Here is a 57671-nt window from a genome sequence, read left to right as displayed (position 1 = left end):
TCTTTTGAGCCCTCGTCCTTAACTAAGGTATATTCACTCACTGTTACTTGCATTCTATGTTTGTCCCACTTACCAGTAAGCTTTATTCTATTTCCGATCTTTATTTGGTTTTTGGCATAAGGTCGGTTAAATAAAGTCGCCGTGACGAGAAAGGGTTCAATAAATACTTTAAAAGAAGTTCTTGATTTCTTTCTGCCATAGAATTGAGTGACAGCTTCACTATGAATCGTTCCCTCTAGGGTAATCCTTTCATCATGCTGTGCTTCTTCAATTCCTTGAACCCTGCGATCCTCATAACGAGAAGGAAAATAATACAACAAGTCCCCTACCGTATGGATACCAAGAAGAGAGAGGTCGGTCGCCCTTTCCTCTCCCACCCCTTTAATATATGTGGTTGGAACATTCATTACATCTTGATTCACGTGTTAATCAGCTCTTCTCCCCAAATATTTTAGCTTGCAACGCCTTTCCAGTTGGAGTAGCAGCTAAACCTCCCAATGCCGTTTCTTTTAGAGCTTCTGGCATGCTTTTCCCTATTCGGTACATCGCTTCAATCACTTCGTCTGCTGGAATAATAAACGTAATTCCAGCCATCGCCATGTCCGCTGCAACCATAGCAATAGATGCTCCGATTGCATTTCTTTTTACACAGGGAACCTCCACTAAACCAGCAACGGGATCACATACTAATCCTAACATATTTTGCAGAGCGATGGACATAGCATGTGCTGACTGAGCTGGAGTCCCCCCTGCCATTTCAACGATTGCCGCCGCTGCCATGGCAGAGGCAGAACCTGTTTCCGCTTGACATCCCCCAGTTGCTCCGGCAATAAATGCATTGTTTGCGATGACATAACCAATAGCTCCTGCTGTGAATAGAAAGTGAAGACATTCTTCTCTGGAAGCGTTTAACTTTTTGGACACACTAAAAAGACAGCCAGGTACAATTCCCGCTGCTCCTGCGGTAGGTGTCGCACAGATGGTTCCCATTGCTGCATTTACTTCATTTGTAGCCATAGCTTTACTTACGGCATCGAGAATAGTTTCACCTGCAAGATGGTTTCCTTTTTGGATATATTCTTGAAGCCTTTTTCCATCTCCACCTGTAAGACCACTGTAAGACTTGATGTCCTCAGTTATTCCTCGATGAACGGCTTTCTCCATAATATCAAAAGCCTTCTCCATTTTTGAAAGGATCTCATCACGCGACTGTCCTGTTAGTTCCATTTCTTGCTCAATCATGATTTCTGCAATCTTTTTATTCTGCTGCTCCGCTAATTCAACCAATTCGGACACTTTTTGAAATATGGCCATGACTTCGACTTCCTCTCAGTAAAAAATAATATTATGCCTGCAAACGAGTAACAGTAAGGATATAGGGGATCTTGCTGATCTCTTCGATCAATTCATCTGGGATCATCTGATCTGTTTCAATAGCCATCAGAGCTTCTGAACCCTTTGACTTCCGAGCAACCTCCATATGCCCTATATTCAATTCGTATTTTGTCATGATATTAGATACTCCTGCAATCATACCAAATCGATCTTCGTGTAGGACGAGTAGAGCAGGGTGATGCCCTGAGAGACGCAGATTAAAACCATTCATGGATACAATCTCAATCGTTCCCCCGCCAATAGAAATGCCTACTATTTCAAGTTCCCCAATCGAATCCTTGAGACGCACTTTAGCGGTATTAGGATGCTCTACATCCTCTGTGCTTGTGATAATTTGAATATCTATCCCTGCTTCTTTCGCCAGTTCCAAGGAACGAATGATGCCTTCATCAAATGTATCTAGATCAAGAATTCCTCCAACAATAGCGATTTCCGTCCCATGCCCCTTATAGGTCTGGGCAAAAGAGCCATAGAAGGTGATCTCTGCCTTATCTGGTTTGCGCCCAAAAATATTTCTAGCTACACGCCCAATGCGAGCAGCCCCAGCGGTATGTGAACTTGAAGGTCCAATCATAATTGGGCCAATAATATCAAAAACAGTGCGATATTTCATACGCTTCCCCCTAACATGAAACATTCCTATTCATTAGAATAGAATGTATATACTATATTATGCTTTAATCATAATGAATGCCATCGCCTTAGGGCCCACATGTGCTCCAATGACTGGACCTATTTCGGTCAATACCTCTGATGAGATAGTAAAATGTTGATGAAGCTGCTGTAGCGCCTCATTCGCCCCTTCACTGTCCACTGCATGACTTATTCCAAGATGAACAGGAGAACCTCCTGAAAATTCTTTTAGTAAATCTATAATACGAACAAGTGCTTTTTTATTTCCACGCACCTTATCTACCGCATACACTTCTCCATGATCATCTAACGATAGAATGGGTTTGATATTTAGCAACGATCCAAATAAAGCAGAGGCTTTGCCGATACGTCCTCCTTTTTGAAGATATAAAAGGGTATCAACAAGGAAATAAATTTTAGTGTTTTTAATTAAGTAATTGGCTAATTGGACACACTCTTCTTTTGTTTTCCCTTGCTTGATTGCTTTTGCTAGCTCGACAACGATCACACCGATCGCATAGGAGGCTTTTTTTGAATCAATCACAGTAATATCAATCTGCTCTTCAAGCATACTTTGAGCTAAAAGCGCCGATTGAACGGTTCCACTCAAGGCGGAGGAGATATGCAGAGAGATAATATGAACAGGCTCCTTACTATTTGCTTTTATTTTTTTGTAGGTTTCTACAAAATCAACTGGAGAAGGTTGAGATGTAGTAGGTAGCTCTCCTGCCTGACCAAGCATTTGATAAAAGGTGGCGGAACCAATATCGACCCCATCAGCGTAAGTTTCGTTACCAAAATGCACCTTTAGAGGGACAACCTCAATATCTAGTTCACGAACCAAATCCGTTGGAATATCGGCAGTACTATCCGTAACAATTTTAACCAGAGCCATTCTCTTACTCCTTTCAATCTTCCCTTACTCTACGGCAATAAGATAGGAATATAATGGTTGTTGACCATTATGTACTTCCACATCAACATCAGGATACTGAGCAGTGATGTAGTCTTCAATTTCTTTTGCCTGCTCCTCCTTAACATCTTCCCCATAAATCAGTGTTATGATCTCACTATCTTCATCAATCATCTTATCTAACAGAGAAGTGGTCGTCGCTTTTATTTCGTTCGAGGCATAGACAATTTTCCCATCGAAGATTCCCATAAAATCCCCTTTGTTAATGGATACTTCATCAATTTGAGTATCTCTTACTGCAAAAGTAACCTGCCCTGACTTCACCTGATCCTTAGCTCTTGTCATAGAATCTTTATTTTCCTCTAGCGAAGCCGCTGGGTTGTAGCTTAATAATGCCGACATCCCTTGCGGAACATTTTTGGTTGGAACGACAGCTACTTCTTGATCCACCAATTCTGCTGATTGTTCAGCAGCCAAAATAATATTGCTGTTATTAGGCAGAATAATGATCTTTTCTGCTTGAACCTGCTTAATTGCTTTAACAAAGTCTTCTGTACTCGGATTCATGGTTTGACCGCCAGCAATGACGACATCTGCTCCTAAGCTCTTAAAGATCTCAGCGATCCCATCACCCATAGAAACAGTGATAATCCCAAAATCCTTCATTGGCTGATCCTGTTCAGAAACAACTTGTCCTTCTTTGATAGCCAAAAACTGCTCACGCATATTTTCAATCTTAATATTTGTCAATCCGCCGAAATACTGAGCAAGTTCCATCACCTTGCTTAGATCTTCTGCATGAATATGTACCTTCACAAGTTCATCATCAGAGATGACTAGTAACGAATCTCCATAGCGGTTTATTCTTTCTCTAAATTGAAACTCATTAAATTGCGGCGCTTTCTGCTTATCCAAGCGAATCATAAATTCAGTACAATATCCGTACTCGATATCTTCAACTGAAAGAACCCCTGATGCCATCATAGAAGAAACTTCGTCACGTACATGCTCTTCCTTATTTTCTTTCAATTCATATACTTCTTCATGAACGGTATTTTCGATAAATGTTTCGCCTTTTAAGGCTCTTAGCATCCCTTCATAGACATAGACAAGACCTTGGCCTCCAGAGTCTACCACTCCTACTTGCTTTAGGATGGGTAGCAAATCAGGCGTTCTTTTTAAAGAAGCCTTGGCCTCCGTTAATACTTCTTGCATAAGGTATGTAATGTCATCCACCTTTTGCGACATTTTTTGAGCCATTTTAGCTGCATCTTTTGAAACAGTTAAAATGGTTCCTTCAACTGGTTTCATAACCGCCTTGTAGGCAGTATCTACTCCCTGTTGAAGCGCATTCGCAAATTGCTTAGCGTCAATTTCTTTTGTCCCTTCAATAGACTTAGAAAATCCTCTAAACAATTGAGAGAGGATTACACCAGAATTTCCACGCGCGCCCATGAGCAACCCCTTGGAAAGGGCTTTGGTTACTTCAGTAATATCAGTTGATTCGTATTTATTCATTTCATTTACGCCTGATGTAAATGAAAGATTCATATTGGTCCCAGTATCCCCATCTGGTACCGGAAACACATTAAGCGCATCAACTTGCTTAACATTACGTGTGAGATTTTGCGCTCCTTCTCTTATCATTTGCGCAAACATGATACCATTAATCTTTAGGTGCTTCACAATGATCCTCCTAACTCTAAGGGTTCGTCACCCTTACTCCCTGTACAAAAATATTAACGGATGTAACATCAAGACCTAATGTCTGATCCAATGTATACTTCACCTTAGACTGGACATTATTGGCTACTTCTGAAATCTTTGTACCGTAACTAACGATAATATACATATCAATATGTACACCTTCTTCGTCTTCACGTACTACGACACCTTTACTGAAGTTATCTCGTCCAAGAAGCTCTGTAATTCCATCTTTTAGTTGCTTTCTTGATGCCATGCCGACTAAACCATAGCAATCTATGGCAGCACCACCTGCTAATGTTTCTATTACTTCTACTGCCACATCAATTTGTCCTAATTGGGATGATATTTCAACTGACATAGGTATTCCCCCTCACGAGCTTGTTAGATGTTCGAAATACAATTCTAATATACCATATTTAGAACAATTATTTAAAGTTTATCCTTATTCCCCTTCTAAAATTCCTGAACAGGCAGTCAAATAACTTGGGTCCACTTCTTTATTATGAACCTTCTTCTTAAGTTGTTGCATTATGGCAATAGATATGCTACTATTATCAAGGTATTTGTACTGTTTGTTTTTGTGATTGTAAGTGTAAGAGGAGGTGTTACAATGGCACGCGTATGTTATATTACTGGTAAAAAAGCTGTATCTGGAAATAAAAGAAGCCATGCTTTAAATAAAACAAAACGTAAATGGGGAGTTAACGTCCAAAAGGTTCGTATCTTAGTGGACGGAAAGCCTAAGCGCGTTTACGTAAGCGCAAGAGCATTAAAGTCTGGTAAAATTGAGAGAGTTTAATTCGACTCCTCTCTTAAAATAGGTCATTCAAAGAGGCTTATCCTATCATTAAATAGGGTAAGCCTCTTTCCTTTATTGTAGCTTCTAGCAAAAAAACTGTTAAGAGAAAATTTGTCCCCTAACAGTTCTTTCAGCCCATTATTTGTCCCTTTTGAAAGCACCCATAATCGCCTTGACAATACCACCCAAAAATTTAGGTAATTTGATGGTGTAGAACTTCATAAATCCCCCTCCTTATAAAGATCACCATAGTATATTCCGGCAGAACACCCATTGTTCACTATTGTGTGGATATTTTCCTACTCCTAATAAAAAGCAACCGTATATCGGTTGCAATGATATCCTTATCTCTATTATTATGTCGGGGGTGAAAAGTTAGAACTACTTATCCTCTAATTTGTGAAATGGCTGACCTGCGATCTGCTTGATTAAATATAGCTGAACCCGCAACCAACACATTAGCTCCAGCTTCTCTACAAAGCTTTGCTGTTTCGGGATTAACTCCACCATCCACTTCAATATCAATCGCCAAATTAAGCTCGGCTACTTTTTCATAACACTTTTTTATTTTTTGGACAACAGAAGGGATAAAGGCTTGCCCCCCAAATCCTGGATTTACTGTCATAAATAAAATAAGATCTAGGTCTTCTAAAATAGGATAGATATGCTCTACTGGAGTTGCAGGATTTAAGACGACTCCTGCTTTTGCTCCACTTTCCTTAATCTGATAAATGGTTCGATGCAAGTGTACACATGCCTCTTGATGAACAGATATAAGATCAGCACCTGCTTTGGTGAATGCTTCAATATAACGCTCTGGATTCTCAATCATAAGATGGACATCCAACGGAAGCTGGGTAACGGGTCTAATTGATTCAACAATTAAGGGACCTATGGTTATATTAGGAACAAAATGACCGTCCATGACGTCCACATGAATCCAATCGGCTCCTTTTTCTTCTACATCCTTAATTTCCTCACCTAATTTGGAAAAATCGGCAGAAAGAATGGACGGAGCTATTTTCACTGCTGAAGAATCTAACGCCATCTTTAATACCTCCTCTTTTGTTTTTCTGATTGAATATCTACTAGAAATTGCAAATAATTTTGATAACGCTGCGACGAAATTTCTTCCTTTTCTACCGCACTTTTTACTGCACAGGATGGTTCATTCTGATGCAGACACCCGCGAAATTTACACTGCTCGGAATAGTCCCTAAACTCAAGAAAGAGCCCGGAAAGCTCCTCTGCCTCAATGGAAGAAAAGTCCAATTGACTAAATCCAGGTGTATCGGCTACCATCCCACCCGATGGCAGCCTGATGAGTTCAACATGACGAGTGGTATGCCTACCTCGCCCTAGCTTCAAGGAAATTTCACCTGTTTCGATTTGCAGACTAGGATCCAGCTCATTTAACAGAGTTGACTTTCCCACTCCAGATTGGCCTGCAAATACCGTCGTTTTTCCTTTTAAATACTCTTCAACATCAGATAATCCGATTTTCGTCTTGCTACTAGTGATAAAAACCTCATAACCAATCTTCTGATAGATCTCCATTTCCTCTGGTATGCCATCTAAAGTTGCAGCTAAATCAAGCTTTGTCAGACAGATAATCGGGGTGATATCGGCCTTTTCAATATGAACGATAAATTTGTCTAATAGTATTTGATTAAATTCTGGTTCTTCAATAGAAAATACAAGCAGTGCCTGATCCACGTTGGCAATCGGAGGACGAATCAATTCGTTCCTTCTCTTAGCAATCTCTGTTACGGTCCCTTCTCCATTGGAAGAAGGTTCAAAGGAAACATAATCTCCAACCAGAGGAGAAATTCCTCTTTTCTTGAAAACGCCTCTAGCCCGGCACTGCCATATCTGATTCGAACCTTCCTCGTGTACATAATAATATCCACTTAACGCCTTAATAATTTGTCCTTCGGGCATACATGTACCTCCACTGCCTATTAGTCAAACTTCACTTCTTTTCGTTCATATAATTCACCATTTTTAAAGATCTTAATAACCCCTGCTTGCTCTCTGCTCACCTTGACTTTGATCTGATAGCTCTTAGTTTCATCAAGAGTTTCTTGAACCACCTGACGATCGGTTCCATCTACATCTGTGACAAAAATCGTTATGGAGGCTTGTTCTTCCTCCCTCAGAAAGATAATAAAGTCCTCCTGCTTTTCACGGAAGGTTTCCTTAGGACCTTACTCACCCAAATCCGTATTGGTGTTCCTTCAGCAACCTGCTCATGAGGTTCAACGGGATGCTGGCGGTAGACGGTGCCTATTGGTGCATCAGAGAAATCCTCTTCTACTTTTTCTAGCACTAGATTATTGCTCTGTAATAAGGATTCAGCCTCATCCCTCGACTTTCCAATCAATCTTGGCATACCAAAGGTTGGTTTTCCTTCGCTAATAATCAGAACCACCTTCGTGTCATCAATAATCACAAATTCATCAGCCGCTGGCTCTTGTTTGATGACAAATCCTTTTTGAACAGAAGGATGAGATTCTCGTTCAATCTGTATATTTTCCGTACTAAAACCAGCTCTAGTAAGGATTCTTAGGGCGGTTTCCTCCGCCATCGCTTCGACTGGAGGCATCTTTTCTTTATCCTTTCCTGTACTCACAGTCAAACGAACGAATGTTTCTTTTTTGACAGTTGCATCGGGAACAGGAACCTGACTAATAATATATCCTTCCTCTACTTCGTCGCTCGGAAGCTCTCGTGAATAGTCCACTCGCAAGCCCTGTGCTTCTAAGATCGCTATCGCTTCCTCCAATGGCTTGTTTGTCACATTCTCCACGACAACATCCGGAACATATAAGAGCTTAGCAGCCACTTGATATAGACCAAATACGACAATCACGAAAACCGCTAAAAAGATAAGAAATTTCACCCAGAATGGCTTTTTCTTACGCTTCTCTTCCCATTCCTCCTCATCTTCCTCTTCTTCATCCTTTTGGTTGCGATGAACTTTCGTTTCATACATATCCTCTCGAACAACAGGAACCACCTTGGTTGCTTCTTCATCATCTCCCTGATCCACTGTATACTTATCTTCTGTTAAACGATCCGTATGTAAGCATGTATCTAGATCTCGGATAAGTACTTTAGCACTTGGATAACGCTGAGTAGGGTCTTTCGCTAAGCAACGTAAGATAATATTTTCCACACTTTGAGGAATTCTAGGATTAAGTGCTCTTGGTTCTGTATAAGATTCTTGCAAATGCTTGAGTGCAACACTAATCGGAGATTCTCCAGAGAAAGGAAGTTCCCCTGTCAGCATTTCATACAGTACAATTCCAAGGGAGTAGATATCTGACTTTTCACCGGTCATTCCTCCTCTTGCTTGCTCAGGGGAAAAATAATGAACCGATCCTATAACAGATCCTGTATGAGTAATCGTAGCTGAAGTTACAGCACGTGCAATTCCAAAATCAGTCACTTTGACTCTTTTATTTTGCCCCACTAGTATATTATGAGGTTTGATATCTCTATGAATAATTTGATTGAAATGGGCATGCTCCAACGCTTCTGCAATTTGTTTTGCAATCTTGATTGCTTCATCTGTTGCCAGAGGAGCATTCTCATTAATATATTCTTTCAGCGTATTTCCTTCCACATATTCCATAATGATATAATGAGTATCTTCTTCTACACCAACATCATAGATACTAACAATATTCGGGTGAGACAAGCTTGCGGCTGCTTGAGCTTCTCTTCTAAAACGATGCACAAAATCATCGTCTATGGCATACTGTGGCCGTAATATTTTTACGGCAATAATACGATCCAACAAGTTATCTTTTGCCTTGTACACAACGGCCATTCCACCGCCGCCTACTCGGTCTAAAATCTCGTATCTACCACCAAGCTTTTTTCCTATCACAAGCGCTCACCTCACTTTCCATCCACTTCATCATGGTCTGTCTGCAAGAGTACTAAACTGATATTATCATCCCCACCTGCATCTAAAGCTAAGGTGATTAATTGATCTGCCTTCTCTTCGATAGGTAGTTCTCTCTCCAGTACGCCAATCAATTGATTTTCCGTTACCATATTACTTAATCCATCAGAGCAGAGTAATAATTGCTCTCCTCCTAAATAAGATAAGGTTTTGATATCAATTTCTACTGAATCATCTGTTCCTATGGCTCTGGTAATCACGTTTCTTTGAGGATGATATTCTGCTTCTTCCTTCGTAATTTGACCTGATTTTAGCAGCTCATTTACTAGGGAGTGATCACTTGTAATAGAATCAAGGTTGCCCTCTGCAAAACGATAAATTCTACTATCTCCTACATGAGCTACAATATATCCATTATGTAATAAAAGAGTAGCTACAATGGTGGTTCCCATTCCATGTAAAATATCCTTCTGTTTCGCATAGTTATAAATATAATGATTGGTCTCCTGAATTGAATTCAGGAGCCAATCTTGCCATTCGTTGATGTTTTTTTCTAAGTCTGCTATCTGAAAGGATTCACGCAGCTTCTGTAATGTCATCTGACTAGCCACATCCCCCGCCTGATGCCCTCCCATTCCATCTGCCACAACAGCTAGAACAACCTGATCATCTCTATTCATGATTTCAGCGCTATCTTCATTTACTTGACGCACATGTCCAATATGTGTTTTTACCACAGCTTCCACCAAGGATCACCTCGTCTCCTCTTTACGTTCTTGAGCTCGTAATTGTCCGCAAGCGGCAGCGATATCACTCCCATGCTCACGTCTAATCGTACATACTACTCCGTTCTCCTCAAGTACCTTCTTGAAAGCAAAAATATCAGTTTTTGATGTACGAACATAGTCCCTCTCTGGTACATAGTTCACAGGAATGAGATTGACATAGGCATTGATTCCTTTGATTAAATTAGCAAGCTCCTGCGCATGCTCCACTTGATCATTAACCCCGCCAAATAAGCCATACTCGAAAGTAATTCTACGACCTGTTTTATTGATATAATACCGTACAGCTTCCATCAGCTTATCCAAAGGAAAAGCTCTATTAATTGGCATTAGCTTCGATCTTATTTCTGTATTTGGGGCGTGCAGAGAAATGGCTAAATTTACTTGAAGCTGTTCATCTGCATACTCATAAATTTTGGGTACGATTCCACTTGTGGATACTGTAATATGTCTGGCTCCAATGCTTAACCCTTTTTGATGATTAATCACCTTCAAGAAGGAAAGCAGATTCGAGAAATTTTCGAAGGGTTCACCTATTCCCATTACGACAACATGCGAAGCTCTTTCTTCTGAATCATCTAGGGTTTTCTGTGCTTGAAGGACCTGTGCCACAATTTCTCCTGAAGTTAAATTTCGTTTTAATCCACCTAAGGTTGAAGCACAGAATGTACAGCCAATACGGCAACCAACCTGAGTCGTAACACAGACGCTATTTCCATAGTTGTGACGCATGATAACCGTTTCGATCGAATAGCCATCAGCCAGTTCAAAAAGAAATTTAATCGTCCCATCGGAGGAGACTTGCTTCATCGCTTCCTTCATTGCATGGATACGGAAGTTTTGTTCAAGCTTTTCACGCAGCGCCTTCGATAAGTTTGTCATTTCTTCAAAACTGGACACTCTCTTCACATAAAGCCAATCAAAAATTTGACTTGCCCTAAATTTCGTTTCTCCATTAGCCAGCGCCCAATCTTCTAGTCCTTGATAGGTTAGATCGTAAATCAAAGGCTTTAATTGAACTTCCGTTCCTTTTGTGACTTCTTCCATTGTTTTCATTTAAGGTTCACCACTCTTTATTTTTAAAAAATCTTCATTTCTCACTTCTTATTATTTTGGCCATAAAAAAACCATCTGAACCAAAATCAATCGGTAATATCTGACGCATGTCTTCTTCCACTAATGTGAATTCAGGAAAATCCTCAATAAAGCGTCGAACCAATTGTTCATTCTCTTCTTGGTCGATTGTACAGGTACTATAGACCAAGCTTCCACCTTTTTTAAGCAAAGGAGCAACTTCTTTGAGCAGTTCATATTGAACTTGAGCAATAGCGGTTACGTCCTCTTTTTTCTTTTTCCATTTGATATCTGGCTTTCTTCTTATGACCCCGAACCCTGAACAAGGAGCATCTAGGAGAATCCGATCAAATTCATCATTCATCTGTTCTCTCAGCTTTCGTGCATCACATACCTTGGTATGAATACTATGGACACCTAGACGTTTGCTCTGCTCCTTTATAAGCTGTTCCTTATGCGGATGAAGATCATTCGCCACTACTTCTCCTTGATCCTGCATATACTCCGCGATATGGGTTGTTTTTCCGCCCGGTGCTGCACAAACATCTAATACCCTCATTCCAGGCTGAGGATCAAGCAACGGGGTAATCAGCATGGAGCTTTCATCTTGAATGGTAAAGTAACCCTCTCGATATAGAGCCGTTTGTGATACATTACCACCTGAAATAATCAGTAATCCCAAGGGAGAAACCTGACTCTCTTCTACGACATATCCTTCTGCTAGAAAACGTTCTTTTAGCTCTTCTCTGGTTATTTTTAAACTATTCACTCGTATGCTGACCTGTGGTGGAACATTATTCTCACGACAGATCCACCGCGCTTTTTCTTCTCCGTATTGAGCTGCCCACCTTTTCACCATCCAAGTTGGATGTGAGGTTTCGATCGCGATTTGATCCATAGGGTTTTGAATTTCAGAGATTTCACGTCTAGGTGTGCGAAGAAAGTTCCGCAGAACACCATTCACCATACCTGTTATTCCCTTGTGTCCCAATTGCTTAGAGATTTCTACAGCCTCATGAACAATGGCACGATCTGGAACACGATCGAGAAAAAGAAACTGATAAACACTAAGTCTGAGCAACTGCTTCACCCACGGCTCCAGCTTATCGATCTTCTGTTTCAAAAAGGGCTCTAATTGAAAATCAATCCATCTCTGATGCTGAATAGTTCCATAGACAATCTCTGTGATCAAATGACGATCTCTTGGGTCAAGATTTTGATGCTGATTGAGAATTTGATTTAATAATAAATGACTGTAAGCCCCTCCTTGATCAATCTTAAGTAAGGCTTCCAGGGCTAAACGTCTCGCTTGATATTTCAATTCTATTCACCTAATTTCATTCCAACAGACAGCTGACTCCCTGCCCCTCGAATAAAGTCACTCGCTAGCATTCTTTTCTTTCCTGCCGGTTGGATCTGAGTCAGGACAATTCCCGATTGATCTCCTGTGATCACACCTATGCCATGCTGATTGAGCAGATAAATCGTTCCAGGTTCACCAGAAAGATTGCGATCTGTTGTTTTTTGTGCTTCCCACACCTTGCAATTCTCTCCCTTGATCTTCGTGAAGGAACCAGGAAAAGGGCGCAATCCACGGATGTGGTTGTAAATAGCATTCCCGTCTTTCGTCCAAACAATTTCCTCATCCTCACGTTTGATATTAGTAGCATAGGAAACCTGTGTTATATCTTGGGGAATGGGTTGAACTGTCCCCTTAATCAGCGGTGGAAGGGTTTCGATTAATAGCTTTGCCCCAGCCAAGCTTAATTTATGAAAGAGGCTGGCTACATCATCTGTTTCTTCGATAGCTACCTTCACCTGGGAAAGCATATCCCCTGCATCTAACGCTTCCTCCATATACATAATGGTCACACCCGTTTCACTGCATCCATCAATAATGGACTGATGTATTGGAGCTCCTCCTCGATATTTTGGAAGTAAGGAGGCATGAACATTAATACACCGCATTCGCGGCAGTTCTAAAACTTCTTTAGGCAATAACTGACCAAAGGCAGCCGTCACGATTAAATCTGGAGCCCATTCCTTTAAACGAGCTAAGGTTTCCGCTGAGTTTTTAATTTTTTCTGGCTGTTCTACCGGAATACCTAGTTCCACTGCCACTTCCTTCACAGGAGGTGGTGTTAACACTTTCTTTCTCCCTTTTGGACGATCGGGCTGAGTGACAACCCCAACAACCTGATATCCATTGCTTACTAACGCTCGTAAGGACGGAACGGCAAAATCAGGAGTCCCCATAAATACAATTTTCAAATTGAATTCTCCTTTCCGTTCTAGCCTCTCTTATTGTCATAATATCTCTCTACAAAATCAGTGAAGAGAACCCCATTAAGATGATCGATTTCATGTAGCAGAGCTCTGGCTAATAAGTCTTCTCCTTCGACCTCAAATTCCTTCCCTTCTCGGTTTAGGGCACGAACCTTACATTTTTTTGCTCTGCGAACATCCCCCATCAAACCTGGGAAGCTGAGACATCCCTCTGGACCGAACTGCTCGCCAGATTGAGAGATTACAACTGGATTGATCAATTCGATCAATCCACCATGCTCATCTCCACAATCAATGACAGCTACTCGTTTCGAAATGCCCACTTGAGGAGCTGCCAAGCCTACTCCTTCGGCATGATACATCGTATCGACCATATCATCTAATAGTTTTATAATGTTTTTATTGATGTTTTTTACTTCAACAGCTTTCTCCCGCAGAATCGGATCTGGGTGTTTTACGATTACTCTAATCGCCATAGTTGCTTCACTCCTACATTAACATTTGTGGATTCTTATCTATTTGAACCTGAAGTTTTTTCTTCTCCATATGTTCCCTTATTTGTTCTAAAAATTGCGTTAAAATCACTCCAAGATTTGGCTCATCTCTATATTTTATCATGCATTGATAACGATATCTATCTTTGATCCTTGGAATGGGTGAGGCTACGGGTCCTAAAATCATGGATGAACCTTGAATATGTGACTTTAACCAACGCACTGCTTCCTCGCAGACCTTCACTAAATAAACCAAATCTTCATGTGTAAATGTGATAAGAGTTAAATAGAAATAAGGAGGATAGCCACGCGTATGCCTAATCTGCATCTCCTGCTGATAAAAGGATAAGTAATCATGTTCAGAGGCAGCAATAATACTATAATGGTCAGGTGTATAGGATTGTATAACCACTTCTCCCGGAAGCTCATGCCTTCCTGCTCTTCCACTTACCTGAGTTAAAAGCTGAAATGTCTTCTCTGAAGCTCTAAAATCAGGGAGATGTAAGAGAGAGTCGGCAGCTATGACACCTACCAGCGTGACTCTTTCAAAATCTAACCCTTTGGCAATCATCTGTGTCCCGAGAAGACAATCCGCTTTTTGAGCTTTAAAGGCTTGCAGAAGTTTTTCATGAGCATTCTTTTGTTGAGTTGTATCCACGTCCATACGTATCACTCGAATCCCAGGGAAATGCTTATATAGCTCTTCTTCTACCTTTTGAGTCCCTGTTCCAAAAAAACGAATATGTTCACTGTGACACTCAGGGCATTGTTCTAAAATAGGTTCCGTATGTCCACAATAATGACAACGGTTATACTGGTGGATTTTATGATACGTCAAAGAAATATCACAATGTGGACATTGCAGGACATAACCGCAATCTCGACACATGACAAATGTAGAGTATCCCCTACGATTAAGAAATAAGACAATTTGCTCCTTCCGTTCTAAACGTTCTATTATTTTTTCGTACAAAGCCTTGCTAAACATCGTGCGATTTCCTGTTTGTAGCTCTTCTCTCATATCTACAATTTCAACCTTAGGAAGCAAACGATCCTGTACCCTCCCCTTTAATGTAAGAAGAGAGTAGACTCCTTTTTTCGCCCGAGCATAGCTTTCTAAAGCAGGCGTTGCACTACCTAAAACGACAGGGGCATGATGATATTGTCCTCTATAAATGGCAATGTCTCTCGCATGATACTTCGGATTTTCCTCTTGTTTATAGGAGGTTTCATGCTCCTCATCAATGATAATCAAGCCTACATTTTTGAAGGGAGCAAATAAGGCAGACCTCGCTCCGATCACGACCTTGACCTTTTCTTCTTGGATTTTTCTCCACTCATCATACCTCTCCCCTGAGGCAAGACGACTATGAATCACGCAACTTGATTGCCAAACCTGCCCTTGAAGCGCTCTACCATTTGAGGGGTCAGAGAGATTTCTGGAACTAGGACAATCGCTTCCTTTCCTTGCTCTAGGACATAAGAAATACTCTGAAGATAAACCTCTGTTTTTCCGCTTCCAGTTACACCATGTAACAAAAACGTTGTACTTTTTTCTGCTTCAACCGCTTCAATAATCTGAGTATACGCCTGCTCCTGCTCCATAGTAAGAGGTAAGGGTTCGGAGGCTTCAAATTCACGATGCTGATAAGGATCGCGATAGGTGTCCACTTGTTCAAGGGATAAGCAGCCGCGGTCTATAAGAGCTTGAATCGTTGACCTTGTTGTTTCACAGGCGGCTAACACATCCTGTACCGAATGGGCTTGATAGTTCTCAATAAAAAATTGAAGAATCTCTTTCTGTTTTTTCGCCTTTGGAGAAAGCTGTTCATCACGAAAGTGAATCAGTTCTTCTAATGAAAGGGAAGGGTTCAGCATCGCCACCCATTTCTTGGTTATTCTATCTGTAACAATATATTCGACTTCAGAAGAGTCCCCTTTTGTTTTAGCAACCTTCTCTGTTTTCGATTTTAGGACAGCGGGAAGCATGGCTTGTAACGCGGTGATCAAAAGACAGACGTACTCTTGACTCATCCACTTGGCTAAATCAATAAATTCCGGTGTTAGAGGAGGAATCTCATCAAGCACTCGTTCTATATTTTTCAGCTTTTGTCCTTCTGTCACTTCTTTTATGCCGAGTACGTATCCTTGCGTTTTTCTAGGTCCGAAGGGAACAATCACCCTAGAGCCTACCTGAATGTGCTGGTTTAAATGGCTAGGAATCAAGTAATCAAAAGGACGGTTAATGTTTCTAGCTGGTACCTCTACGATCACTTCCGCACATCGATGTTTTTCAAGCATCGTTTTTAGCCACCGTTTCTAGAATCTTAAGCGCCACTTCTTCCTTTCGTAGCATTGGGAGCGACACCTTCTTGCCCGAAGAATGATAGATGGTGACGATATTGGTATCTGTGCCGAATCCTGCTCCTTCTTGAGTTACATCATTAGCAACAATAAAATCGGCATTTTTTCTCTCTAGTTTTTGCATCGCGTACTCTTCGACTAAATTTGTTTCAGCAGCAAAGCCCACTAGAATCTGGTCTTTTTTGACCGAACCCAAATACTGCAAAATATCTGTTGTTTTCTCAAGCGTCAATGTCAGAAGCTCTTCTGACTTTTTCATTTTTTGAGTCGCCTTCTCAGCCGGTTTGTAATCGGCTACAGCCGCTGCTTTAATGACAACATCGATGTCATCAAATTGATTCACTACAGCCCGAAACATCTCTTCAGCCGATTGAACGGAGATTAACGTCACCCCGTGAGGTTGCTCTAAATCAACCGGACCTGAAACAAGAGTCACCTCAGCTCCTAATTGACGAGCTTGTCCCGCAAGAGCATAGCCCATTTTACCCGAAGAATAGTTAGAAATATAGCGTACTGGATCAATTTCTTCCCTTGTCGGTCCAGCTGTAATGAGAACTCGCTTGCCTTGCCACCATTCTCTTTCCATAGATAAAGCCTCTTGCTCAGCCCCAAAAAAAGTGAGGACATGCTGGATGATTTCCTCTGGTTCTGCCAAACGCCCTTGACCCACATACCCGCATGCCAATTGCCCTTCACCTGGCTGGACAAAATGAATCCCTCGGCGCCTAAGTCTATGGATATTTTCTTGTACGGCTGGATTCTGAAGCATATGTCCGTTCATCGCTGGAGCAATCCAAATCGCGCACGGGTTGCCAATAAGGTGGTAGATAACATATCATCCGCAATCCCATTTGCCAGCTTTCCAATGACATTGGCTGTTGCTGGAGCAACCAGAAACAAATCCGCATGATCCGCTAAATCGATATGAGAAACAACCTCGGGATGCTTCTCATCAAAGGTATCCACGTATACCGGTTGACGAGAAAGTGCTTGGAAGGTGAGTGGCTGAACAAATTGTGTAGCTGCTTTCGTTAAGATCACTTTTACCGTCGCACCTGCTTGTGTTAACTGGCTACAAATCGTACAAGCCTTGTAGGCGGCTATTCCTCCACTGACACCCAAAAGAATGGTCTTATTCTTAAGAATCATGGCTTATCCCCTCCTAAAAAAATAACAACCTAAAATAGAGGTTGTTACAATCGTCTCATATAGTTACTCTTTTTCTACGATTATTTTCTCAAAAGAAATATAATCTTCAACTATCTCTTCTAAAGCCACACCTACATATTTCTTAGAAACAGTTCTATGTAAGTATTGATTATTATGGTCACGCAGCTCTCGCGCTCTCTTTGAAGCAACCGCTACAAGGGTATATTTAGAACCTAAGCGATTTAATAGGGTATCAATGGATGGATATAACATGGTTATTTAACCTCCTTCAGTAATTTACGATATTGTTTGATTTTCCGTTCTTTTTTACAGTGCTCAGCGAGAACGATCGCTTGAATCCGATCACAAGCCAACTCTACTTCATCATTGACCACGACATAGTCATAATGCTCCATCATGTCAATCTCTTCTGTTGCCACTGTCATTCGATTTGTAATGGAGTCATCTGTTTCAGTTCCTCTGCCAACAATTCGGTTCTTTAGCTCTTCCATACTTGGAGGCTTAAAAAAATAAATACGCCATGAGGAAACTTCTCCTTCACTTGCATCGCTCCCTGAACTTCAATTTCAAGGATGACATCATTTCCTTGTTCAATCTGACTCTCCACATACTCTCTTGGAGTTCCATAATAATTATTAACATATTCAGCCCATTCTAACAATTGGTCCTGAGCAATCATCTGTTGAAATTTTTCTCTTGATTTGAAAAAATAATTGACTCCGTCTACTTCACCAGCTCTAGGAGCCCTTGTTGTTGCAGACACAGAATAGACGATATTGCTTTCTCTATTGCGGAGCGCAGAACAGACCGTCCCTTTTCCTACTCCTGATGGCCCAGATAAAACTAATAATAGCCCCTTTTCGTTTTCCATAGTGTCCTCCTACTTGGGTTTACTCATCAGATGAATCATCTTTTGAATTTAATCTTTGCGCGACCGTTTCTGGTTGAACGGCAGATAAAATGACATGGTCACTATCCGTAATGATAACAGCCCTGGTACGGCGTCCGTACGTCGCATCAATCAACATATTGCGGTCCCGTGCTTCCTGGATAATTCTTTTGATAGGTGCAGATTCAGGACTGACAATGGAGATGATTCGATTGGCTGACACAATGTTTCCAAACCCTATATTTATAAGTTTAATAGACATGAAGACCTCCTCTTCCATCCCTTATTCAATATTTTGGACCTGTTCTCTAATTTTCTCTAGGATACTCTTACATTCAACGACAAATTGACTGATTTGAATATCATTTGCTTTTGATCCAATCGTATTCACTTCTCTATTCATTTCCTGCACAATAAAATCAAGCTTCCGCCCCACCGGCTCATTCAAGTCTAACGTATCTAGAACCTGTACACAATGGCTCTCTAGGCGGGTTAACTCTTCAGACACATCTGCTTTCTCTGCAAATAGCGCTACCTCGTTCAACAGGGTTTGTTCCGCTACTTCCACTCTTCCCTGTAGAAATTCCTTCATACGTTCTTCGAGCGCTCAGCATAGTGAACCTTTACTTTACCGGCTACTTGTTCAAGCTCTTTGATCACTCGTTGAATTCCTCTGATTCGTGTTTTGATATCCTGACACAAGGCGGCTCCTTCACTCATTCTCATCTGAACCAATTGCTCCGTTGCTTCTTCAACACACTGAATCAAGGTATCCCGATATCGCCCTACATCTTCTTCTATTTCCTCCATAGAAAATAGACCCTCAATCCTTAGTAGATCAGATAATTGAAGATTCCCTTGGAGGTGAAATTGTTCCTTTACATGCTCCAACGAGGTCATATACTCTTGTGCTAGACTCCAATCGATGGTCACTTTCTTGTTCGTCGCCTCTGAAGAATGGAGCGTCACATATACATCTAGCTTTCCTCTATGTATTTTTTCCTGGATCTTCTTTTTGAATTGATCCTCTATCATCAACAATGAACGAGGAAGCCTAATCGCTATATCACAATAACGATGGTTCACGGACTTCATCTCTACAGTAAACGTATGCTTTTCTATCCGTTTTTCACTTCTCCCGTATCCAGTCATGCTTTTCATTCTGATCACATCCACTCATTTATTCTAATCAATTTTAGGGGCGGATACAAGAGGGCGCCATGTGAATAGAAGTTTTTCATACAATTGTAACACAAAAACGACTCTTGATACATGTCCAAGAGTCGGTAAACGATTTTAGAAAAAGTCAAGCAAGAATGTTGTTCTTCTTGGAATGATAGACTCAAGGGTTTGAATTCCTGTTTCGCTTCCTCTAAGCCGTCCAAATTCCGCTAATTTATGGGGCGATTGATACCCTAACAGCATGGTCGAAAGAGTTTGAATATCACAGGAAACCACCTGCTCCTGCCACCCCTCCTGCTGATACTTCTCCTTCTCTAGCTGTATTACCTGGTGCGTTCCATCCTGCTGTGGTTGGATAAGAAAAATACCATTATTCCACAGGGCATATTCGTCCTTAACCTCTAACACGATGGGCTGGCTTAACGACTGAAAAGGATACTGAGCAATGAACGGTAGTACATCCACAATACGCACCATAAAGTAAGGGACGATTTCCTGTTGTATACTCGGAGAAGACATTAGAAATGGAAGGGGATCATTCATTGAAACCTCCATTTTCACCTTTTCAATCATCGAATCATGATTTTTAATAAAATTCCACAACCCTATGTAGGCATCATGATCTAGATAGACTATTTCTTCTACTTCCATCTCTTTATTTTTGACAGAATAGAACAAGTATCCTCTCGCTTCACCTTGCTCATTATAGTAAACGGATACATCTCCCTTGTTCTGACTAAACACGGTATCTGTCCACCATTCCTCATTGCGAATCAGCATTCCATTAAATTGTCTGGCAAACTCCTCATAAATCGGTTGCAATAACGAAATCTCCTTGGCAACTCGTTTCATTACTCCCGTACTGTTTCCTAACTGAGGAAGCTGATGCACGGTGATCGTATATTTCTTATACTCTCCGTGCATTTCCCAGCCATATTTGCGGTAAAAAGGAAAAGAAAAGGGAGCTAAGAACGATACACATTGTTTATTCTCCCGCATTAGCTGTAGACTATGGGAAATCAGCTTGCCGACCATTCCTTGTCTGCGATGCTCAGGCCATGAGGCGACACCTGCAATTCCTCCCATGTCATATACTTTCCCATGAATCCATGTTTGGAAAGGAAGAATAGAGAGCTTAGCAGCGATCTGATCATCGATAAAATAGCCCCATGATCTCTCCGGCTTTATTTTCTTCTTCCGCTCCTCTATTTCTTCTTCACTTAGTTCAAACTGAAAAGCAAATTGCGATAAAGCTAAGCTCGCATCCACATCATTATTGGTTAACTGTCTAATTGCGTCCATCTGATCCAACCCTCCTGATCCCATATCACTTAAATATCACTTAAAAAAATGGCTTTGCTATCATCATATCAAAATCGCTTGGAAAAAAATAGATTATTTTTTCTTGTGAAGGAAATGGGTAAAGCCTAAAGCTACAGATGGTAAAGCAGCAAAGAATAAGACAAAGAGCCATTCATTAGCACTTAAAGCCACTGTCTTGAAAATCGGTTGTAGGGCTTCAATATACATAACTCCCAATAACATCAGAGTAGAGGTGACGACTGCTATCAGTAGCCAAACGTTCTCAAAGGGATTTCTGCTAAAGATCGACTTCTCGCTTCGGCAATCAAATACATGGATTAATTGAGCCATAACTAGAGTAGTAAAAGCCACTGTCTGTGCTTTCACCAGATTCTCTGGATCATTCTGAAGGGTTAACCAGAATGCAGCTAGCGTAGTTAAACCAATCAGCAGACCTCTTGATAGAATTTTCCACGCCAAGCCTCTGGCAAAAATGCTTTCCTTTCGATCGCGCGGTGGTTGATTCATCACATTCCCTTCCGATTTATCGACCCTAATGCCATGGCAGGGAGTCCGTCTGTAACTAGGTTCACCCACAGAATTTGAATGGGAACGAGCGGCAGGGGCATTCCCATAAGCATGGCAAAGAACATGACCAAGATCTCTCCGACATTGGAAGCGAGCATATAACGAATAAACTTTCTAATATTTTCATAGATGTTCCGTCCCTCTTCAATCGCTGCTTTGATCGTTGTAAAATTATCATCACTTAAAATGAGGGAGGAGGCTTCCTTGGCAACATCTGTCCCTGTTATCCCCATAGCGATCCCTATATCCGCTGCTTTAATCGCCGGCGCATCATTAACTCCATCCCCTGTCATAGCCACAACATGACCTTTCATTTGCAGTGCCTTGACAATACGCAGCTTATGTTCAGGAGTAACACGCGCATAGACAGATACCTTATCGACAATATTCATAAATTCCTTATCATCCATCTGCTGTAGCTGACTGCCATTTAGAGATAATCCCTCTTTGCCCAGTATCCCTAAGTCCGCTGCAATCGCTTCGGCAGTCTTTTGATGATCCCCTGTGATCATCACTGTTTTTATCCCTGCTCTCTTACATTCGGCAATGGCTTGCTTAACTTCTGCACGTGGTGGATCGATCATACCAAATAAACCAACGAAGATGAGCTCTTTCTGCCTGAGCCTCATTGCTAATGCCTTCATTGCCTTTTACATCACGATAGGCAATGGCTAAATTACGAAGCGCCCTTCCTGCTAATTGTTCATTCGCTTCCAAGATTTTTCGTTTCGTATCCCCTGTCATGAGAGTGATCTTTCCATTCCACAATACATGGGTACAACGTTCTAAAAGTATATCAGGCGCTCCCTTGGTGATGACTCTTTTTTCACCATACGTGTTCCTAACCAAGACAGACATCATTTTTCTAGCTGAATCAAAAGGATACTCTTCCAAGCGCTGATACTTATGATCTGTTTTTTCTCTCCAAACTCCCGCTTTCGCTCCCAGTACGATGAGCGCTCCTTCGGTAGGATCTCCCGTAATATCCCAATAGGTCGACTTTCTTTGTAACAATCCTCCCTCCTCTAGTGTTTCTTCGTTGAGGTAAGCATTGTTACACAAAACTCCGTATTCCAGCATTTGTTTAACATATGGTTTTGCTTGAAATGAGAGGAGGTTATTATTCACCAAAAACTCACCCTTTGGATCATACCCTGTTCCTGTCACTTCTACATATTCATCATTCGTCCATAAATGGGTCACACACATTTTATTCTGGGTCAGCGTCCCTGTCTTATCAGAACAAATCACTGACGCACAGCCCAGTGTTTCAACCGAAGGAAGCTTCCTTACAATCGCTTTGCGCTTAATCATGCGTTGTACACCAAGAGCTAAGGCAATGGTGACAATAGCTGGCAGACCCTCTGGTATAGCTGCTACCGCTAAACTCACCCCTGCCAAGAACATTTTGTACGCATCATGTCCATGCCATATTCCCGTTAGTACTACAATAGCTGTCAGCACTAAAGCCACCGTGATTAAGACTTTTCCTAGCTGTTCCAAGCGATGCTGTAAGGGGGTTTGGATCGATTCAGTTGTTTGAATCAACTGAGCGATCTGTCCCATTTGAGTGCTCATTCCTGTTGCCACAACGATTCCTTGTCCAGAACCTCGCGTAACTAAGGTACCCATAAAAGCCATGTTACATTGATCACCCAAGCTTACTTCCGATTCATTGGTGATTTGTAGCACCTCTTTATGTACAGGGACTGATTCGCCTGTTAAAGCGGATTCCTCAATATAGATCCCCTTGGCTTCAAATAAACGCATATCTGCTGGAATCCGATCACCCGCTTCAAAATAAATAATGTCCCCAGGGACTAATTCTGAGGCAGGAATCTCTTGTAATAAACCTTCTCTAATTACATGGGCGGTAGGCGCTGTTAACTCCTTCAAGGCATGTAAGGACTTCTCTGCACGGTATTCCTGAATAAAGCCAAGAATGGCATTTAACACAACGATGGCAATAATCGTAATAGCATCGGTATATTCGCCTAATAATCCTGAGATAAAAGTCGCAATTAATAGAACGAGAACCATAAAATCCTTAAATTGATTCAGTAGCAAGGCAAAAGCAGAGATCGTTGACTGGTCCTGCAATTGATTCGGACCCACCTTATCCAAACGCTTCTGTGCCTCTTTCCAGCTTAGTCCCTCCCCCATCTTGGTTTGCAGCGTTTCTTCAACCGTTTTCTCATCTTGATTATACCAATTCACTCCTTACTCACCCCACTGCTTGTTTTGTTTGTCCTACCCTAACTTATTCAGCAGGTGGACAAAACATGATTGAAACTTTCTAACCGACTAGACTTGTTTTGGCTCATCAGTTGTGGAGTGCTGAAACAAGTGATAGGATAGTTATATTGTAAAGAAACATGAGGTGAGAGAAATGGCCTTTGATGGAATGATGACCTATGCCATTACAGCAGAATTAGCTAGTGAATTAGCAGGCGGAAAAATAACAAAAATCTATCAACCCTATGAACGAGAACTTATTTTCCATATTCGTTCTAATGGAAAAAATCATAAACTATTATTATCTGTTAACCCTACCTATCCCCGAATTCATCTCACGCAGATGTCCTATGAAAACCCAGCGGAAGCACCCATGTTCTGTATGCTTCTTAGAAAACATCTAGAAGGCGGGATTATAGAAAAGATTGAGCAGCAGCAAATGGACCGAATGATCTATTTTGATGTTCGTTCTCGTAATGAGCTAGGAGATATGACCTTCAGACGCTTAATGATTGAAATCATGGGCAGACACAGTAATATCATTCTCTTAGATCCAGAGAAGCAATCGATTCTAGATAGTATTCATCATGTTTCTCATGATATCAATCAGCATCGTGTTGTTCTTCCCGGACGACAATATGTCCTTCCGCCTGAGCAACATAAGCTTCACCCTTTCGAAGCAACGGCAGACACAATTTTAAAACAGTTGGATTTCAATCAAGGAAAGCTAGATCAACAAATTGTTCAGAGCTTTAGCGGAATCAGCCCGCTCCTAGCCAAAGAAATCATCTATAAAGCAGGAATTGGAGAAAAGGAAAGAATCGCGCAGAGCTTTCTCAGTATCGTCACTCAGATCAAAGAGCGACAGCTTGAGCCTTGTATCATAGAAGCGAAGGATAAATCCTACTTCTACCTCTTACCACTAGAGCATCTACAAGGCAAGCATCAGACATTTCTAACGCTTAGTTCCATGCTAGAAGCCTTCTTTCATGGAAAAGCCGAAAGAGATCGTGTGAAGCAAAAATCGCAGGATTTTATTCGTTTCTTAACAAGTGAACGAGATAAAAACAAGAAAAAAGTAACGAAGCTGGAAAAAAGCCTAAAGGATACAGAAAAAGCAGATCAATTGAGGCTATACGGGGAATTGCTCACTGCCTACCTCCATGAAGTAAAGCGAGGAGATAAGCAGATTGAGGTGATCAATTATTATGATGAAAACGGCGGAACCCTTCTTATCGAATTAGATCCTTCGCTTTCACCCAATGAAAATGCCCAGAGCTATTATAAGAAATATAGCAAAGCAAAGAAATCCGTCGAGTTCATTCAGGAACAATTAAAGCTGGCACATGCAGAAATTTCTTATTTTGAATCTCTTATTCAGCAATTGGAGCAAGCTTCTCCTAAAGACGTTGAGGAAATGAGAGAAGAGCTTATTGAAGGCGGTTATCTTCGAGATCGTTCGAAGCAAAAAAAGAAGAAAAAGAAAGAGGAGAAGCCTTCACTTGAATCCTACGTGTCCTCAGATGGAACTGAAATTATTGTGGGGAAAAACAACAAACAAAATGAGTATCTAACGAATCGTCTTGCTCGTTCCACAGATACATGGCTACACACCAAGGATATTCCAGGGTCTCATGTTGTGATTCGAGGTGAACAGTTTTCAGAACAGACACTCCTTGAAGCAGCAGAGCTTGCCGCTTACTATAGTAAGGCAAGAACCTCCAGTCAGGTCCCCGTAGACTACACCTTAATCAAGCATGTAAAAAAACCGAGTGGAGCCAAGCCGGGATATGTCATTTATGATCAGCAAAAAACCGTCTTTGTTACTCCTACGGAAGAAGGAATCGCCAAACTAAAGAAGGACGATCAAGGAAAGAAATAACATTCATTCATTTGACAATTCAAGAAAAACTATGGATAAGAAAACTCCATGGTTGAGCCAGATGAAGGGATGGATGAAGGATGCATACGATGTGGAAAGGGTCGATTAGCTTTGGTCTAGTGCACATCCCCATTAAGTTATTTGCCGCAACGGAAGAAAAAGATATTAAGATGAGATATCTGCACAAGGAGTGTCACACCCCGATCAAATATGAAAAGGTCTGCCCTGCCTGCGAGAAAGAAATCGAAACAAACGATATCGTCAAAGGATATGAATATGAGCCAGGGCGCTTTGTCATTATCGAGAAGGAAGAGCTTGAGGAGATCTCTCAGGAGAAGAATAAGAGCATTGAAATTATTGACTTTGTCAAGCTAGATGAAATCGATCCTGTCTATTTTAATCGCTCTTATTTTATTGGTCCCAGCGAGCATGGGGAAAAAGCCTATATGCTCTTAAAGCAAGCGATGGATGATTCAGGTAAGATTGGGGTTGCAAAAATTACCCTGCGAGCCAAAGAGCATCTTGCTGTTGTCAGAGTGTATAATAAGGGACTCGTCATGGAAACCATCTACTACCCAGATGAAGTGCGGAAGATTGATCATGTTCCCGGTCTTCCCACAGAGATGAACGTAAATGAAAAAGAGTTGAAGATGGCGATTCAACTCATCGAACAACTAACGACCTCCTTTGACCCTTCTAAATATACCGATCAGTATCGAGCATCTTTAATGGAGTTAATTCAAGGGAAAATCACTGGAAATGAGGTTACGATTGCCAAGGAGGTTCCACAAACGGATATTCTTCAGCTTATGGAGGCGCTTCAGGCAAGTATTGAGCAGACCAAGCCTGTGAAGGCAAGAGCAGTGCGCAAGAAGAAGGTGACTAGTTAGATGGCATGAACCAAAGAGTCCATGCCATTTTTTGGATTAATGCCCTCAATGTTTGTCCCTTTCACATTCTGTTTTTCTTCATACAATACAAATGAAGGTATTGTAGAACCTATCAAATATTGAAGGGAGCAAAGATATGGGAAGACGAGGATGTAGATGTGAAGACTTATTGCCATTGGAGTTTGATAGAGATCGTCCTCTAGACATTTATATACAAGGAGGATCAGGTGGAGGAACCTTTATAAGCAATGCTAGATTCGTTAGAATTGCGGATGGTAATGTTTTAATCGTAAGAACCCCTTTTGTTCCCCAAAATGAAACTCATGCCATCTGTTGTGATAAGATTGGACAAATAACACAACGAACAGTTGCTGATGAATTTCCTTAGAGTTCCATATTTATTCTCTCAGAAACCGACATTTGTTATGTCGGTTTCTGAGCTTTCTAACACCTATATTTATTCTTGCTGACTAAGATAAACTGCATAGTCCATAGGAAGTTTATAGATATCTTTTTTTGACTTTTAATCCCTTCACCTTTCGATATATTTTCTTTTGTGGCTTTCCATTTACTTCAATGATAGTAAGCTGACCCTCTGAGTTTAAACCATAGTCCACACTTAATTCCCCTAGATGTCCTAGCTGACAATCCAATATGGATGCTGTCTTCACACTGATTTCATGTACTAGGTTTAGAATCTCTGCTTTTTCTATTTTTAGACCATGCAGGAACTGGAAAAGATCATCGATTTGAACGACTCTCTGAAAAAAAGAGGTGTTCATATATTCTTTGTGTGCTATCCTTCCCACCACATTTGTCACTTTCCATTCACCATCAATATTTTTTTGTACTAGAGCTCGAATATCAAAATATTGCCCATCTACTCTGTGAATAGCAATCTCTTGTTGGATCAACATTTTATCTTTAGGTATCAACTCTTCTACCTTTCTTTTTAGTTCAACATCACTAGATAAAATATGCTTAGGCTGCTTTACATCACCATACAGATTGATCTTGCCTTCTTTGGTTAACTGAATTTTGTACACTCTTCTCCCTTGTTGTCCATAACAAGGTTTGATATATAACGTACCATTCTCTTTTAGCAAGGAGCATATATCAACATCCCTATATAAATAAGTATGTGGTAAAAAAGAATCGATGTTGGAATTCATCAATAAGGTATACACATTCCACTTATTTAGTTGGGTAATCTGATTAAAGCATCTTTTTTCACCTATTTCTCTTTCTAATTGTGCTAAAATACTGTTGTTCTTTTTATACACACGATTATATACAGCGTTCGGAAACGGAAAAGTTGATTCAACAATTTTTTGATGCTTGTAAGTCAATCCTTTAATTGTTTTGTTTTCCCAGTTGACCGATTGTTCATCAAAGGTAAAAAGTGTCCCCGAATGTTGAAAATGAGGAAAATATGTTTTTAAAATACTGGCTCTTTGTTTTAGACACGATGCGAAAAGCCCAATGTAAGGAGGATCACTCATCATTATTATCATCCTTAAAAATACATATTTTATCTCACTTTATGCGGGGGTGAACCATTAAGCTCCTGATAAAACCTTAAAAACCACTAACACCTATTAGGGGAGTAAGTAGTTAAAAATTTAACTCTTAGTGCGATAACTAGTTAGATGGTCTATTTTTTGCTTTGAGTTTAACGTCTTGTATCTTCCAACCTTCTCTGGAATCCCATCCTTCTCCTTTGGAAACTACAAATTGATAATCATGTTTCAATTCATCGATGGTATTATACGTGAGGAGTATTTTTTCTCTTTCAATTGTGAATTCCCTAAGCTCTTGGAATGTATTTGGTTTCCAATCCATATGATGACGATTAAATCCAAATCCCCATCCACAAGGAGAACATGGTCCTTCCGATTCGGTCATATAGATACTTACATTGGTTGACATGGCTTCTCTTGCTTCCTCAAATCCTTCCGCTGCCTTGTAGGCTTCAACAGTACCCATTGCCTCCATAAACTCTTGATAATCTACTGTTTTTAAGGAATCAACGAGTTCTTCTAGTTGAGCGACGCTTTCTACTAAACGATTGTTTTCATTTTCTACCTTTTCTGCATTATCGGCACTATCCTCCAGCTTTTTCTCTAAACTAACGATTTCATTGGATAATTTTTCTTTTTCCGATTCGAGTTCTTCTACCATATTTGAATATCTGATGTTATCTACAACCCCTAGAGTTATGATCACTAACAAGATTACAATAGCATAATTCTTACCATTTCTTTTCATAGCAACCTCCATAATCAGAAAAACAATAAGTCTACTAATTCTGCTTCAATCACTCAATAAGCCAAGGTTTTGGTTTCATTACTTTTACACCGAATGCTGATGTAGTCGGTATGTTTTTGGAGCTAAATCTCACAATTGTATGATTGTCAGCTTCTATATAAAATCCATTAATATGTATTTCTACTGGAATCCCTCTTTTCGCCAGCTTGTAATAAAACCAGCCATATCAGTCGATCCATATTGATGTGTAATAGTCCAGCCATTGTTAGACATTTGTTCACGATAAAACATGTATATCTTTTTCCAGTGGTTATCTTTAATGATATATCCATCTTGATTTTTTGTTTTTATTAGATCTGAAAATATAGGTAATTCCATAGAAAAAGTTTCGACAACAGACGGCTTCATATGGAAAGGTTTATTTGTTTCTTGCAAATACAAATAGATCAAGGTAGACAAAAATAAAAATACTCCTACTGCCAATACAATAAATTGGAAGCTCTCTCTTTTTTCCGTCATAACACTAATTCATCCAATAGCTCCTTTACTCACAAAATCCACTCCTTGCGCAAATTAAATTATACCATAAAAGTAACTAACATCCAGTATGATCTTCATATAAGAAAAAGCCTTCGTCTGTAAACAATCCTCTTCACAAACGAAAGGCTTTTCTCTTATTTACTCATTTTGCTTAGATGTTTGTATTGTTCAATAAACAATGTTAGCTCGCGATATCTAACGCTTGCGGCTGATTCTGTCCTTTGATCAGATCTAGATGCGCTCTGAGTACTTCAACCGCATGTTGAGACATATTTCCTTTACTATATTCACGCTCTATATCTGATTCAAGCTTGTCTATTGCCTTTTGCAGATTTTTTTCATGCGCTTTTAATGAACGAGAATCCTTCTTTTCTTCCACTTTTTGTGCACATTTTTTCACATGAGCTATACGATTCTTGATGACTGTATAGGTACTCTTTTTGTAGATCTCTTTATCTTCATATAAGGAATCTACTCTTTCTAGCATGCTATCTATAATATCGCCACTGTTCTCTTCAAAAGGAGCATATCCTGCCTGAACTGCATTCTCTTCAGTGTTGAAGAACACTCGATATTCTGGAAGAATGCTCTGCCATTGGTTTGGTTCCACATATCGCTTAGTTCTATAATCACCTACTGGTCTGACTAACTCGCTTCCTCTTTCACGAGCACGAAACTCGAAGGGGAACTCCCAGTTCGGAACATTCCAGATGCCCAAGTTATTTAATCTTGCGTTTCTTAATGCTGCTGAATATACTTCAACCGCTTCATCTTCAAATGGCCAGATAAAATATGTAACGGCATGTCCTGATCTAACCATCTCTAAATTTGTGTTCACACCATCTAGAGTGATGACCTCTGCTAATAAACGACCGTAGGAATCAAGTGGTTCTTCCCCAATGCGTAGAATCACTTCATCTCCAGCAGCAAGCATTGTGCCAAGATGAGCCCCAGCTAATTTTCCTAAATCCATTTGAATCTGATCTAACTCATTTCTTACTGTATGATAGGTTTCTAGTGTATCTATGTTTAGGAAACGAACATTGTTAGCACCAAATACTGGGCTCGCTAGACGGATTGTGTCCCCATCGACGACTCTTTCCACCGTCGCTCGGATTTCTTTTCCTTTGCTGATTGGTTTTTCTTTTTGGACTTCAGCTAGTCTTATATCTTGATTGGAACGAGGTAATAATTGATACGTCGTATTAAATTGACTTGAAATCGCCGTGATCTGATACCATTTATTCGCTTCAATTTGACTTAAATTAATTCCCGTGCTCTCCCACGCTCTGATGATCAGTACATTCAAATTCTCATCAATCACCGTAATGTTTGCTCCACCACCGCTATATGAAGGAACACTGTAAACATATCCCTCTAATTGAACTAATTGTCCTTCATAGGACTCTGCTACCTGCGGATTCTGATAATCTGCGATAGAAACTTCTTTCGCAGCAACCATTAAACCGCTTTCAATTTTCTCTACTTCCTCCACCAAAATCTGAGTCACCCTATTAAACTCGCCGACTCTTCCCTTCACCTTTACTTTATCTCCTGCGTTCAAGACAGGAAAGTTGCCTGCATTATGATTGAAGAGTTGAATTCCAGCTTCTCCATCTTGTAAGTATACGGAAAGTCTACCTGGCTGCAATAAGCCGTTATCTACGTTCACAATCCCTTCAGTAACGACAACTTGTCCTACTTTACCTCTTGCTTCAAGTATTGAGATTACTGGGTTTGTTGGATCTGGGTTTTCACTTTCCTCAACAAACTCAAAGGCTGTTGGAGATCGAAGCCCTGGATGAGAGAAATAATTCTCAAGGTTTCCTGTGATACGGATTTTTTTTCCTAAGTTCTCTGGATTGTCCACAAGGTTTAGTGCAGTACGAATCGTTCCACTAGGCAATTGAACAGGCAGAAGATTAGACAGTCCGCGCTCATTAGGATGATCTGCTAATTGGATATTGGTTGCCACAAAAGGAGCTTGAAATGTACTACTTGTGTTTGAAGCCCTCGTTCCAACAATATATCCTTCAACAGTCGCTCTCCCTGAGTTATTTTCGATCGCTTCACGAACGCTAATGACACCTGCTGCGTTAGCTGCTTCAACAGCCTCTCTTTCTCCTGCTGCTTTCTCTTCGAGGGCTAATACACCACTCATAGGAAATAATAGATTAATGAGTACAGCACATACAATGATGTAAATAAGTGACTTGTTACTTCTTCCGTTTTTCATATTCATCCTCCTTCACAATTTATGGTACAGCTTCATTATACTATGTGTTTATTAAGAAGTTGTAATATTTTTGTTAACAATTAGACTAAGCACCTTAGATATGTATCTATAAGATGATTTTTTGCTGTTGTTTCAGACCATAGACGATAAGAAAGGAGATACCAATATGGACTTTCAACCCATCAGCCCATTTGAACCTGTTTCTGCAAACTCTATACCTGAAGGAAAACAATGGATAGCACAAATTAAGTGGGATGGTGTGCGGATTCTAACCTACTATGATGGCAAGAAAACCCGCTTATTTAACCGAAAAAAAAATGAACGCACACATCATTACCCTGAGTTACTGCACATCTCATCCTATTGTACAGCGAAATCGGTCATTCTAGATGGAGAGCTCATTGCACTTGGAAGTGATGGAAAGCCCTCTTTTCACGAAGTAATGCGCCGAGATGCTCTGCGGCGCATGGATCGAATTGAACAGGTCCAAAACATTGTTCCCATTACCTATATGATTTTTGATGTCATCTTCTATAATGGTTCCTGGGTTAATCAAGAGCCTTTAGCCAAAAGACTACAGTTATTGTCAGAAATGATTCAACCAAGCAAGCAAATTCAGCTGGTTTCCTCCTATGAAGATAGTCAGGGGGTTTACACAGCGATTAAGGAACAGGAAATGGAAGGAATCATTGTTAAAGATCAAAATAGTCCCTACCTCATGAATGGCAAAAATGATCGGTGGCAAAAAGTAAAAAATTACAAAGATTTATTTGCCGTAGTCGGTGGTGTTACTCTTCGCGGAGGCTTAGTAAACTCTCTTTTACTTGGATTATACAATGAACAAGGTCAGTTCTATTATATTGGACATGCAGGAACGGGCAAATTGACACAAAATGATTGGAGGAACCTGACCGAGAAGATCCAAGGAGGAATGATCATTGCAGAGCGCCCTTTTATCAACTTGCCTGAGAGAAATAAAGAGGCTATTTGGGTGGTACCTAAGCTATCGATCAAAGTTAAATTTATGGAATGGACCCGTTCTAAAACGTTAAGGCAACCAAGTATTCAAGCTTTTATGGATCTAAGTCCAACAGATTGTACGTTCGACCAAATTGAATAGATCGCGAACATAACAAAAAGGCACAGCCATAAAAATAGTATGGTTGTACCTTTCTTCTGTGCCTTTGTTATTACATTTAATAAAGAGCTTATTGCTGCTGATTTTGCATTTGTTGAGCTTGTTGCAACTGCTGGGACGCCTGCTGAAGCTCTTGTTGAATTTGTTGAAATTGTTGCTGTTGCGCAGGTTGAGCACTATTTTGAGCTTGTTGAATCTGTTGAGTAGCTTGTTGAAGTTGTTGCTGTGCTTGTTGAATGGCTTGTGGATTCGCTTGTTGTGTTGCTTGCTGAAGAGACTGTTGTACCTGCTGAATCGCTTGCTGCGCCTGTTGTATCGCTTGTTGAGCCTGTTGATTTTGTTGCATCGTTATCTACCTCCTGATGATCTATTTGATTAAAGAAATTACTCTACTAGTATGTCTACTTTCAGTAAAATAATGTAAACAAATGAAATGTTTTTATTTTTCTCCCTCTACAGCAAGATTCCTAATGAGGTGTTTGAGCACTTGATAATACTGCCTTGATCGCTTCTTCAATTTCTTTATATCCTGTACAACGGCAAATGTTTGATTCCAGCCAATCCTTGATCACTACATCGTCAGCATGAGGATATTTCTGAATGAGTGAGTTGCAATTCATTATAAAACCGGGGGTACAATACCCACATTGAAAGGCGAATTTTTCTATAAACTGCATCTGAATCGGAGCGTTTTTAAGACCTTCCACTGTTGTAATTTTTTTATCCATGGCTTCGATTGCTAGCATCAAGCATGACTTCATCGAATCTCCATCGACATCAATCGTACACGCACCGCAATCACCGTTCAAGCACCCTGGTTTTGCCCCAGTTAAGCCTAATTCTTCACGGAGGACAAAGAGTAAAGTATCGGCATTCCTAGCATAGACGGTTCGCTTTTCACCATTAATATCAAGAGTAAATTCTGTTTTATACATGCTTCGCTCCTTCCAAGGCATCCAGTATATCTTCTAGTGTGTTTTTCAAGACAAACAGACGATACTCTGCTGAACCATGAACATCATCTAGTATAGGATGGGATATCTGGTCCATCGCTTCTTTAATTCTGCTCTCCTTCGATACCTGTTGATTATTCAAGCATTCTTCTATTTGGGGATCACGAAAAGGAAATTCACATAGCCCACTTATGGCGACTTTGATTTTTCCCTTTTTCAAGAGGGCAGCAACGGTGATAAGAGGATAACCAACATCCCACTGTCTTCTTTTTTTCACACTAAGAGAAGGCAAATCTATCTCTTTGTTCTCTGTGATGGTTTGAACAAGAAACTCTCCTTTTTCTAACTTTAAGGTCTGGTTGAAGACCTCCGTTATGGGAAGCTCTTTGATCCCTGTTTGACTGGCAATGACCACCTGACTATTGGTTAGCAACAGAGGCAATATAGTTTCTCGATAAATAATGTTGGCACATAGATTTCCACCTAGTGTAATTTTATTTCGTGCTGTATGATCAGCAATTTCGACAATCACTTTATCTAAAAATGGAAATAATTTTTGTTCCCTGATTTTATTTAGTGATTGTACCGCCCCTAATGTTACCCTCGTAGCATCTTTTTTTAGTACAAGGCATTCAGGTATTGATTTGATATCAATCACTGCCTTCGTTTCTAGCTGATTCACTCTGCCAAGAGTAATAAGCTCTGTTCCTCCTGAGAAATACATCGGCTTCTTTCCTTGCTCATCTAATTCATGGTATAACCGAATGGCTTCTTTTATGGAGGTGGGTTTGAAATATTCAAAGTCAAAAGAGATCATCTAGCATCCACCGCCTTTTTTTCCTGCCAGATGAGCTCCGGGGTAATAGGGAGCTTATTTAGGTCTACTCCTGCCGCAGTCGAGAGAGAGTTAGCAAGGGCGGCTGGCATTCCAATTAATCCGATTTCCCCTAATCCACGCGCCCCATATGGACCATCAAGATAGGGAGTTTCAAGAAAGTGCACCCTATATTCAGGATGTTCTCCATACCGAAAAGGAACATATGTACGCAGACGAGGGTTTAGTACTTTCCCTTCATGGTTAAATTCAAAAGTTTCACTGGAACCAAAATTCAACCCCATGCTCATTGCTCCCATTACTTGCCCCTGAGCCGCTTTTTGATTCAATACCTTTCCAGCATCAATTACAGAATAGGCTTTCAGTATTTTATATGTATAATCTCTGATATCAAATTCCACCTCGACTCCCTGTGCCCCCACCGTATACTCCGGTCCGGGTTTTCCCACACCTGTTTCATGGTCGATATGGGTCAAATGCCGCAATATATAGTGCCCTCTTCCAATCACCTGCCCACCGATGGAATATCCAGAAGGATATTTATAGCCATGACAAACCTCTTTCACATCGATAAACGTATCGGGTTCATCACGTACATATACCTTTTCATTTCCTACCTCCAAATCATCAGGCGAACACATGAGGACACGTGAAGCAATATTTTTTAACTGCTCAATGGCATCGTCCGCCGCTTTTAACAAGGCTCGTCCCGCCATTAACGTCCCTCGACTTGCTACTGTTTTCCAATGTTTTGGAGTGGTTTGAGTATCTACTTCCATCTTGACATAAATCTTATTAACATCCATTTTTAGCTTCTCTGCAAGCAACTGAGCTAGAATGGTTTTCGTACCTGTTCCTATTTCAACAAGCCCTGAATGGATGTTGACACTGCCATCGATATTAAAGGTAAGTACAACGCCAGAGCTTGCCTCTGAATCTATCGTGGAAGTCTTCCATATACAACTAACTCCCTTAACCCTGAGCTTTCGTGCAGATTCTTGAATTACGATTCCTTCCTCCCAATTCATTAATTGCTTTAATCGATCGATGCAATTGGGTAGGTTGCCTACCGTACTCTCATTTAAGCGAATTTGTGTCGCTGTGGTATGACCAGGAAGAAACGAATTGATTTTACGAAATTCTACTGGATCGATCTTTAGTTTCTTTGCCAGCATATCCATCGCTCGTTCAAAAACGAATAAAAGCTCTGAATGGCTAAAGCCTCTATATGCTGTTGCATAGGGATGATTGGTATATACGCAGAGGGAGTCACACCATATATTTTCGATATGATAAGGTCCTGTACAAGTGACTGCCGCAGCGCGACTGATAGTAGCTCCCTTATCTGAGTACGCTCCTGAGTCAAACATATACAAAATTTCTGCGGCAGCTAGTTTTCCTTCCTTGGTCGCTCCCAACTTTATCTTCGCATCAAGCCCAATATGAACGGGCGAAGTGATCATATCTTCTTCACGAGTGTTGAAGAACTTGACGGGTCTGCCACCCACAGCAAGTGTTGCCATATAGGCGATCAGCTCCAATTGTACAGCTACTTTTCCCCCGTAACCTCCCCCCACTAGTGGAGTGTGGACAATGATTTTTCCTTCCTCAAGATTGAAATATCGGCTCATTAATTCTGTAATGATATAAGGAGATTGTGTAGCAGATGAAAAAACAACAAAACCATCAGGACGGATCTGCGCCGTCACACATCTTGTTTCCATAGCAATATGGTCAGAAGGCGAGAATGAAAAGCTTGTTTCGATCGTTACGTCACTTTCTTTCCAGCCTTGCTCCATATTCCCCTTTCGAATTTTGGTTCGGTTGGCAATATTGGATTTTTCCTCAGGGTAAACATGTTGGATTTTTTCATAGGCTAGTACATTTTCGTGAACGAGCGTAGCATCAGGAAGCAATGCTTCCGCGGGGGAATTTACAACAGGCAGAGGTTCATAGATCACTTCGACAAGCTCTGCTGCTCGCTTGGCTTGAAGAGAAGTATCTGCTACGACAACAGCAACTGGCTCCCCATGATACCTTACTTTTTCATAGGCAATAGGAGGACGATCCTTTATTTCTTCTCCAGTCAGGGGAAAGGGCTGTCCTACTAGGATCGCTCTAACACCCGGTACCTCATAAGCTTTTCGTGTATCTATTGATTTTATATTGGCATGCGCATGAGGGCTGATCACTAGCTTACCATGTAACATCTCTTTGGCTGAAACGTCATCTGTATATTTTGCTCTACCTGTCACTTTTTCTAGAGCTTCTTTCCGATAAATGCTTTTTCCAATACTCCAGCTCATAATTGAAGAACCACCTTTAGCTATAGGAAGAAATTTTTTAGGATAATGAACAGCTATTTTTCAGCATAAAATTAGTATGGGTATTGTTTCCACTGTCCATTCATTGAAATAGGAGAAAACAGGAGAGGGTATAAAAACATTCCATTAACACACGCTAATACCAAAATTTCGTAGCAAGGAGTTCTGAAAAACATGTCCAATAACAACGATGTCATCGCTCCTGAAATGCTGGTTCTGATCATAACGGCAACAGTGATTGGAACCATCGCTCGTTTCCTATCAATGAAGCTAGATTACAGACAATACCCTACTTATCCTAATGGTTATTTTATTCATCTCGTGACAGGAGGAGTTGCCGCGGCACTCGGAGCCTTTATTATTCCAACACTCATGACCAAAAATTTTACAGCCGTCACATTTCTAGCTTAGCCATCCAACAATTTCGCGAGGTTCGAAAAATGGAAAGAGAAAGTCTGCTAGACCTTGAAGGCGAGGAGTTTACCAAACGAGGAAGTGCTTATATAGATGGCATTTCAAAAATATTTGAATCGCGCAATTATATCGCTCTCCTCGTTTCCTTTGCCACAGCACTGACCATCCAGTTAATGCAAGAGTTTGGGAAAACAGCTACATGGGTTGAGGTCTTGTCAGGTTCGGTTGTGGGTATCCTCTTCTTCTATGTGCTCAAGCACTTTACCGCTCGTCAGAAGGTACAGGATATCGCCACAGTGACAGAGGGAGAAATTGAACTAAGAGGTTCAGAACTCTACGTAGATGGATTGTTTGTTTCTAATCTTATGGGCAGAGAAGAAGCAAAGGATTGGTTTCTAGAAGAAGGAATAGCGGCTGTGATCCATCCAAATCGTGATCACTTTCAAATTCCCCTGCTTAATAACGGCCAACGTCAGGCTATTTTATTCGAAGCAACAAGAAGACTAGGACAGAGGAAAATCTATAGTGTTCAGAACCCCGTCGAAGGGAAAATTATTATTGCTTTAGTTCCTGTCATCAAAAATTTTGAGCTGTTAAAGGAAACAATTTTACTGACTCCTTTACTAGAAACGGTGAAAAAAAATCCTGAATTATTAAACGTAATGAGGAGTGAAAATAACAATGGGTAAACCTGAAGGGCAAGCGAAGGGCATTCTTGCCTATGTTACAACGGATAAAAAAAGGTATCTAGGAGGAGCTCCTCTCACCTTATTAGCCAATAATGATGAAGAATCTCTTGAACTCTCTACTGCTATCGCCGAAGCTTTTTTAGCAGAGCTTCTTCAGCTTCAACATGGTGACTATTTAGTGATAAAAAAATAAAGGAGGCTCTAAATGAAGGATGTTTTCACGATCTTGAATACCATGAACAATTGCCAGGAGAAAAAAGCATTAGCCACCATTATTGAAGTGAACGGCTCCTCTTATCGTAAACCAGGAGCCTTGATGCTGTATCTAAAAAGCGGCACACAAATTGGGCTTTTAAGTGGAGGATGCTTAGAAGACGATTTAGCTCTGAGAGCAGAGTGTGTCATGCAAGAAAAAAGCTCCTGCTCCATCGTTTACGATTTGCAAGCAAAAGATGACGTAGGTTGGGGACAAGGAAAGGGCTGCAATGGAAAAATCACAGTTCTTGTAGAAGCGGTGGATAACCTCTTGCAACAACACCTACTGAAGGCAGGTCATTTTTTACAACAGGGAAGCTCTGTCCTCCATGTTAAAAAACTATCGAAAACAGACAGGGTAGTAGAGTATCTATTCCTCTCACAGCAGGGAGATCACTTTGGCACATGGACTAGTAACATTCCTGCTTCATTCTATTCGTTCTTACAAACTAAAACGAAACATACACTCCTCCTAGAAATCCTAGGCGAACGATATTTTCTCCAGCTTTTTCGCCCCCAGCCTCGCCTGATTGTTTTCGGAGCAGGTCCCGATGTGCGCCCTCTTGCGGACTATGCATCAAGTATTGGTTTTCACGTTATTGTTACCGATTGGCGTCCAGCGCTCTGTCACCCACGCTTTTTCCCCAAGGCCGCTAAGATCATCGTGGATTTTCCGAGTGCCTTTCTACATGATTTTCAATTTTCTCCTCATGATTTTGTTTTACTTATGACTCATCATTTTCAGAAGGATCAAGAGATTCTAAGAAGTTTACTGCATCAACAGGTGCGATACCTAGGTGTCTTAGGTCCCAGAAACAGAACCTATCAGCTCTTAGAAGAGCAAAAGATTCCTGAATGGTTCCATTCACCCCTAGGGCTGTCCATCGGTGCTGAAGGACCTGAAGAAATCGCGATTAGTATACTAGCTGAACTAATTAAAGAATACAGAAGGAAGGAACCCTATGATTGTTGGAATCTATCTTGCGGCAGGACAAAGCAAGAGAATGGGATGTGCGAAACTCTCTCTTCCCTTGGGTAACACCACATTAGGAAGCTGTGCTCTAGAAACAGCGGTTACTTCGTCGTTAGATCAAATCATTGTTATCACACAGGAAAACGACTCCCTCTCCTGGCTCCCTCCCCACTTCTTTTCCGAATCCTACAAACAAAAATGGAAGCAGCAATCCTGTACAGCTTCCTTGAAGGGGCAAGCGGAGTCCATAAAGTGCGGTCTATCCTTAGCGCAAAAAATGAAGGCTGAAGCGATCATGATCTTACTTGCCGATCAGCCGTTTGTGACAAGGCAGATCATCGATCAGATGATCCTATTGTTTCAGGAGAAAGAACCACCTTATATCGCTTCATGTTTTCATGACGTCATTAGTCCCCCTGTTCTATTTCATTCCACTCTGTTTCCTGCACTATTTCAGCTTAAGGGAGATGAAGGCGCTCGTAAAATGATAAAAAGGAATCAACATGGATTGCTGATTCCTGTGACAGATCAGAGAAGCTTGCAAGATATTGATACTCCTGAGCAATATCTCGTGTTTCGCTCCTCTTTCTGACATAGTCTACTATTTCCTGCTCAACGATTATCCGCTCATTTTACCATCTTGATTCTGCCTCAACCAATGACGATGCTGCGCAATGGCTTGGATAAATTCCTGACTAAAGGCTTTCAAGTCCGTTGTATTACGAATCGTGACAATCCCTAAGTCTGAAGTCACTTGTCCCTGACTATCCGTTCCGGCAGTAGAGATTCCTTGAATATCGGGAGATAATAATAAATCTACTGCCTCATTCGTCGCTCCTATCGCCTTGGCATGAATAAAGGCTTCACTGACAAAATCTTTGGCTTCTTTGTGGCGCATTAATTTTTCTACACAGCTTTTGCCTCCAGGAATATAGAGGGCGTCATACATAATCGCTCCACTTGTGGCATAGCTCTTAGTAGCTTCTAGCTGCTCACCTTCTGCACTGGTGATCATCCCTAAATTCATACTGATGATATCAGTATGAACTCCTTGTCCAGCTAATGCGGTCATTACCTGTGTTGCATCATTAAAATGAAACCCGTTTGCCACAAGAATAGCTACTTTTCTCGTTCGTGCACTCCGAATGGTATTTTCCTGACTAACGGCTGGAGATACCTGCGTGTTCCCCGTTCCTCCTGGGTTTTTAGGCGGATTAACACCAACTCCTTGGGCAATTTGTACAGCCAGCTCTCCATCCACGTTATTAAACATCTCCACCACTCGTTGCTTAATTTGCTTATCCTTTACACTCCCAACTTCAAAATGGAAAGCCTTGATTATATGCTGTTTCTCGGCACTAGACAAGCTATTCCAAAAAAGAGTTGCTTGACTGTAATGATCATGAAAGCTCTCACTTCGTTTTCGAATCTTTTGCCCCTCTACTTTTTCAGCATAGTGTGTATAGCCATGCTCCTGATCAGTAGCAGGCTCTGGTGCATTATTACGCAGGGAATTCGGCGAATAACTAACAGCACCTCGGTCAATCGTCATTCGATGAAACCCATCCCTCTGATTATTATGAACAGGTGCTATAGGACGGTTAATAGGAATCTCGTGAAAATTGGGACCTCCCAAACGAAGAAGCTGTGTATCTGTATAGGAAAAAAGTCTGCCTTGTAAAAGCGGGTCATTGCTAAAATCAATTCCTGGTACAACATGTCCAGGATGAAAAGCGGCTTGCTCCGTTTCGGCAAAAAAGTTATCTTGATTGCGATTCAACGTCATTTTGCCGATTTTTTTGACTGGAACAACTTCCTCTGGCCAAAACTTCGTGGGGTCAAGAATATCAAAATCGAAGTTAAACTCCTCTTCTTCCTCTAGCAGTTGAACTCCCAGCTCAAATTGAGGATATTCCCCCTTGTTGATCGCCTCCCACAAATCACGACGATGAAAGTCTGGATCTTTCCCAGCCAATTTCTGTGCCTCATCCCATGTTAAAGAATGAACACCAAGTAAAGGCTTCCAATGAAACTTAACAAACCGAGCCTTTCCTTGCTCATTGACGAAGCGGAATGTGTTTACCCCAAAGCCCTCCATCATTCGAAAGCTCCGAGGAATGGCTCGATCAGAGAGGAGCCACATCACCATATGCGCTGTTTCGGTATTACTAACAACAAAATCCCAGAAGGTATCATGTGCGGCTGATGCCTGAGGGATTTCATTATGCGGTTCAGGCTTAAGGGCATGAACAACATCAGGAAATTTAATGGCATCCTGAATAAAGAAAATCGGAATATTGTTGGCAACCAAATCATAGTTACCATCCTCAGTATAGAATTTAGTAGCAAACCCGCGCACATCGCGTACAGTGTCTGCCGAGCCTCGTGAGCCGACAACAGTAGAAAAGCGCACGAACACAGGGGTTTTGACAGATGGGTCCTGTAGAAACTTTGCTTTGGTATACTCAGTCATGGGCTCGTACACTTGGAAGTATCCATGAGCACCAAATCCGCGAGCATGCACAACCCGTTCGGGAATACGTTCATGATCAAAATGTGTCATCTTCTCACGGAAGTGAAAATCCTCCATTAAAGTAGGACCTCTTTCTCCTGCTTTAAGTGAATCATCTGTGTTCGTAACTCGGACCCCTTGGTTTGTGGTCAGCTTCGTCCCCTTGTGATCAACACGAAATTCCTCTAACTGCTGGTCTTTTACGCTCTCTAAATTAGGAGTGTTCGTCTGCGTTTGTTCTTGATCCATCCTCCTGCCTCCTTACCGTATCTAGTCCTTTTGTCTCCTTTTCAAAAGAGATATACCCTAAAGGATATTTTTCCCAATGAAGCTAGTGTTTTCTCTCCATCTCTTTTTTATACGAGGAAAACTAAAAAATTATAGATTTGCTTTAGAATTCTGTTTCTGCTTCATTAGAAATTCAACAAATAGAAAATCAATCTCTGAATCTATATCGATGGATCGTTCCTCAGGCATGATAAATAGTAAGGTATCTTCTTGAAAAAGCGATGAATGATTGAGCAGAGCATCTCTTTTCCAGACATAGATGGAGGCATTAAGATCGTAGCATGCAGGGGCATCTTGCCTGCGAAAAACCGGCTTGTTTAATGTCTTCGATAATTGCACAAATCCTCTTTCACTTAATTCTACAAGATTGAAATAAGGAGAACGTCTGGAAGGGGTTCCTGTAATCAGATTGGCAGAAGTGCTTTTTTCTAGTAACTGGACAGCATGATGAATATCAGAGGAATGACGAAGAGGAGAAGTAACATCTAGATCAACAACCGTATCAAAGGTTTGTCCATAAACCTCTTCTACTTTCGCCACACAATGCTGTATGACTGGTATCTTAGGTGCTTGATCCGTTGAAAGCGACGCAGGTCTCTTAATTAAAAAATCAGCTCCCCTTTGAGCCGCAACCTGTAGGATTTGATCTGAATCACTACTTACCGCTATAAACTGAAATAAATGAGAGGCTTTTGCTTGTTCCAGGCTATAAGCAATAAGCGGTTTTCCAGCTAGAATTTTCAAATTCTTATTTCTGATTCCCTTAGACCCTGCACGAGCACATATGTACATAATCTTTTCATTTTTCAATCCATTTCCTTTGCTTATTAGACATTTCGATGGCAGTAACCATCTCCAAAATCTGACAGCCTTCTTTCAGGGTACAAGCATGGTCTACCTTTCCTTCCAGAATGGCTTGATGCTGTAGTAAATAGGTATCATCACGAGTTAGATGATACGTTCGGATCTCATGATTGATCTGAAGCGTTTGTTGCACAAGATCAGCCCTCAAAGAATAATTTTCTGTAAGGATGTTGATCTCTCTTCGATGAATTCGATCAAGGTAATTCACTTGTAATTGGACACTAGGGCAGTCTTTCATTTCAATTAATAAGCTGTAATTGTCATCACTGTCGATTTCCAAAGAGCTATATTTTCCTCCTATTGAGGCAATTCTGTTCCAATCACCATAAAACCATTGGAGATAATCCAATTCATGACTGAGATCTAGGAGAACGCCTCCTCCACGATCTTTCTTAGCCGAGTAACTTTGTCTATAATCTCGATCGAGTCTCCACTCAGGTAGGAATTGCCCGACATACACCTGTGCAGAGATATTTTTTTCTTTTTGTACCAAATCATAGATTTCTCTCATCATTGGATGAAAACGCAAATTATATCCTATATATACTTGCTCAAACTGGTGAATTGGGGTGACTAGAGGCAAATGAAAAAGCGGTTTTTCAATGAGCACAATCCCTTTATAGTCACTCTTAGTGAGAGCAGCAAAAGTCAAATAATGTTCATCAGTTGCATTCGCTAAAATGATATAATGCGGCTTCTCTCTCTCTATTGCTTCCGTTAACGAAGAATATGTAAGGTCAAAGGGGATCGACCTCTTACTGACTACAGCAACATGACAACCAAGCTTTCGTAATAACCTGACATGTCTTTGTCCAATTGAACCATAACCAACCACGATACAATTCATTAGAATACCTCATTTTAGGGATTTAGGTTCTCTAGATTTTGCCCTCTGCCGTGATAGGCATTAGTGAAAAAATGCCGTAAACATAGGGAATAAAATCCTCTACAAAATCCTTCATTCTCTCCTATACATTCAATCGCAAGACTATTGAGTGAAGAAACATCAATCGAAACTTGTTGTTCTCTCTCAATTGTTTGTGTAATGATGCGAGAATCTCTTAAGTTAATAATAGCCGTCATAAGACAGTCTGATTTATTTTGTATTTGTATAAGAGCAGAAGGTTTGCTATCTACAGCTCTAAAATAAACCTTGGGTTCCGTATTACATAATTGAAAAATTTGACCAGAAATTTTTTCTACATAGGGACAATGGTTTTTTTGTTTTTTTTTTCGAATTCTTTTTCCCTTTGAAGTAACGTTGTTTCCGTTCACCATAACGATCGTTTTTTGATTGTTGGCTTGAAAGATTTTTGGATTTTGGTTGTTTACCTGATTTACTTTTGTTTGTTGGACGGTGCGCTTTGCTTTATTAAAACTTTTTATGATTGAGTTTCTGTTTTTATGCTGAATTTTTTTATTTTGTGTTATCTTCATCTCAGCACCTCCTCTCTATTGCTCGCTGTATTCTTTTGTGCTCTGTTACCTATTGTTATGATTATCTTATTTCAAAAATAAGAAGAAGGACCGTGAATTTAGAGCTTTCAATGAAAAATGGTGAATGTACCTAGGGATGAATGTCCTATCAATATTTGTCTAAAGTAATACATTAGTAAGGAGTACGTGAAGACGAAAAAGGAGAGATGTTTATGAGCTGTTCAAGCCGTTCTGTTGTTTGCTGTGGAATGAAACAGGAGCTTGTTCAAGATTGTGTGGAGTGTCGATGGGTCATTGTCGATTCTACTCCCTTTACCATATATCAATCCAATGAAATTGTTTCCGCTTCAGGAAGCATTGAGGTCTCGAGTACAACGTCGGGCATGAGTGAGATTCGTGTATCTTTTTTAATCGGTGAAACGATAATCAAGCAGCTCACCTTAGCTCCAGCACAATGTATGTCTTTTACCATTGTTGGATTTGACTCTATTTCTCTTACTGGGGATGCTGATTCTTCCTTAGAAAGTGCCACTGGAAGGTTTTGTTTAACACCAAGGTACCAAGTCGTCTAAGTATGTTGCACTTTTTCCACACTAATTTCTTATTTTTTAATAGGGCTGAAAGTTGACTGTGATATTTATTTCTCCTGTTGCAACAACAATTGATGGATCAATTTGAACAGTATCTACTCCCACAATGGTAAACGATTTGTATTCTCCAGGTTGAACAATGAGTTGAAAAGGGAGGGCGGGCGCATCTATTCCCCCACGAAAAAATGATACCTGAACCGATCCATTTGATGATTGATTATTGAGGATATAGCCTGACATAGCCACGAGTTGATCTGAAGAGAAAGGGAGCACTGGAGATGCTTCAGCAGACCATGGGTGATTCATTTGATTGGGAATTAGGGAAGAAGAACAACACTTGTTTAACATGACTATTTCCTCCTGCCTGTTATAGATCTCAAAAGAAAAACTGTATGTAGCGGCTTCCTCTTAGTGAGGAAGCACTTGAATATTCTTCCTATACATCAACAGCACCATCATTACATTGGGTTTGCGTTAAACACCATGTGTAATTCTCCTGTAGCCAAATCACCCGCCGCAGTCGTTACGACCTGAACAGCATCAGCCCCAACGGCGAAGAAGCTTTGATATTGTCCTGGTGCCACCGAAAAGGGAGTTCCTAATACAGCGGTTCCTTTCAATAAAGAAATTTGGGCATCCCCCGTAGAAGATGCATTGTTGAGGACATATCCAGAAAGTGCACCAAATGCTGAACCTATTCCCGTAGAGATAAAATAGGTTGTAGCAACTGTAGCCACATCGTAAGTGATATTGGTTTGGAAGGGAAGATACGTAGGAGAAGCTTTGACATTATCGTAAGGCATGTTGTCTTCCTCCTTTCAACTTTGATACTCAATTATATTCAAACCCTTTTGTACTTGCCTGTAGCATCTTCCCTACACCATTCGTGGACTTTTAAGTTAGGAAAAAGGACGTGACCTGTTTTTTCTTTGCTCTTCTTGTATTCCACATAATCGATCCATACCAATCTGAAAATTGGTAATAAGACTCTGACAAATCAAAGCCAATCGATCATATAGCTCAAATTGGAGCATTAAGGCTTCTCTTACCTTTAATAACGAATGAAGCGGCCCTAATACATTCACTTGGTGACAACATACCAAAACAACTTGTTGAAAATAAACCACATGAACCTGAGGAGATAAAAATCGATTTAACTCTCTAAAGTTTTGTTCGAACACTTGAAGTAATATTTCTCTTGAATCCGCCATGCCTTTTTCCTCGATCAATTCGAAGGCTCGCTCACACTTATTTTTTCTTTCAACAGCTACGGTTTCCAATGCACGATACATTCCCATATATTTTTTTAATTCAGTGATGAAGCTTTCTTTTTTCTGCTTTCTTTCAAGCAGGTTGATTTCGAGCTTCTTGTCGCTGATAAGCTGATGGAGGGGATAAGGAAGAGAGGAATGGCAGTATTGATCAATAACATTAGAAATACTATCCAGCTTCGTTCCCTTAATCTTAACTCCTCTCTTGGTTGTATTTACAACCGTGATATGGGGATTCTCCTCAATTAATTGCTCAAACATCAGTTTAAATTGGTGCCATGTTCTATTCGTAGGAATACTCTTCCCCTCATTACTCTGCACATGTAGGGTAGGTTCTAGATGTAAGCGACTCACGATCTCTTTGCCCGAGCCTTCTAAATACCTTGATTCCTTGCTATGTGTGGTTTGGTTAGGACCGTAAGCAAGATCCTGCCCCACCATAACGATCGGATTGGCTCCCATATAAACCGCCGCTTCAAAAGCAAAATGAGCCACACTAATTCCAGCAAAAAGACCACTTCCATCCCCAATGATCTGATTAATAAAATGACTGCTATCCTTAGAACGAAAAATAGGAATACGAGGACCTGAAAATGTCTTGTATATTCTAGGATCAACAACAGCAAGTGCCAAAAGGGATATCTCCTCTGGATACTTTTGATTCTCATAATTTAAATGATACGTGTCCAAATTTCTTTCAGAGATACAAATTGCATCGGGAAGTATTTCTCTTTTCATCAAAGGGATGGCTGCGGAGTCACAACAGAAAATTAATCCTTTTCCTTTCACCCTTTTTAATTCGAGTACATCTTGATCCAAGGAGGGTCCATTAGCAATAATAAAAGCGGGTACATTCTTATACTTGTCTTTTAGTGAGCCTAAATAAGGATTTTCCAGTATCTCATTCGTATTTGCTACAATATGATGAAAGCCCAGCAATGAATCATAGAGATCGTTACCAAACGCTTTGATTTGTAGCATAAACGTATCGAAAATTTGTGATTGGATATCGCTATATTCCTTTCTAAAGATCCTTGAATGAGGAGTGTACACAATAGAAGGGGCTGTCAAATAAATAAACTGTACAGTAGAAAGAAAGGCTGAGAAGCTTGGTGAGAACTCTTCAAATGTTCCTACAAAAAAAATAAATTTGCCTGTTTTCATCAAGGGCTCTAAATCAAAAAAATGAAGCATAGCTGTAAAAAGAAAAAGATCTTGTTCAAAGACAATAACAAAGTGATCTTTATGGATTTTTTTGAACAATTCTATCAAGGGATAACCAAATCCACAGCCATATACTAATAAGGTTCTAACATTCTCAACATGCAGTTGATTTGCCCAGTTTTGCGCTTGAATCAAAGGTTCTCTGCTTGTCAGATGGAACAAGTGATTCCCCTTTCGATACCGGCATATTGGATCTCCATCCTTGGTGAATTGGATATCGATTCGATTCCACACCTCACGAAGGTCCAACTTACCAAGCTGCTGCTGGATAAATGGGGACAATAAACGAAGGTTCTTTTCATAGAGCTGCTTTCCATCATGATGGTTGTTCTGTCTTCCTATCATGCACCTCACTCTCCTTTATCCATTTCCTCACTAGGGGCTGTAAATCATACTCTAGAAGATCAAGAACCCCAATAAAATCCATATTTTGAATCAAGGAATCTAATTGATTGATCCAGATCGCGATAATTTCTAGATTCTCTAATTCATCGAAATACAGTTCGATCACACGCTCTAATAGCTGTAGTGTACGGATAAATGCTTCATATCCAGCAACATCGTGATCTAGCTTCCAATTTTCTATACAAGATTGGAGAGCTTGCTGAAGAAGGAGCAGTTCTTTGTTCATCTCTCGCTTCATTCATTTCCCCCCTTCTCTATTCATTTTTTTTGAAATGATAGCAATCCCATATTCATCTTTTTCTTGATAGCTTATTTGACATCTAGGAAAAATACGCTCTAGTTCGGCTAAGCCTAAGCCTTTTGTTGTATAGGACAGATAGGGATCTAATTGTCGTTCTCTTTCTTTTAGCAGATTAGCAGTGAGAATAATTCCATTTTTATTTAAGTGATTAAGAAGCTCTTGAGCTATTTTTTTCTGAAATGATTCATCAAGTATATGCATAAGCACTCCCAGAATAAGAATAAGATCAAACTTTTGATCTTCCAAAGGAAGCTCACCGGGCAAGGAATAACGAAACTGTACAGAGTCTACTTGTGTCTTGGCTCTTTCTACAAGTCTAGAATTAAACTCAATCCCCAACATTTTCTCAGGGCTTGCTCCCCAGGCAATTAATTTTCTCAACCAACCTGCATCTCCACAGCCCACATCAACAATACGCAGCTTCTCAAATTGATTCCATCCATGTTCCTCTACCATTCCACGAACAATCGTTTCCTCCACTTGTACTTTAAAGTCTAAGTAAAAATGAGAGTATTTGAGATTCTCTTCCCACCATTCTCTCATTCGTTCCTTCTCTTTCTTCCACTGCTTTTCTCTACTTTCTCTATCAATTTGACTCTTATTGGGATGAAATTTTTTCCATTCCCTTTTCTCATACCAGTATAAGTTTCGTATGATTTGTTGCATGGAATGATTGATCTTCTGTTGAAATTGGTTCAAATTATAGAGATGATCTTTTATTTCTTCCTGTGTCCATAATAAAGGGATTAGATTTCTTGATTGTTCTTTTATGTGACTAATTCGCTCAATCAACTCTCCCTTATCCAGATTTTCTGAATCCATCTCGTTCACCCTCTCCTGACCCCTCGCATAAGTACAGCTCATATTACAATATGGCTTTTTGACTCTATTTGCTGTAATGAATAAGCTGATTTCTTGGAGTAGAAATTTGTCCCTTGTCACAAAATGAAGAAGAGAAAACGGAAAGCACACGTAAGAGGAGGAAGACATATGAGAAGTACAATAGAGCGCCAAGAAATGATGATTGAGGGACAAAAAATGACCATTACAAGCCTTAGCAAGCCCCTATGGGAAAAGAAAGGGCTGCTTAAACTGCACTTTCTCCAATATCTCCTTGACGTGGCGCCAGTCATGTTGCCTTTTTTACAAAATAGGGCCTTAACCCTTATTCGTTATCCTCATGGGGCAGAGAAGGAATTTTTTTATCAAAAAAATACCCCTGATTATGCACCAGAGTTTGTTCAGACTCATTCTATCGAAGGGATTCACTATACGGTATGTCAAGATGTACCCACCTTGATTTGGCTCGGAAATCAGCTCGCCTTTGAATACCATATTCCTTTTCAATTAATCCATTCCACAGGTCCTTCAGAAATTGTTTTTGATCTAGATCCTCCCTCCAGAGGTGAATTCCAGCTCGCCATTGAGGCTGCTCTGATGATCAAAGAAATCTTGGATAAACTCCATTTACTTTCTTATGTCAAAACTTCCGGAAATAAAGGGCTGCAAATCTACATCCCCTTACCAGAAAATACATATTCCTACGAGGATACTCGAAGATTTACTCAGTTTATCGCTCAATACCTAGTAACGAAAGAGCCTGCTTGGTTTACGATTGAACGACTGAAAAAAAAGAGAGATCAAAAGCTTTATGTCGACTATATCAGCATGCAGAAGGAAAAACTATTATCTCCCCCTATTCAGTAAGAGGCAATCCAGAAGCCTTAGTTGCCTGTCCCTTGTATTGGACAGAGGTCAAAAATGATCTTCGTCCTGAGGCTTATCCCTTAGATTCTATCCACGATCGATTAAAAAAAGAAAAATGCCCCTTTTCTAGTTACTTTGACAGTAAAAAGAAACAGCATTTTTCTCCTGTTCTGGAATGGCTCTCTGCTCAGGGAAGATGATGAAAATAAGTACACATTACAAGTTACTGTGAGTGCTTAACAACTTCAAAATTTTCAGCAATGAGCAGCCAATTTTGTGGAAAGGGAAGCCCAAGCTTCCAATAGCTTATCCCTCGTAAACCAAGCTCCTTAATCAAATTAAATTTTGCTTGAATCGAGCGCGCATCCTCAAACCATACCTTATGCGCTCTTCCTTGCTCATCTATATAATCAAAATGAGGTGCTTGAGCTGTAAAATCGTATTGGATCGCTACATTTTGATCCCGCGCCAGCTCTATGGCAGCTTGAGGACTGAGTGCTCTCGCATATTCTCCTCCTGGAACATAGGGGAGCGTCCAATCATAGCCATACAAATTTTGCCCCATCATGATCTTAGATGCCGGCATTTCTGAAAGAGCATACTCAATGACCTGTCGTACAGGACCTATCGGAGATACCGCCATGGGTGGTCCACCACTATATCCCCATTCATACGTCATCAACACAACAAAATCAACAATCTCCCATGAGCTCTGTAGTCATGCGCCTCATACCATTGACCTGGCTGATCTGCCCTTGTTTTTGGAGCTAGTGCGGTAGAAATTAAATAGCCCTCTGCACGAATCCGCTCTGCCGCCTTCCGCAGAAAACGGTTATACGCACCTCTATCTTCAGGAGGTAAAAATTCAAAATCAAAATGAATGTCACGATACCCGACCTCTCTAGCTATCCGTAAGATTTCATCTAACAGACGATTCTGAAGCTCTTCATCATTTAGAATAATCGATCCCAATTCAGCACTGAATTGTCCCCCTTCTAAATTGGTGACAACCATCATCAGAGTAGCTCCCTGAGCCGCTGCAATGCTTGGGAGTTCTCCAAGAGGAGGACCTTTTAATGATCCATCCCTTTGCAGCTCATAGCTAAAAGGTGCCAAATAAGTCAGATATGGAGCAGCCCTGCGGCTATCTTGCAGAAGAGCTTCACTAACTTCAGTTCCTCTTGGCTCCACATAGGCATTGGTTTCAGCTCTCACTCTAGGTCTTGGAGGAATATAGAGCCTCAGCCCTACAGGTAAGGGAGTTTCGAGCGATAGCTGATTGATCTGAGCTAATTGAAGATAGGAAACTCCCAAGCGCTGACCAATACTATATAGACTATCTCCTGGTCTAACCCAATAAAACATGCCAACAATAGGGATGACAAGTGCTTGCCCGACAACGAGTCGGCTTGGATCAGGAATCTCGTTAGCACGAACCAAATCCTCTACTCTAGTTGAGTAAGCTTGTGCAATCCCAAACAATGATTCTCCTTGATTTACCACATGAATTTGCATAATAGGTCTCCTTACCATCATCAATATTTAGACACAACTAGGCTTTTTCTATGGTAAATATATTCCGATTCTTAGAAATGGGTTCCAATAATCTTAGCTTTCTCTTTTCTCAGGGGTATTGCTTTTTAATAGGGTGTACAGATCGGCTACTGACTGCATCGCGTAGATCTTCTGCTCAACTTTAGCCCCTTGTAGCAGCACAATACAAGGGACACTCGAAATCTCCCACTGCTGTATGATATCTGGTACTCTATTGACATTACACTTATACATGATTGCTTCAGGGATCGCCTCTAAGGTTATTTCTAGCATCTTAGAAGCCATCTTGCACGTCCCGCAAAAAGGTGTATAAAAAAAGAGAGCAACGGCTCCCTTATTAAATTTAATCAGCCCTTCCAGCTCTGGTTGGTTTAATTCCCGCATTGTATTCTTATCCCCCATTAAAGCTACTTTCTTTCTTACTTACTTTCTTACTTTCTTACTTTCTTACTTTCTTGCTTTATTTATTTGTCTAGTACTGTTATCCCACTGACCACAGCTCGCCCATCCTTCATTTTTATATGGACATGTAAGCGGTGTGCTTGTTGCTCTAGTTCTAACGCATTTCTTTCATTTGTATAGTACCTGCCCAGCATAAAATCGACTCGATTGTGACTCCCTTCGGCATACAAATATTTTGCCGTCAGATAGTTTCTTCCTTTAGGAGGAGTTCGAAATACCTGATCCACTCGATGCACATTTCCGTCTTGTTTAAATGTGATGTAGAGTAAGTCACCGTAGGAATAGTCCTCCTCTTGAAAGACTTGCTTTGCCACTCTTTCTTCTTCATAAGCTAAGGTCACATAGGCACCGCGAAAAGGATCGTAGGGATCAATGGGAGCAGATTGCAAGGTGATTTCCTCCCCAGTCCACTCTACTTGATAATGAGTAAATAGAATAAAGAGTAAAAACAGTACCTGAAGCAATATGCTAAAAGGTTACGCCATTTCATTATTCTCTCCCCCTTTCTTCCGCCAAAAATAGCCAATAACAAAAAGGAGAATGGCTCCTAATAGGAAAAAGAGAGACTTATTCAATAATCCCCATGTCGCTTGGATATAAAAGAAAAATACAGTCAAGGAAAAATAGACAAGACCTTCGACATCTCTTTTTAAAAAGCGGATGAACCCGATCAAAAGTAATAAGATAAGGAAGAACCACTTAAAGGTATGAAAAGACCATGATAGCTTTTCAACGAAGGGTACCATTGCCTCAAAATGATAATAAGCCATCAGCGTAAGATAGACAAGCGAGTAAAGCAATGGGAGTAGATACTCTTTACTCTGAAGGTACTTGACCCCATAGGCTCCAAGCGCAAACAGGCTGGTCAAGACAATGATCCATATTTCCCCTGAGACAACACCCTGAAACGAAGTGTAGGGTCCCATCATAATGAGAAGCATTAATTGAACAAAGATAACCCAAGGGGTCAGTTTCTGCCCCAGATAACGTCCAAAGCTCTCCTTCGCATACAACAAACTGCCTGCCATCAGCACAGGTGCCACTAAAGCAACTCCGAAGTAAGTTAGATCTTCATTCAGCTTATTAAATAAGGCGATTGTAAACATTCCCAGCAAAATATAATAACCCACTGTGCTAATACGTTCTTTCAGAAATTGAGAGATCCAATACATTGCGACAATCCCTAAAAGACTCCACGTCCAAGGGCGATCAAATTCGAAGGCTTCTGTCCAATAGCTAAACAGAAAAAGAAAGGTAGCAAAAACAGCTAAGATTTTTGAACGATGCTTATAGCAATAATAGCTGCTGACAAACGCCCAAACCAATAAAGCATAACCATTGTAAGCAACAATATGATACATCTGCCCTATCAAAAAAATACTAGCCCCAAAAATGGCGACACCCGCTAAGTCGAATTGAAAACTGACGAGTTTCCGCTCTTCATATTTGAGTGCTAAGCTGTAACAAGCGATCATGCTGGTAAATAGCAACACCAGTCGCAAGGGAATAGAAATCCCATCCCAATTAGCTGCAATGAAGGTCAGGATACTGAGTCCTAAAAAAATCGTGGCAACAATAAAGAAAATTGTAGTGCTTTGAAGCTTCTTAGAAACAGGGTAATGATCAGAAAGATAGTGTATAAAGTCCTCTGAAACCTTCCCCTCTTCCCTCCATTTCTTCGCTTCCTGTAACAACCATTCATTTCTGGTCATTCGTTATCTCCAACCTCTCTTCCCCCTTAGGGGTTAAATATGTTGAGTCGGGAATCACTTGATACGAAACCACTTCCTCCTGCTGATTATAGGTAAAAGCAAATTCAACAGGCTCATTCTCTTCTTCTAACATATACGGCAAAAATAGAGGAATATTACTAACAGCTAGACCACTATCCATAATCCAAGAAAGGCTTTTCCATTCTAGTTTTCCTTCTTGCCCTGACACAACTAGTGGTGTATCCGACCTAGCAACGAAGACATACATTCCCCCTTCATGGTTCCATGTCACTACTCCTCGGAAGTGAATATCTCTCAAATCAATATGTAATCCCGTTTCTTCTTGTATTTCTCTCTGACATGAATGAAGGGGAGTTTCTTCTGCTTCAATTTTCCCGCCTACTCCATTCCACTTGTTTTTATTGGGAGCTTTATTTCTAAACAACATAAGAAATTCATTTTGATAACGGATAAAACATAATGTAAACTTAATTTCCATCATAACCACCTTAATTGTAGAATACATTTTCTTATACTGTACATAAAATTGTACTTTTTTACTACTTTTTTGATATACTATATCAGGAAAGTTTAGTATACCGAATTAAATATGAATAAGAAGAGGTGTTTAACATGGGAAACCTTCAGCATACAGATTCCCTAGAACAAATCCTGCAACAATTTAATGCTATTGATCAACGTATTAGTCATTATAAAGAAGTGATAGCTTTAGTCTACTGGGATCTACAAACGACTGCGCCGAAAAAAGGCAAGCCTTTTCGTTCTGAGGCATACGGCACCCTTTCCTCGGATATGTTTCATATTACACTCTCAGATGAATTGAAACAAACATTGGAGAAGCTTTCAGAACCAGAAATATATTCACAGCTTGATCCCGTTACACAAGGTAAAGTGAGGGAGCGTACGAAAGAAATCGAAAAGCTAAGTAAGATTCCTGCTGACTTACACAAGGAATATATTATACATACCTCCAAAGCACACGATGTTTGGGAAGAAGCCAAGTCCAAAAACGATTTTAGCATTTTTCAGCCTGCACTAGAAAAAATGGTAGAATACAAAAGAAAATTTATTGAGTTATATGGTTATGAGAAGCATCCTTATGATGCCCTCCTTGACGAATACGAGCCAGGCATCACAGTTGAACATCTTGATCCATTATTTGCTGATCTTAGGGAGAAAACCATCGCTCTATTACGCAAAATTCAGAATGCTGCCTCCCAGCCTCGAAAGGATTTATTTAATCAGCCTTTTGACATTGGAAAGCAAAAAGAGTTAAGCCTACTCATTCTTTCAAAATTAGGCTATGATTTTCAGGCTGGAAGATTGGATGAGAGTGTTCATCCCTTTGCCACTGGAATCAATGTTGGAGATGTACGAATTACAACTCGATATATGGAAAATGACATGAGAAGCTCCTTATTTGGCTCGATCCATGAATGTGGGCATGCTCTCTATGAGCAAGGGATTGATGAATCCTTTATTGGGACCGTCTTAGCAGATGGAACCTCCATGGGAATCCATGAATCGCAATCTAGATTTCTAGAAAATATGATTGGACGAAGCTTTGAATTCTGGAAATTCTTCTACCTGATGTGCAACAATTCTTCCCTGAACAATTTTCTTCTCTCGATGTAGAAGAGTTTTACAGGGCGGTTAATGTTGTCGAACCGACACTCATAAGAGTAGAGGCAGACGAACTTACCTACAATCTCCATATTATTGTGCGCTATGAGATTGAAAAGGGCTTAATGGAAGGATCAATGGAAGTGAAGGATCTCCCTCAAATCTGGAATGCGAAAATGGAAGAATATCTTGGTATTCGTCCAACGAGTTATGAAGACGGCGTTTTGCAGGACATTCACTGGTCCATGGGAGGATTCGGCTACTTCCCTTCTTACTCCTTAGGTAACCTATACGCTGCTCAATTTGCCAATACTCTACGTAAGGAATTTCCTCATCTTGACGAAATCGTTGCAAAAGGTGACTTCCTTGAGATTCGTGAATGGTTAAGAGAAAAAATCCATCAATACGGCAGACTCTACTCTCCTAAGGAATTGATTATGAGGGTAACGGGTGAAGAACTGAATGCAAATTATTTAGTAGAGTATTTAGAACAAAAGTATTCCAACGTCTACAAGCTATAAACCACACGGCTAATGTGTCATAGATTAATTTTTATAGCAGGATACAGAAACAACGGGATCAAAGAGAAGTTTCTCTGATTAGATTCCCGTTGTTTTTTTCATCGCCTTATTTGTCACCATATGCTTTTGGTAACGCATATTGTAGCAAAACACCACGGACAGCCTCGACAATAAAGGGTTTTCTGCCTCGAATCATTTCAGCTACAAACCTGGTTGTTTCATCCTCCGCTTCAAGAACATATTTTTCTACATAATCACCCAACTGCCATCCATTATGTAGAATCCGTTGATGGTAAGCTGGAAGTAAGAAATGGTGGGAACAGCAGGAATAAAGCTGACCCGCATGATCCACGATACTCGCCCAGCAAAACATCTCATACTTTTGTTCCCGGTTTCGTTCATATCCTACTTCAATGCCTAAGCCACTGGAGCATGTCGGATGTTCTTGCAGGGCAGATCTCGCTCGATTGATTGAACCTTCTTTTGTCTCCTAAGAAGAGCAGGGCTGTTCAGCAACACCGCTTTCTGCTTGGGAAGGATAAAGTGTCGCTGATATATGTATCTGCTTCATGACTTCTTCGACATACTCTATTTTTTGCTTGGATGTGGTTCCAAGGGCGATATGAATCAACAAAATCACTCACCTTCTTTTAGTAGGGTGAATTTATTAGATTGTCTTACTCTATACAAAAATTTATCTCAACGTAACCGTAGCAATTAATATAAGCTTGTCCATATTAGATTAAATAACTTGACTCTTGCAAAAATCTTGTCGTCGAATCACGTATGATATTCTTGAATGCTAAGAAGTTATGCCGAAAGGCACATAGAAAAAGGACATCTCTCTTTTATGAAGAAATTTTAGTTTACCACAACAGAAACTTCCAATAAAAGGAGATGTCTATACTCATGGTAACCTTCTATTCTGCAATCGTCAAGTTCGTTTTATCACTTCAATTACAATTATCTCACCCTCAACACAATCATTTGATCTCCCTTATCCGTGGGATCATTTTGTGTGAAGGTCGTAAGAATATCAGTCAAATTCGCCAAGCTACAGATCAGTATCGTGATCTGAGTTGTATTACACGATTCCTGAAAGAATTTCCTTGGTGTCCTAATCGTGTGCAAAGAAGGCGAATGGAATTTTTAATCAGAAGAATCCAACGTGCACACAGAAAAAAAGGGTGATACCAGATCTATTGTGTTTTTCATCGTGGATGATACGAGTTGCAAAAGGGACTTCACAGCTAGTGACAGAAGAGCATTCTTTTTCCTGGGACTTCCGTCCCTACTTTCGAGAGGAATACTGCAAACAACATCAGTTGTCATTCAAAAGCAAAAATGATTTAGCCATTGAAATGATTCAAGCCTATCCAGAATCAGAAGATGAAATCGTTTATGTGCTGATGAACAGCTGGGTACACTAGTAAGAAGATGATAGATGTTTGCCAAACCAAAGGCTTTCATATGATAGCTGCGGTAAAAACGAATCGTAAAATCAGCTAAAGGGATTCGTATTAAGATTTCAGATTTTGCAGCTACATACATCCAAAAATTTGATCACCACTCCGTTACGGTGGAGAATCAGGGACAGTATTGGGTGTACACCTATGAAGATGCTTTAGGTGAAATAGAAAATGTCAGAGCCTTGCTGTTTTCGGAAAGCGAATTCGATTCGAGCAAAGCTCCGTTTTGTATCCTTTGTACGGATTATAGCCTAGATCTCAACTTCAACGACATGAATAGTCCGTCGGATCACAGACTATGACTTTAGGGACGTCGTAAGACATATACGAAATGAATATTTAGGGCAACTGGTTGTTTATGTTTACGAACAAGCCTTAAGCTCAAAAACCGTTGCATCAAGTTCATAAAATTCTAAAGCTCATTGCGTAACATACTCTATTCGCCTAATAAGCTACCGTATGCCCTTCTCAGAACAATTTATTAAAAACTATAAAACCTAATTACATCCATAAAAAGAAATAAAATAGTTTTTATATGAAATTTTACTTGATTTTCTTTTTTTTATTTTATACTTTTATCTAGG

54 protein-coding genes and 9 pseudogenes (1 of these 63 running past the window's edge) are annotated in these 57671 nt (G+C 40.4%); 14 read left to right on the top strand and 49 right to left on the bottom strand.

Annotated features, from left to right (window positions below; translation table 11 throughout):
- The 6 genes in view from recG to JCM10596_RS07220 are tightly spaced (at most 57 nt apart) and all read right to left on the bottom strand, a layout consistent with a single transcriptional unit that may run on beyond the window.
- Nucleotides 1-407: the beginning of an ATP-dependent DNA helicase RecG gene (gene recG / locus JCM10596_RS07245; RefSeq protein WP_034680826.1), read on the bottom strand. It extends 1651 nt beyond the left edge of the window; the window shows 407 of its 2058 coding nt (coding positions 1-407); the start codon lies at nucleotides 405-407; the stop codon falls past the left edge of the window.
- 22 nt (nucleotides 408-429) lie between these two features.
- On the bottom strand, nucleotides 430-1308 hold the full coding sequence (gene sdaAA, locus JCM10596_RS07240; protein WP_025026538.1) for an L-serine ammonia-lyase, iron-sulfur-dependent, subunit alpha: 879 nt from the start codon (nucleotides 1306-1308) through the stop codon (nucleotides 430-432).
- A 37-nt stretch (nucleotides 1309-1345) separates the two neighbouring features.
- Entirely contained in the window at nucleotides 1346-2008 is a 663-nt protein-coding gene (gene sdaAB, locus JCM10596_RS07235; protein ID WP_025026537.1) for an L-serine ammonia-lyase, iron-sulfur-dependent subunit beta, read from the bottom strand.
- 57 nt (nucleotides 2009-2065) lie between these two features.
- On the bottom strand, nucleotides 2066-2923 hold the full coding sequence (locus tag JCM10596_RS07230; protein WP_025026536.1) for a DegV family protein: 858 nt from the start codon (nucleotides 2921-2923) through the stop codon (nucleotides 2066-2068).
- A 24-nt stretch (nucleotides 2924-2947) separates the two neighbouring features.
- Complete coding sequence (locus tag JCM10596_RS07225; RefSeq protein WP_034680824.1) at nucleotides 2948-4600, bottom strand: DAK2 domain-containing protein; 1653 nt, start codon at nucleotides 4598-4600, stop codon at nucleotides 2948-2950.
- Nucleotides 4601-4643: 43 nt separating this feature from the next.
- Nucleotides 4644-5006, bottom strand: a complete 363-nt coding sequence (locus JCM10596_RS07220) for an Asp23/Gls24 family envelope stress response protein (protein ID WP_025026534.1) — start codon at nucleotides 5004-5006, stop codon at nucleotides 4644-4646.
- Nucleotides 5007-5258: 252 nt separating this feature from the next.
- Between JCM10596_RS07220 and rpmB the strand changes: the two genes are divergently transcribed.
- Entirely contained in the window at nucleotides 5259-5447 is a 189-nt protein-coding gene (gene rpmB / locus JCM10596_RS07215; RefSeq protein WP_025026533.1) for a 50S ribosomal protein L28, read from the top strand.
- 138 nt (nucleotides 5448-5585) lie between these two features.
- Here the strand turns inward: rpmB and spoVM are convergent, their stop codons facing one another.
- The 19 genes and pseudogenes from spoVM to JCM10596_RS24380 form a co-directional block, all read right to left on the bottom strand.
- Nucleotides 5586-5669 (bottom strand): stage V sporulation protein SpoVM, encoded by an 84-nt coding sequence (spoVM, locus tag JCM10596_RS24405; protein WP_034680790.1) that lies wholly within the window; start codon nucleotides 5667-5669, stop codon nucleotides 5586-5588.
- 163 nt (nucleotides 5670-5832) lie between these two features.
- Nucleotides 5833-6495 (bottom strand): ribulose-phosphate 3-epimerase, encoded by a 663-nt coding sequence (gene rpe / locus JCM10596_RS07205; RefSeq protein ID WP_034680787.1) that lies wholly within the window; start codon nucleotides 6493-6495, stop codon nucleotides 5833-5835.
- Nucleotides 6496-6497: 2 nt separating this feature from the next.
- On the bottom strand, nucleotides 6498-7388 hold the full coding sequence (gene rsgA, locus JCM10596_RS07200; RefSeq protein WP_025026531.1) for a ribosome small subunit-dependent GTPase A: 891 nt from the start codon (nucleotides 7386-7388) through the stop codon (nucleotides 6498-6500).
- Between the two features lie 20 nt (nucleotides 7389-7408).
- The gene (locus JCM10596_RS30780; protein WP_267879677.1) at nucleotides 7409-7540 is read right to left on the bottom strand and encodes a hypothetical protein; all 132 of its coding nucleotides are present in this window, start codon (nucleotides 7538-7540) and stop codon (nucleotides 7409-7411) included.
- A gap of 62 nt (nucleotides 7541-7602) precedes the next feature.
- Entirely contained in the window at nucleotides 7603-9342 is a 1740-nt protein-coding gene (pknB, locus tag JCM10596_RS07190; RefSeq protein WP_025026530.1) for a Stk1 family PASTA domain-containing Ser/Thr kinase, read from the bottom strand.
- Between the two features lie 11 nt (nucleotides 9343-9353).
- Complete coding sequence (locus JCM10596_RS07185) at nucleotides 9354-10106, bottom strand: Stp1/IreP family PP2C-type Ser/Thr phosphatase (RefSeq protein ID WP_159102328.1); 753 nt, start codon at nucleotides 10104-10106, stop codon at nucleotides 9354-9356.
- A 6-nt stretch (nucleotides 10107-10112) separates the two neighbouring features.
- Complete coding sequence (gene rlmN / locus JCM10596_RS07180) at nucleotides 10113-11201, bottom strand: dual-specificity RNA methyltransferase RlmN (protein WP_439644814.1); 1089 nt, start codon at nucleotides 11199-11201, stop codon at nucleotides 10113-10115.
- Nucleotides 11202-11235: 34 nt separating this feature from the next.
- On the bottom strand, nucleotides 11236-12540 hold the full coding sequence (gene rsmB, locus JCM10596_RS07175) for a 16S rRNA (cytosine(967)-C(5))-methyltransferase RsmB (RefSeq protein WP_025026527.1): 1305 nt from the start codon (nucleotides 12538-12540) through the stop codon (nucleotides 11236-11238).
- 2 nt (nucleotides 12541-12542) lie between these two features.
- On the bottom strand, nucleotides 12543-13490 hold the full coding sequence (gene fmt, locus JCM10596_RS07170) for a methionyl-tRNA formyltransferase (protein ID WP_025026526.1): 948 nt from the start codon (nucleotides 13488-13490) through the stop codon (nucleotides 12543-12545).
- Between the two features lie 20 nt (nucleotides 13491-13510).
- The gene (def, locus tag JCM10596_RS07165) at nucleotides 13511-13981 is read right to left on the bottom strand and encodes a peptide deformylase (RefSeq protein WP_025026525.1); all 471 of its coding nucleotides are present in this window, start codon (nucleotides 13979-13981) and stop codon (nucleotides 13511-13513) included.
- A gap of 13 nt (nucleotides 13982-13994) precedes the next feature.
- Nucleotides 13995-16300 (bottom strand): annotated as a pseudogene (gene priA, locus JCM10596_RS24400) (primosomal protein N').
- A pseudogene (coaBC, locus tag JCM10596_RS24395) lies at nucleotides 16293-17509 on the bottom strand (bifunctional phosphopantothenoylcysteine decarboxylase/phosphopantothenate--cysteine ligase CoaBC). Before coaBC ends, priA begins: the two co-directional pseudogenes overlap by 8 nt.
- A 66-nt stretch (nucleotides 17510-17575) precedes the next feature.
- Entirely contained in the window at nucleotides 17576-17785 is a 210-nt protein-coding gene (gene rpoZ, locus JCM10596_RS07150; RefSeq protein WP_025026524.1) for a DNA-directed RNA polymerase subunit omega, read from the bottom strand.
- A gap of 2 nt (nucleotides 17786-17787) precedes the next feature.
- Nucleotides 17788-18404: pseudogene (gene gmk, locus JCM10596_RS24390) on the bottom strand (guanylate kinase).
- Between the two features lie 19 nt (nucleotides 18405-18423).
- A complete protein-coding gene (gene remA, locus JCM10596_RS07140; protein ID WP_025026523.1) occupies nucleotides 18424-18684 on the bottom strand; it encodes an extracellular matrix/biofilm regulator RemA in 261 nt (86 codons plus the stop codon).
- Nucleotides 18685-18705: 21 nt separating this feature from the next.
- Nucleotides 18706-18978 (bottom strand): annotated as a pseudogene (locus JCM10596_RS27605) (endoribonuclease YicC domain-containing protein); the annotation flags it as partial.
- Between the two features lie 32 nt (nucleotides 18979-19010).
- Nucleotides 19011-19583 carry a YicC/YloC family endoribonuclease gene (locus JCM10596_RS24385; protein ID WP_051541219.1) on the bottom strand — a complete coding sequence of 191 codons (573 nt, stop codon included), beginning with the start codon at nucleotides 19581-19583 and terminating at the stop codon, nucleotides 19011-19013.
- Between the two features lie 135 nt (nucleotides 19584-19718).
- Nucleotides 19719-20906, bottom strand: a complete 1188-nt coding sequence (locus JCM10596_RS07130) for a GNAT family N-acetyltransferase (protein WP_025026522.1) — start codon at nucleotides 20904-20906, stop codon at nucleotides 19719-19721.
- Between the two features lie 93 nt (nucleotides 20907-20999).
- A pseudogene (locus JCM10596_RS24380) lies at nucleotides 21000-23711 on the bottom strand (calcium-translocating P-type ATPase, SERCA-type).
- A 172-nt stretch (nucleotides 23712-23883) separates the two neighbouring features.
- Here JCM10596_RS24380 and JCM10596_RS07120 point away from each other — a divergent pair.
- The 3 genes from JCM10596_RS07120 to JCM10596_RS07110 all read left to right on the top strand — a co-directional run bounded on the left by JCM10596_RS07120 (nucleotide 23884) and on the right by JCM10596_RS07110 (nucleotide 26889).
- Nucleotides 23884-25611 (top strand): Rqc2 family fibronectin-binding protein, encoded by a 1728-nt coding sequence (locus JCM10596_RS07120; RefSeq protein ID WP_025026521.1) that lies wholly within the window; start codon nucleotides 23884-23886, stop codon nucleotides 25609-25611.
- Between the two features lie 80 nt (nucleotides 25612-25691).
- Nucleotides 25692-26501, top strand: coding sequence for a non-homologous end joining protein Ku (ku, locus tag JCM10596_RS07115; protein ID WP_025026520.1), 810 nt, complete (start codon nucleotides 25692-25694; stop codon nucleotides 26499-26501).
- A 136-nt stretch (nucleotides 26502-26637) separates the two neighbouring features.
- Nucleotides 26638-26889, top strand: a complete 252-nt coding sequence (locus tag JCM10596_RS07110; protein ID WP_025026519.1) for a hypothetical protein — start codon at nucleotides 26638-26640, stop codon at nucleotides 26887-26889.
- Between the two features lie 112 nt (nucleotides 26890-27001).
- Here JCM10596_RS07110 and JCM10596_RS07105 read toward each other — a convergent pair whose 3' ends face one another.
- From JCM10596_RS07105 to JCM10596_RS07090, 4 genes are all read right to left on the bottom strand, one after another.
- Entirely contained in the window at nucleotides 27002-28006 is a 1005-nt protein-coding gene (locus JCM10596_RS07105) for a YheC/YheD family protein (RefSeq protein WP_025026518.1), read from the bottom strand.
- Nucleotides 28007-28142: 136 nt separating this feature from the next.
- Nucleotides 28143-28769 (bottom strand): hypothetical protein, encoded by a 627-nt coding sequence (locus JCM10596_RS07100; protein ID WP_025026517.1) that lies wholly within the window; start codon nucleotides 28767-28769, stop codon nucleotides 28143-28145.
- A 180-nt stretch (nucleotides 28770-28949) separates the two neighbouring features.
- Nucleotides 28950-29288, bottom strand: coding sequence for a hypothetical protein (locus tag JCM10596_RS07095; protein WP_025026516.1), 339 nt, complete (start codon nucleotides 29286-29288; stop codon nucleotides 28950-28952).
- A gap of 202 nt (nucleotides 29289-29490) precedes the next feature.
- The gene (locus JCM10596_RS07090; protein ID WP_025026515.1) at nucleotides 29491-31545 is read right to left on the bottom strand and encodes a DUF6359 domain-containing protein; all 2055 of its coding nucleotides are present in this window, start codon (nucleotides 31543-31545) and stop codon (nucleotides 29491-29493) included.
- 166 nt (nucleotides 31546-31711) lie between these two features.
- Between JCM10596_RS07090 and JCM10596_RS07085 the strand changes: the two genes are divergently transcribed.
- The gene (locus tag JCM10596_RS07085; RefSeq protein WP_025026514.1) at nucleotides 31712-32665 is read left to right on the top strand and encodes an ATP-dependent DNA ligase; all 954 of its coding nucleotides are present in this window, start codon (nucleotides 31712-31714) and stop codon (nucleotides 32663-32665) included.
- A gap of 88 nt (nucleotides 32666-32753) precedes the next feature.
- On the opposite strand, the gene JCM10596_RS07080 is transcribed toward JCM10596_RS07085, so the two are convergent.
- The 4 genes from JCM10596_RS07080 to JCM10596_RS07065 all read right to left on the bottom strand — a co-directional run bounded on the left by JCM10596_RS07080 (nucleotide 32754) and on the right by JCM10596_RS07065 (nucleotide 36777).
- Nucleotides 32754-33029: a hypothetical protein gene (locus JCM10596_RS07080; protein WP_025026513.1), complete on the bottom strand. Its 276-nt coding sequence runs from the start codon at nucleotides 33027-33029 to the stop codon at nucleotides 32754-32756.
- A 121-nt stretch (nucleotides 33030-33150) separates the two neighbouring features.
- Entirely contained in the window at nucleotides 33151-33618 is a 468-nt protein-coding gene (locus JCM10596_RS07075) for a (2Fe-2S)-binding protein (protein WP_025026512.1), read from the bottom strand.
- A complete protein-coding gene (locus JCM10596_RS07070; RefSeq protein WP_025026511.1) occupies nucleotides 33611-34453 on the bottom strand; it encodes an FAD binding domain-containing protein in 843 nt (280 codons plus the stop codon). Before JCM10596_RS07070 ends, JCM10596_RS07075 begins: the two co-directional genes overlap by 8 nt.
- A complete protein-coding gene (locus JCM10596_RS07065) occupies nucleotides 34450-36777 on the bottom strand; it encodes a xanthine dehydrogenase family protein molybdopterin-binding subunit (protein WP_025026510.1) in 2328 nt (775 codons plus the stop codon). Before JCM10596_RS07065 ends, JCM10596_RS07070 begins: the two co-directional genes overlap by 4 nt.
- A gap of 192 nt (nucleotides 36778-36969) precedes the next feature.
- On the opposite strand from JCM10596_RS07065, the pseudogene JCM10596_RS24375 reads away from it, so the two are divergent.
- The 4 genes and pseudogenes from JCM10596_RS24375 (at nucleotide 36970) to JCM10596_RS07045 (ending at nucleotide 39718) form a co-directional block, all read left to right on the top strand.
- Nucleotides 36970-37898: pseudogene (locus JCM10596_RS24375) on the top strand (YIEGIA family protein).
- A complete protein-coding gene (locus JCM10596_RS07055) occupies nucleotides 37891-38091 on the top strand; it encodes a capping complex subunit for YIEGIA (RefSeq protein WP_025026509.1) in 201 nt (66 codons plus the stop codon). The pseudogene JCM10596_RS24375 and the gene JCM10596_RS07055 overlap by 8 nt, the downstream one beginning before the upstream one ends.
- Before the next feature lie 12 nt (nucleotides 38092-38103).
- Nucleotides 38104-39192 carry an XdhC family protein gene (locus JCM10596_RS07050; protein ID WP_025026508.1) on the top strand — a complete coding sequence of 363 codons (1089 nt, stop codon included), beginning with the start codon at nucleotides 38104-38106 and terminating at the stop codon, nucleotides 39190-39192.
- Nucleotides 39116-39718: an NTP transferase domain-containing protein gene (locus tag JCM10596_RS07045; RefSeq protein WP_034680783.1), complete on the top strand. Its 603-nt coding sequence runs from the start codon at nucleotides 39116-39118 to the stop codon at nucleotides 39716-39718. The genes JCM10596_RS07050 and JCM10596_RS07045 overlap by 77 nt, the downstream gene beginning before the upstream one ends.
- A 27-nt stretch (nucleotides 39719-39745) precedes the next feature.
- On the opposite strand, the gene JCM10596_RS07040 is transcribed toward JCM10596_RS07045, so the two are convergent.
- From JCM10596_RS07040 to JCM10596_RS07020, 4 genes are all read right to left on the bottom strand, one after another.
- Nucleotides 39746-41887 (bottom strand): catalase, encoded by a 2142-nt coding sequence (locus JCM10596_RS07040; protein WP_025026506.1) that lies wholly within the window; start codon nucleotides 41885-41887, stop codon nucleotides 39746-39748.
- A gap of 129 nt (nucleotides 41888-42016) precedes the next feature.
- Complete coding sequence (locus tag JCM10596_RS07030) at nucleotides 42017-42736, bottom strand: acylneuraminate cytidylyltransferase family protein (protein ID WP_025026505.1); 720 nt, start codon at nucleotides 42734-42736, stop codon at nucleotides 42017-42019.
- Complete coding sequence (locus tag JCM10596_RS07025; RefSeq protein WP_025026504.1) at nucleotides 42726-43637, bottom strand: Gfo/Idh/MocA family protein; 912 nt, start codon at nucleotides 43635-43637, stop codon at nucleotides 42726-42728. The genes JCM10596_RS07030 and JCM10596_RS07025 overlap by 11 nt, the downstream gene beginning before the upstream one ends.
- 14 nt (nucleotides 43638-43651) lie before the next feature.
- Nucleotides 43652-44227, bottom strand: coding sequence for an S-Ena type endospore appendage (locus JCM10596_RS07020; RefSeq protein WP_025026503.1), 576 nt, complete (start codon nucleotides 44225-44227; stop codon nucleotides 43652-43654).
- Between the two features lie 212 nt (nucleotides 44228-44439).
- Between JCM10596_RS07020 and JCM10596_RS07015 the strand changes: the two genes are divergently transcribed.
- A complete protein-coding gene (locus tag JCM10596_RS07015; protein ID WP_025026502.1) occupies nucleotides 44440-44799 on the top strand; it encodes an S-Ena type endospore appendage in 360 nt (119 codons plus the stop codon).
- Between the two features lie 36 nt (nucleotides 44800-44835).
- Here the strand turns inward: JCM10596_RS07015 and JCM10596_RS07010 are convergent, their stop codons facing one another.
- The 5 genes from JCM10596_RS07010 to JCM10596_RS06990 form a co-directional block, all read right to left on the bottom strand.
- Nucleotides 44836-45165 carry an S-Ena type endospore appendage gene (locus tag JCM10596_RS07010; protein ID WP_025026501.1) on the bottom strand — a complete coding sequence of 110 codons (330 nt, stop codon included), beginning with the start codon at nucleotides 45163-45165 and terminating at the stop codon, nucleotides 44836-44838.
- A 110-nt stretch (nucleotides 45166-45275) separates the two neighbouring features.
- Nucleotides 45276-45620: a hypothetical protein gene (locus JCM10596_RS07005; RefSeq protein WP_025026500.1), complete on the bottom strand. Its 345-nt coding sequence runs from the start codon at nucleotides 45618-45620 to the stop codon at nucleotides 45276-45278.
- Nucleotides 45621-45716: 96 nt separating this feature from the next.
- On the bottom strand, nucleotides 45717-47657 hold the full coding sequence (locus JCM10596_RS07000; RefSeq protein ID WP_025026499.1) for a motility associated factor glycosyltransferase family protein: 1941 nt from the start codon (nucleotides 47655-47657) through the stop codon (nucleotides 45717-45719).
- Nucleotides 47629-47955 (bottom strand): hypothetical protein, encoded by a 327-nt coding sequence (locus JCM10596_RS06995; protein WP_025026498.1) that lies wholly within the window; start codon nucleotides 47953-47955, stop codon nucleotides 47629-47631. The genes JCM10596_RS07000 and JCM10596_RS06995 overlap by 29 nt, the downstream gene beginning before the upstream one ends.
- Nucleotides 47956-48840 (bottom strand): class I SAM-dependent methyltransferase, encoded by an 885-nt coding sequence (locus JCM10596_RS06990; RefSeq protein ID WP_025026497.1) that lies wholly within the window; start codon nucleotides 48838-48840, stop codon nucleotides 47956-47958.
- 168 nt (nucleotides 48841-49008) lie between these two features.
- Between JCM10596_RS06990 and ligD the strand changes: the two genes are divergently transcribed.
- Together ligD and JCM10596_RS31255 are read left to right on the top strand one after the other, a co-directional pair.
- Nucleotides 49009-49725 (top strand): non-homologous end-joining DNA ligase, encoded by a 717-nt coding sequence (gene ligD, locus JCM10596_RS24370; RefSeq protein ID WP_051541217.1) that lies wholly within the window; start codon nucleotides 49009-49011, stop codon nucleotides 49723-49725.
- 32 nt (nucleotides 49726-49757) lie between these two features.
- A complete protein-coding gene (locus tag JCM10596_RS31255; protein ID WP_369345612.1) occupies nucleotides 49758-49925 on the top strand; it encodes a hypothetical protein in 168 nt (55 codons plus the stop codon).
- 23 nt (nucleotides 49926-49948) lie between these two features.
- On the opposite strand, the pseudogene JCM10596_RS24365 reads toward JCM10596_RS31255, so the two are convergent.
- From JCM10596_RS24365 to JCM10596_RS24355, 5 genes and pseudogenes are all read right to left on the bottom strand, one after another.
- Nucleotides 49949-51240, bottom strand: a pseudogene (locus JCM10596_RS24365) (LysM peptidoglycan-binding domain-containing protein).
- A gap of 93 nt (nucleotides 51241-51333) precedes the next feature.
- A complete protein-coding gene (locus JCM10596_RS06975) occupies nucleotides 51334-51663 on the bottom strand; it encodes a thioredoxin family protein (RefSeq protein WP_025026496.1) in 330 nt (109 codons plus the stop codon).
- An 80-nt stretch (nucleotides 51664-51743) separates the two neighbouring features.
- Entirely contained in the window at nucleotides 51744-52205 is a 462-nt protein-coding gene (locus JCM10596_RS27600; protein ID WP_025026495.1) for a GDYXXLXY domain-containing protein, read from the bottom strand.
- 12 nt (nucleotides 52206-52217) lie between these two features.
- The gene (locus tag JCM10596_RS06965) at nucleotides 52218-53453 is read right to left on the bottom strand and encodes a DUF2157 domain-containing protein (RefSeq protein ID WP_025026494.1); all 1236 of its coding nucleotides are present in this window, start codon (nucleotides 53451-53453) and stop codon (nucleotides 52218-52220) included.
- Entirely contained in the window at nucleotides 53440-53952 is a 513-nt protein-coding gene (locus JCM10596_RS24355; RefSeq protein WP_051541216.1) for an NUDIX hydrolase, read from the bottom strand. The genes JCM10596_RS06965 and JCM10596_RS24355 overlap by 14 nt, the downstream gene beginning before the upstream one ends.
- Before the next feature lie 134 nt (nucleotides 53953-54086).
- On the opposite strand from JCM10596_RS24355, the pseudogene JCM10596_RS24350 reads away from it, so the two are divergent.
- Nucleotides 54087-55618, top strand: a pseudogene (locus JCM10596_RS24350) (carboxypeptidase M32).
- A 106-nt stretch (nucleotides 55619-55724) separates the two neighbouring features.
- On the opposite strand, the pseudogene JCM10596_RS29480 reads toward JCM10596_RS24350, so the two are convergent.
- Both JCM10596_RS29480 and JCM10596_RS29475 read right to left on the bottom strand, forming a co-directional pair.
- Nucleotides 55725-56096: pseudogene (locus JCM10596_RS29480) on the bottom strand (DUF84 family protein); the annotation flags it as partial.
- Nucleotides 56097-56108: 12 nt separating this feature from the next.
- Nucleotides 56109-56252 (bottom strand): inosine/xanthosine triphosphatase, encoded by a 144-nt coding sequence (locus JCM10596_RS29475; RefSeq protein WP_159102327.1) that lies wholly within the window; start codon nucleotides 56250-56252, stop codon nucleotides 56109-56111.
- Nucleotides 56253-56820: 568 nt separating this feature from the next.
- On the opposite strand from JCM10596_RS29475, the gene JCM10596_RS06935 reads away from it, so the two are divergent.
- The gene (locus tag JCM10596_RS06935) at nucleotides 56821-57048 is read left to right on the top strand and encodes a hypothetical protein (protein ID WP_148302530.1); all 228 of its coding nucleotides are present in this window, start codon (nucleotides 56821-56823) and stop codon (nucleotides 57046-57048) included.
- The last annotated feature ends 623 nt before the right edge of the window (nucleotides 57049-57671 follow it).

Source organism: Caldalkalibacillus mannanilyticus JCM 10596 (assembly GCF_000615945.1).
Classification (GTDB): Bacteria; Bacillota; Bacilli; order Caldalkalibacillales; family JCM-10596; genus Bacillus_AT; species Bacillus_AT mannanilyticus.
This window is presented reverse-complemented; position numbering and strand designations above follow the sequence as displayed.

Excerpts from the sequence above, each read along its gene's own strand:
- JCM10596_RS07025 (WP_025026504.1), bottom strand. The coding sequence starts at position 43,637 with ATGAATTGTATCGTGGTTGGTTATGGTTCAATTGGACAAAGACATGTC.
- spoVM (WP_034680790.1), bottom strand. The coding sequence starts at position 5,669 with ATGAAGTTCTACACCATCAAATTACCTAAATTTTTGGGTGGTATTGTC.
- JCM10596_RS24355 (WP_051541216.1), bottom strand. The coding sequence starts at position 53,952 with ATGGAAATTAAGTTTACATTATGTTTTATCCGTTATCAAAATGAATTT.
- JCM10596_RS07015 (WP_025026502.1), top strand. The coding sequence starts at position 44,440 with ATGAGCTGTTCAAGCCGTTCTGTTGTTTGCTGTGGAATGAAACAGGAG.
- JCM10596_RS07005 (WP_025026500.1), bottom strand. The coding sequence starts at position 45,620 with ATGCCTTACGATAATGTCAAAGCTTCTCCTACGTATCTTCCCTTCCAA.
- JCM10596_RS07100 (WP_025026517.1), bottom strand. The coding sequence starts at position 28,769 with ATGAAAAGAAATGGTAAGAATTATGCTATTGTAATCTTGTTAGTGATC.
- rpoZ (WP_025026524.1), bottom strand. The coding sequence starts at position 17,785 with ATGTTATATCCATCCATTGATACCCTATTAAATCGCTTAGGTTCTAAA.
- JCM10596_RS07085 (WP_025026514.1), top strand. The coding sequence starts at position 31,712 with ATGGACTTTCAACCCATCAGCCCATTTGAACCTGTTTCTGCAAACTCT.
- JCM10596_RS07075 (WP_025026512.1), bottom strand. The coding sequence starts at position 33,618 with ATGTATAAAACAGAATTTACTCTTGATATTAATGGTGAAAAGCGAACC.
- rlmN (WP_439644814.1), bottom strand. The coding sequence starts at position 11,201 with ATGAAAACAATGGAAGAAGTCACAAAAGGAACGGAAGTTCAATTAAAG.
- JCM10596_RS07095 (WP_025026516.1), bottom strand. The coding sequence starts at position 29,288 with ATGACGGAAAAAAGAGAGAGCTTCCAATTTATTGTATTGGCAGTAGGA.
- JCM10596_RS06990 (WP_025026497.1), bottom strand. The coding sequence starts at position 48,840 with ATGGATTCAGAAAATCTGGATAAGGGAGAGTTGATTGAGCGAATTAGT.
- JCM10596_RS06965 (WP_025026494.1), bottom strand. The coding sequence starts at position 53,453 with ATGACCAGAAATGAATGGTTGTTACAGGAAGCGAAGAAATGGAGGGAA.
- JCM10596_RS07050 (WP_025026508.1), top strand. The coding sequence starts at position 38,104 with ATGAAGGATGTTTTCACGATCTTGAATACCATGAACAATTGCCAGGAG.
- JCM10596_RS07090 (WP_025026515.1), bottom strand. The coding sequence starts at position 31,545 with ATGAAAAACGGAAGAAGTAACAAGTCACTTATTTACATCATTGTATGT.
- JCM10596_RS07120 (WP_025026521.1), top strand. The coding sequence starts at position 23,884 with ATGGCCTTTGATGGAATGATGACCTATGCCATTACAGCAGAATTAGCT.
- JCM10596_RS07040 (WP_025026506.1), bottom strand. The coding sequence starts at position 41,887 with ATGGATCAAGAACAAACGCAGACGAACACTCCTAATTTAGAGAGCGTA.
- JCM10596_RS07055 (WP_025026509.1), top strand. The coding sequence starts at position 37,891 with ATGGGTAAACCTGAAGGGCAAGCGAAGGGCATTCTTGCCTATGTTACA.
- rsgA (WP_025026531.1), bottom strand. The coding sequence starts at position 7,388 with ATGCCCGAAGGACAAATTATTAAGGCGTTAAGTGGATATTATTATGTA.
- ku (WP_025026520.1), top strand. The coding sequence starts at position 25,692 with ATGCATACGATGTGGAAAGGGTCGATTAGCTTTGGTCTAGTGCACATC.
- JCM10596_RS07225 (WP_034680824.1), bottom strand. The coding sequence starts at position 4,600 with ATGTTTGCGCAAATGATAAGAGAAGGAGCGCAAAATCTCACACGTAAT.
- ligD (WP_051541217.1), top strand. The coding sequence starts at position 49,009 with ATGAGAAGTACAATAGAGCGCCAAGAAATGATGATTGAGGGACAAAAA.
- remA (WP_025026523.1), bottom strand. The coding sequence starts at position 18,684 with ATGTCTATTAAACTTATAAATATAGGGTTTGGAAACATTGTGTCAGCC.
- JCM10596_RS07105 (WP_025026518.1), bottom strand. The coding sequence starts at position 28,006 with ATGATGAGTGATCCTCCTTACATTGGGCTTTTCGCATCGTGTCTAAAA.
- JCM10596_RS07110 (WP_025026519.1), top strand. The coding sequence starts at position 26,638 with ATGGGAAGACGAGGATGTAGATGTGAAGACTTATTGCCATTGGAGTTT.
- sdaAB (WP_025026537.1), bottom strand. The coding sequence starts at position 2,008 with ATGAAATATCGCACTGTTTTTGATATTATTGGCCCAATTATGATTGGA.
- JCM10596_RS06975 (WP_025026496.1), bottom strand. The coding sequence starts at position 51,663 with ATGCGGGAATTAAACCAACCAGAGCTGGAAGGGCTGATTAAATTTAAT.
- rpe (WP_034680787.1), bottom strand. The coding sequence starts at position 6,495 with ATGGCGTTAGATTCTTCAGCAGTGAAAATAGCTCCGTCCATTCTTTCT.
- JCM10596_RS07220 (WP_025026534.1), bottom strand. The coding sequence starts at position 5,006 with ATGTCAGTTGAAATATCATCCCAATTAGGACAAATTGATGTGGCAGTA.
- JCM10596_RS24385 (WP_051541219.1), bottom strand. The coding sequence starts at position 19,583 with ATGAAAAGCATGACTGGATACGGGAGAAGTGAAAAACGGATAGAAAAG.
- JCM10596_RS07130 (WP_025026522.1), bottom strand. The coding sequence starts at position 20,906 with ATGGACGCAATTAGACAGTTAACCAATAATGATGTGGATGCGAGCTTA.
- JCM10596_RS06995 (WP_025026498.1), bottom strand. The coding sequence starts at position 47,955 with ATGAAGCGAGAGATGAACAAAGAACTGCTCCTTCTTCAGCAAGCTCTC.
- JCM10596_RS07080 (WP_025026513.1), bottom strand. The coding sequence starts at position 33,029 with ATGCAACAAAATCAACAGGCTCAACAAGCGATACAACAGGCGCAGCAA.
- def (WP_025026525.1), bottom strand. The coding sequence starts at position 13,981 with ATGGCGATTAGAGTAATCGTAAAACACCCAGATCCGATTCTGCGGGAG.
- JCM10596_RS07000 (WP_025026499.1), bottom strand. The coding sequence starts at position 47,657 with ATGATAGGAAGACAGAACAACCATCATGATGGAAAGCAGCTCTATGAA.
- JCM10596_RS07020 (WP_025026503.1), bottom strand. The coding sequence starts at position 44,227 with ATGAAGATAACACAAAATAAAAAAATTCAGCATAAAAACAGAAACTCA.
- JCM10596_RS07010 (WP_025026501.1), bottom strand. The coding sequence starts at position 45,165 with ATGTTAAACAAGTGTTGTTCTTCTTCCCTAATTCCCAATCAAATGAAT.
- JCM10596_RS07070 (WP_025026511.1), bottom strand. The coding sequence starts at position 34,453 with ATGATCTCTTTTGACTTTGAATATTTCAAACCCACCTCCATAAAAGAA.
- JCM10596_RS07045 (WP_034680783.1), top strand. The coding sequence starts at position 39,116 with ATGATTGTTGGAATCTATCTTGCGGCAGGACAAAGCAAGAGAATGGGA.
- JCM10596_RS07065 (WP_025026510.1), bottom strand. The coding sequence starts at position 36,777 with ATGAGCTGGAGTATTGGAAAAAGCATTTATCGGAAAGAAGCTCTAGAA.
- rpmB (WP_025026533.1), top strand. The coding sequence starts at position 5,259 with ATGGCACGCGTATGTTATATTACTGGTAAAAAAGCTGTATCTGGAAAT.
- JCM10596_RS07230 (WP_025026536.1), bottom strand. The coding sequence starts at position 2,923 with ATGGCTCTGGTTAAAATTGTTACGGATAGTACTGCCGATATTCCAACG.